Genomic DNA, 42,780 nt, shown 5'->3' with positions numbered 1-42,780 from the left:
GAGGATCACCCAGCCAATCCCCAGCAACAGGCTCTCAACCACAAAGGCCAGCAAAAACCCGGCTCCTACACCCCAGCCGACCGCCTCGGGCACCAACAGAATCTGGTAGCTGTAGCCATTGAGCGTTTCTTCCCGCAACTGCGGGTCAGCCTGCACCAGCACATGCCAGGTACGCTGCGCCCACGGCCCTTGCAACGCCTGCCATTCGTTTTCCAGCAGTTCGTTGCGGATCATCAGGCTTTCGATGCTGTTGGCATCGCTGTTGAACACCGGGTCGTCACTGCTGCGGTAATGCTGCAGAAGCGCCTGCAAGTCGCCCTTGAAAAAGCGCTCGGCCGTTTGCCGGAAGCCATCCAACGCCTCGCGTGATTCGAACAGGTGCGCCTCGACCCGCTGGCTGTAGTCCTTGACCAGCCCCGGAACCTGAATACCGGCCAGCAGGCCGAAAGTGAACAGCAGCAACCGCAGGTAACTTCTGAACATGCAGCGTCCTTAGCTCTGGCCGTGCGCCACGCACTCGCCGTGCCGCCACACGGCCCATTGACCCGGCTCGTAGCGCTGCCAGGTCTCATTTTCGGTCAGGGCCTCGGTGGCGATCACCGTGACCACGTCGTTGGGGGTGGTTTCGGTATGGAAATCGACGATCAGGTCGACATCCTTCAACCGCGCGGCACCGAAAGGCGCACGCCGGGTAATGTGTACCAGCTTGGTCGAGCAGAAGCAGAACAGCCAGTCGCCGTCACTGAGCATGCAGTTGAACACGCCCTGTCCACGGTAGCCGGCACAGGCTTCGACAAGCACCGGCAGCAGCTGTTCCACCGGCACCGGCTCGGGGAACGCACTGCGGATGCGATTGAGCAGGTCGCAGAAGGCCGCTTCGCTGTCGGTATCACCCACTGGTCGATAAAAACTGGCCAGGCCTTTGAAGTCACCCAGCTGGCCGTTGTGCGCGAAACACCAGTTGCGGCCCCACATTTCCCGCACGAACGGATGGGTGTTGGACAAGCACACCCGGCCAACGTTGGCCTGGCGGATATGGCCGATCACCACTTCACTCTTGATCGGGTAGCGCTGCACCAGGTTGGCCACTTCGGATTCGCTGCTGGCTGCCGGGTCCTGGAACAGGCGCAGGCCACGGCCTTCGTAAAAGCCGATGCCCCAGCCGTCACGGTGCGGGCCAGTACGCCCGCCGCGCTGCATCAGGCCGGTGAAGCTGAAAACGATATCGGTGGGGACGTTGGCACTCATGCCCAGCAGTTCGCACATAGGCGTGTCTCCTGCGCTTACAGACGGGGCTCGACCCGGCCATTGCCGCGCGGTGCGGCAGGGCGTGGGTCGTCGCGGTAACGGTCGCCGCGTTCGGCAGCCAAGGGCGCCTGGGCGGAGAGCTGGTCATCTTCAGCCGCCTGGCGCTGGGCAGCCGCCTCGGCTTGCGCACGGCGCTCACGGGCGCGCTTTTCCAGCGGCCAGCGCAGCACCACGAAGAGGAAGTAAAGGCCGAAGGCAATCATGCCGTACATGGCGAAATCGGATACCGCACGCCAGGCGTTGTTGCCGACCTTGAACGCGACATCCAGGGCCGTGATGGCAATGGCCGGGGCGAAGCTGTCCTTGACCGGGTCGACCACGGTCGGGGTCAGCAGCAGCACCGCCAGCACCACCCGCAGCGGTTCGCGCAGCCAGCGCCACATCCAGCCGGTGAGCTTGAAGCCCACCAGCAGGCAGCCCAAAGCGGCCACAGCGTACAGGCCCCAGGCGAAGGTGTAGTCGTTCTCGGTCATGGTGTTCGTGCAAGCCAGGCAAAGAGACGCCTATGATAAACACTTTTCCGGGCGCAGACAGTGTTTGCCTGTCCCTAGCCAAGAGATCGCCAATGCCCAACAAGCCCCAGCCGCCCATCGCCCACGCCGACAACACCACCGACCCGTACGCCTGGCTGCAACAGCGCGACACCCCCGAGGTGCTCGCCTACCTGCAAGCCGAAAACGCCTACCAGGAAGCCTGCCTGGCTGACCAGGCCCCCTTGCGCGAACAACTGTTCGAAGAGATCAAGGGCCGCATCCAGGAAACCGACCTGTCGCTGCCGTCTCCGTGGGGCCCTTACCTCTATTACACCCGCACCACCGCTGGGGACGAATACCCACGCCATTACCGCTGCCCTCGTCCGGCCGACGACGCCAACACCGTCGACGAGAGCCAGGAGCAACTGCTGCTCGACCCCAACGCCCTGGCCAAGGGTGGGTTCCTGTCGCTGGGCGCCTTCAACGTCAGCCCCGACCACCGCCTGCTGGCCTACAGCCTGGACACCAGCGGCGACGAAATCTACACCCTGTACGTCAAGGACCTGACCACTGGCAGCGTCACTGCCCTGCCCTTCGACGACTGCGACGGCAGCCTGACCTGGGCCAACGACAGCCAGACGCTGTTCTTCGCCGAACTGGATGACACCCACCGGCCATGGCGCCTGCGCCGCCACACCCTGGGCAGCGACGGTGCTCAGACCGTGTTCGAAGAGCCCGACGGGCGCTTCTTCCTGCACTGCTACCGCACCAGCTCCGAGCGCCAGCTGGTGCTGCTGCTGAACAGCAAAACCACCAGTGAAGCCTGGGTACTGGACGCCGAAACCCCACAGGCGCCGTTTACCTGCCTGGCCCCGCGTATCGAAGGCCACGAGTACTTCCCCGACCACGGTCAGCTCGATGGCGAATGGCGCTGGTTTATCCGCACCAACCAGGACGGCATCAACTTTGCCCTGTACCACGCACCGGCCACGCCCGTACCAAGCCGTGAGCAATGGCAGGTGCTGGTGGCGCACCGCGACACGATCATGCTCGAAGGCCTCAGCCTGAATGCCGGCGCCCTCACCCTGAGCCTGCGCGAAGGCGGCCTGCCGATCATTGAAGTACGCCCGCAGGCTCTGCCGGCCTATCGCGTCGAACTGCCAGACGCGGCCTACAGCCTGTACGTGCAGGACAGCCTGGAGTTCGCCAGCACCCGCGTACGCCTGCGCTACGAGGCTCTCAACCGCCCGGCCCAGGTGCGCCAGCTGGAGCTGGCCACAGGCGCACAGGCCGTGCTCAAGCAAACCCCTGTACTGGGTGCATTCGATGCCGATGACTATGTGAGTGAGCGCCTGTGGGCCAGCGCAGCAGACGGCACCCGGGTGCCGATCAGCCTGGTGCGTCGCAGCCAGGACCTGGGCAAGACCGTGCCGCTCTACCTGTACGGTTACGGTGCCTATGGCGAAAGCCTCGATCCGTGGTTCTCCCATGCACGTCTGAGCCTGCTGGAGCGCGGCGTGGCGTTTGCCATCGCCCATGTGCGTGGCGGCGGTGAACTGGGTGAGGCCTGGTACCGCGCCGGCAAGCAGGAGCACAAACACAACACCTTCAGCGATTTCATCGCCTGTGCAGAGCACCTGATTGCCGAGGGCGTGACCGCCTCTGACCGGCTGGCCATCAGTGGCGGCAGTGCCGGTGGCCTGCTGATGGGCGCGGTGCTCAACCTGCGCCCCGAACTGTTCCGCTGTGCAATTGCCGAAGTGCCGTTCGTCGACGTGCTCAACACCATGCTCGACCCCGAACTGCCGCTGACCGTGACCGAGTACGACGAATGGGGCAACCCTGAAGAGCCTGAGGTGTATGAGCGGATCAAGGCGTATGCGCCGTATGAGAACGTGAAAGCCCAGGCCTATCCGGCGATGCTGGTGGTGGCGGGTTACAACGACAGCCGCGTGCAGTACTGGGAAGCGGCCAAGTGGGTGGCGCGGTTGCGTACCCGCAAGACCGACAGCAACCTGCTGTTGCTCAAGACCGAGATGGGGGCTGGGCATGGCGGGATGAGCGGGCGGTACCAGGGGTTGAAGGATGTGGCGCTGGAATATGCGTTCGTGCTTGGCGAGCTGGGGGTGGTGTAAAGCCGAGATTCAAACCCCCACGCAATCCCTGTGGGAGCGCGCCAGCGCTTAGGTTTTGTGCAAGACCATTGCTCCCACATGATCGGCGCGGGCCGCTCTCTCTCAATCGTCCTGCGCCGCCGGCTTCTGTGGCTCCGGCCGCATACCCGGTAATGGCTGGTCCTTCGGCGGCCCCGGCACCGGCATGGGCGGCAACAGCGGCGCCCCCGGCTGGCTGTCATAAGCCTTGGGCGGCGTACTCGGGGTAACCTGCGGGTATGGCGTGGGCGTCGGCGTGCCCGGCGCACCAGGCACAGGCGTCGTCAACCGGGGTGGTGTGCTGGCCGCTTCGGCCAGCGGCAAGCCAGCCAACAACAGCGCGGTGAGGATCGCGTGAACCATCAGCAACCTCCTGTCGGGAACCTTCCTACAGGCTACGCCTAAATCAAAGCTTTCGCCTGTCCGCCCGCCCTGCAAGCGCGCTAGACTCAATGACATAACCGTTATTTGCCTGATCAGAACAAAGGAAACACCATGAGCTCCACCTCTTCCGCCGCCGCCACCGCGCGCCTCGACCGCATCCTGGCCGATGCCAAGCGTGACAAGGAAATGGGCTACCGCGACAAGGCCCTGAGAATGTACCCGCACGTGTGCGGCCGCTGCGCCCGCGAGTTCGCTGGCAAGCGCCTGAGCGAGCTGACCGTGCACCACCGCGACCACAACCACGACAACAACCCGCAGGACGGCTCCAACTGGGAGCTGCTGTGCCTGTACTGCCACGACAACGAGCACTCGCGCTACACCGACCAGCAATACTTCAGCGAAGGCTCCACCAGCACCCCAAGCATCGCCAAGGCCACCCACAACCCGTTCGCCGGGCTGGCGGGCATGCTGAAGAAAGACTGACCATCGATTCGCCCCCCGCTGCTGCCGGGCAGCCCGTATAATCGCGCTTTTTTCGTGAAGGGCCCCGGTACGTGGCAAACAAACGATACAGCTGCATCGGCCTGTTCAACCCCAAGTCGCCAGAAAACGTCGGCTCGGTGATGCGCGCTGCGGGCTGCTATGGCGTCAATTCGGTGTTCTACACCGGCAAACGCTACGAACGCGCGCGTGACTTCGTCACCGACACCAAGCGCGTGCATTACGACATTCCGCTGATCGGCATCGACGACCTGCAACGCATCATCCCGCTGGGCTGCACGCCGGTGGCGGTGGAGCTGGTGGACGGAGCGCGGCCATTGCCGGAATACACCCACCCGGACCGTGCCATCTACATCTTCGGGCCAGAGGACGGCTCGTTGAGCGAGGATGTGCGGGGCTGGTGTGAAGAGACCATCTACATACCGACCGAAGGTTGCATGAACCTGGCGGCGACGGTGAATGTGGTGCTGTACGACCGCATGGCCAAGGGGCTGAATACCCGGTCGGGGCCCAAGTTCAAGTAATAAAAAGGCCGCCACTGCAAAAGCAGGGCGGCCAGGTGCCGAACTCCGTCAGAACAGCACCGGTCTTGCTCTTCTGGATCGAAACCCAGCGTGGATGAGCCTTCTGCACGACACGGGATGTCGCCGGGCGCACCGACTGAACCATGGCGAGGGTGAAAGGGTCAGCTGCTCACACTCACAAGGAGGCCTTGCCATGCTTGATATCCATAACGCGACAACGTCGCAGCACAATGTCCATGGCCTGGAACGGGTCGGCTCGCTGGCCGGTGGCGCGTTGATGTTCAGCAAGGGGCTGCGCCATGGCGGCCTGATTGGTTTGCTGCAAATGGTGGTGGGGGGCGTTGCGGTGGCACGCGGGGTCAGCGGGCATTGCTCGACCAAGGCGTGGTGGCAGCGGCATCGGCAGGAATATCACCGGTTGCGTTCGGACATAGAACGCAGTGCGGCGGAGCTGGAGGCGTTGAAGGCCAGTGCCAAGGCGGCGACCAGAGGGGTGTCGGTGACTGGGCAGGATCCGTTGGCTGGACGTTGATTTCTGCACTGCCTGTACCGGCCGCTTCGCGGGTACAGGCGATGGAGATATCTAACGTAACGCCTTGCTCTGCAGGACCTCGGACTTGCGTCCCAGCACGTTCTCGCTGATTTGCACAAAGTCTTCGGTGCTCACGCTGGGCAGGCGCATCAGGCCGCGCACCACATCGTCCAGCGAACGCTTGGCCTGGGTATGGATACGGATTTCCTTGTCCAGTGCCTGCAACAGCATCACCCCGCGCGCCACCTGGGCAGGGCTGGCGCGTTCACCTTTGAGCCGGGTGACCTTGGCGCCCTGTTTGCTCAGGCGTGCCTGCCAGGCCTGGTAACGGTCATCGCTCACCCCGCCCGAGCGGCGCAGCAACTCGCTGGCGTAGTAGTCGGTCAGGCTTTCCACCAGCCAGTCACTGCCGTCACGCCCATGGATCTGCGCAAACAGCTGCACCACTTCGCGCAGCAACGGGCTGCTGCCATTCTCGCTTACCATCGGCCGGGCGCTGTGCAGGTACAGCGAGCCCTGTGCTGCCATTGCCCCACGCCACATGCCGTCACGGGCACCGACCAGCAGCAGCTTCGGCGGGTTGCGCGGGAACACCGCCTGCAACTGCGGCCATACGAAGGTCAGCAGGGTCAGGCTGTCCATACGCCGCATACCCTGCCCCACCGGCGCAGCCACGGTGACCTCGGTATCGCCCAGGCGAGCACGGCGGCTGCCCAGATCGCCGGCCAGCATCCAGCCAGTGGGGCGGTCGAACAGGCGCGAAACGTTGTCGATGCGGAACTTGTCCTTGCCGATGCGCGGCCAGGAGGTCTCGATACTTTTCCAGCCCTCGGGCAGGTCGAACGCCAGGCGTGCCACCAGCTCGGTGCCATCCTGCTGGTCGAGGCGCGCGGGCGGCACCAGCTGGTCACCGAGGAACAACGCCCAGTGCGGGGTAACACGCGAGGAATAGGCACCGCTGGCGAGCTTCTGGTCCAACTGCACGCGGTAGCTGAGGCTGGTCTTGCCGGCCGCCGGCTGCCACACGCCGCGCTGCCCCTGCAATTGCCATTGGCCATCGGCCTGGAAGCCGCTATAGGCCCCAGCCTTGCCCAGGTCGAAGTCAAGGCTGCGCACGGCGCTGCCTTCGGCCAATGTGAGGCGGACTTCAGCTTGGCCACTGGCAGGCAACAAACGCACCTGGTAATCGAGGTCGACCTTTTTCGCCCAGGCCGGCGAACTGGACATCAGGCCCAACAACAGCAACAGCTGGCAACGCATACAGAAACTCCTTGTTTCCCCGTGGCAGCGGGCCGCGCCGGTCAGCTGGCGCGGAAGATCAGGTGGTCTTCCCAGTCGTCTTCGTGCACATCGTGTTCACTGAGCATACGCCCCGACTGGGAAATGCGCTGTTCATGGACTTGCTGGCGGTCGCCGCAGACCAGGTGATGCCAGGCGGGCAAGTCCTTGCCCTCGCTGACCAGACGGTAACCGCAGGTACTCGGCAGCCACTTGAACTGGTCGGCTTTGCCCGGCGTGAGCTGGATGCAGTCCGGCACGTGGTCGAAGCGGTTGGGGTAGTCGCTGCACTGGCAGGTGTGCAGGTCCAGCAGCTTGCAGGCGATGCGCGTGTAATAGACGCTGTTGTCGTCCTCGTCCTCAAGCTTTTGCAGGCAGCACAGGCCGCAGCCGTCGCACAGCGACTCCCACTCTGACGGGCTGAGTTGTTCGAGGGTCTTGCGCCGCCAGAACGGCGCGTTTTCAGCGATCATCACACGGTTTCCTGCATTCTTCATTGGGCCACGGCGCGCGGCGGCGCCAGTCTAGAGCCTGACCTTGCGCAAAGCCAGACCGCTTGTCAGTCGCGACGGGACGCAGTAGCGTGAGGGTTTCCCGTCCTTTTGCAGGAGCTGTCATGAGCGCCAACCCTCGCATTGCCGACTACGCCATCAACGAGCAGTTCATCAACCGCTGGTCGCCGCGTGCTTTCACCGCCGAGCCGATCAGCGAAGAAACGCTGTTGAGCTTCCTGGAAGCCGCCCGTTGGGCTCCGTCGGCGTACAACTCGCAGCCTTGGCGCTTCCTGTATGCCCGCCGCGATACGCCAAACTGGGAGCGTTACCTGAACCTGTTGGTGCCGTTCAACCGCAGCTGGGCACAACAGGCCTCGGCACTGGTGCTGATCATTTCCAAGACCACCTTCGCCGCCCCGGGCGCCACGGAGGAAAAGCCGGCACTGTGGCATACCTTCGACACCGGCTCCGCCTGGGGGCACCTGGCCCTGCAGGCCAGCATCAGCGGCTGGCACACCCATGGCATGGCCGGCTTCGACCAGGACCTGGCGCGTCAGGAGCTGAAGGTTCCTGAAGGTTATGTGCTGCATGCCATGGTGGCGATCGGCAAACTGGGTGAAAAGGCCAGCCTGGATGAGGCGTTGCAGGCGCGCGAAGTGCCGAGCCCGCGCAAGCCATTGAGCGAGCTGGCGGCTGAGGGTGATTTTAGCCTGTAAGCCTTGTGATGGCCTTAATGGCCTCTTCGCGGGCAAGCCCGCGAAGAGGCCAGTACAGGCACTACAAATCAATAGCCCCGGGCAAAGTCCACCTCACCCCGCAAGCCCTGCCCCGCTACATACGCCTGCACATTCTCGACAAACAGCCGCACCATCGCCGTCGGTGAGGTGGGTGCCGAGCTGTGTCCGGTCAGCAGCAAGCCCCAGGCGGTCCAGAACGGGTGCTGTTTGGGCAGCGGTTCCTGGCGGCACACATCGATCACCGCACCGGCCAGATGCCCGTCCTTCAGCGCCTCGACCAAGTCCGCATCCACCACCGCCGCGCCGCGCCCGGCATTGATGAACAGCGTGCTCGGCTGGAAGCACTTGAACAGCGCCGCGTCATACAGGTCATGGGTAGCCGGGGTGTCCGGCAGCAGGTTGAGCACGTAGTCGACCTGGCCAACCATACGCGGCAAGTCGGCCAGCGCCGCCACCTCGACGAACGGTGCCTGCTCCCGGGCACTGCTGGCGACCCCGTACAGCACCACACCAAACGGCTGCAGGAACTCGGCCACGCGCTGGCCAATGTCGCCGGTGCCCACGATCAGCACCTTGCGCCCTTCCAGCGTACGTCCTGGGCGATCGTCCCAGCGCCGCTCCACCTGGCTGACCAGGCGCGACAGCACCTCGCGTTCGTGGCCGAGCATGTAGGTAAGCATGTACTCGGCCATCACCTGGCCGAAGATGCCTACCGCGCGGGTCAGGCGATAGTCACGCGGCAAGCCATCGGCCAGCAACGGCGTGATACCCGCCCAGGTCGACTGCAGCCAGTCCGGCTTGTGGCCTTGGCGCAGCAAGCTCGCCAGCAGGTCCGGCTGGCCCAGCCACACCTTGCACTGCGGTGCCTGGCGGGCCAGTTCGGCGGAATCACCGCTGGTCAGTACTTCCACATCAGGCGCAGCTTCGCGCAAAAGCGCGGCGTAACGAGCATGATCATGCTCAGCAATCAGTACGCGCATGGTCAGACCGGGTCGTTTCGGCGCAGTAGCTCTTCAGGCAGGTGCTCGATGTACTCGTCTTCCGCTGGCGGCATCTGCAGGTGGTAGCCCTGGTTGTCGAGGTTTTCCAACACCTTGGCGATGTCCTCGCGGGCCAGCTTGCGCTCCGGGGTGAGCACCAGGTCGAAGGCATGCACAGGGGTGCCGAAGAACGGCAGCAGGCCTTCCGGCACGCGCTCCAGGCCGTCGGCCTTGAGCACATACAGGTACATTTCGTTCTTGCGGGGGCTCTTGTAGATCGAGCAAATGCGTTTCATCGGGTCTCTCCGGCACCTGCAAGGCTGTCCAGCAGGGCCTGGCCCATACGCTCACGGCGCCAGCCGCGCAGCGAATCGGGCAGTTGATAAGGGCCATTGGGGTAGCCGCTCTTGAGCAGCGCTTCCAGGGCTTTCTTGCGCAGCATCAGCTCGGGGGCGATCCCCAGGCGCTCGCCTTCGGCCTGGCCGATGGCACGCAGCTGCTTGAGGATGCCGGCGGCCTCGATCGGCAGCGGCTCGGGCAAAGGCGCTGGCCACTGCTCGGCAGGCAGGCTGGCGGCGCGCTGGATCAGCTTGATCAGGAACTCGCCGTCCTGACGAATGGTGCGCGGGTGCATCTCGTCGATTCTGGCCAGCGCCGAGAGGTTGTTCGGCTGGCTCTTGGCCATGGGCCACAGCGAGTGCTCCTTGAGGATGCGGTTGCGCGGCACATCGCGGCTACGGGCTTCACGCTCGCGCCAGGCACACAGCTCTCGCAACACCGCCAGTTGCTGGGGGGCCAGCTTCCAGGCGAGCTTGACGTCGCGGTACAGGGTTTCGGGCTCGACCTCACGGCGCAAGGCGGCCACCAGCTCGGCGCCGTCTTCCAGCACCCAGGCGTACTTGTCGTCGCTCAGGCGCGGGCGCAAGGCGGTGAACAGCTCGGCCAGGTGCACGGCATCTTCGGCGGCATAGCTGACCTGTGTGTCGGAGAGCGGGCGCTGCAGCCAGTCAGAGCGGGTTTCGCCCTTAGGCAGCTCGATACCCAGCACCTCCTGCACCAGGCGCGAATAGCCCATGGAGAAGCCCAGGTTCAGGTAGCCGGCTGCCAGCTGGGTGTCGAACAGCGGCTGCGGCAGCTTGCCGGTCAGGCGCAACAGCACTTCGAGGTCTTCGCTGCAGGCGTGCAGCACCTTGACCACACCGCTGTCTTCGAGCAAGTCGGCCAAGGGTTGCCAGTTACCGATCAGCAACGGGTCGATAAGGTAGGCCCGCTGACCGTCGCCGATCTGGATCAGCCCGGCTTTCGGGTAGAAGGTGTCAACCCGCATGAATTCGGTGTCGACAGCGACAAAAGGCAGTTGGTGCCAGTCGCGGCAGTGTTCGGCCAGGCTCTGGTCGTCACGGATCCAGTGAATTTCGATGGCCACAAGGCTCTCCCACTAACATTGGCGCGCAGTATATACGGCGCGGGCACTGCCGGTGAAACCCGGGCCATCCTTGATATCGATAAGTGGTGGTGTGTGGGTCAGCGTTTAGCCGCCAACCACGGACGGCAGCTCGCAAACATGTCCAGCGACTGCTGATACACCTCGGTGCGCACCTGCAACAGGCCGAGCATGGAGTGGAACAGGTTGTCCTGCGACAGCGGCGCATCGCTGAGCTTGGCCAGGCAGTCGGTGTCGATGCCGAAATCGTCCTTGTAGCTGTCGGAGAACCAGGTCAGCAATGGCACGTGCTTCTGCTGCTCCGGGGCGATGGCGTAAGGCGTGCCGTGCAGGAACAGGTTGTACTCACCCAGCGACTCGCCATGGTCGGACAGGTAAATCATTGCGGTGTCGACCTTGTCCTGTTTGCTGCGCAGGGTGTCGATCAGCGACGCCAGCACTTTGTCGGTGTAGGCCAGGGTGTTGTCGTAACCGTTGATGATGTCTTGCTCGCTGCACTGGTTCAGCGCGTTGCTCTGGCACACCGGCGCGAAGCGCTCACTGTCACTTGGGTAGCGCTTGAAATATTCCGGGCCGTGGCTGCCCATCTGGTGCAGCACCAGCACGGTGTCCTTGTCGAGGTTGTCGATCAGCGCGTCCAACCCTTGCAGCAGGATCTGGTCATGGCATTCGCCATTGGCACACAGCTGCGGGTCGTTGAGGTTGCTGACATCGATGAACTGCACACGGTCGCAGGTGCCTTTGCAGCCCGACTGGTTGTCGCGCCACTGCACGGCCAGGCCGGCCCGCTGGAGGATATCCAGCAGCCCTTCGCGGTTCTTGGCCACGCGGGCATCGTATTCCTTGCGGGTCATACCCGAGAACATGCACGGCACCGAGACAGCTGTTTCCGTCCCGCACGAATGCACATCGGAAAACGCCACCAGGCCTTGCTCCTTGGCCAGGTTCGGGGTGGTATCGCGGTCATAGCCCAACACGCCAAAGTGGTCGGCCCGCGCACTTTCACCCACCACCAGCACGGTCAACGACTTGCGCTCATGCTTCTGCCAGGCGGCATCACGCTTGGCATCTTCGCCATAGTGCTGGAAAGGACGCGATGCGGTACCGACGCGTTCGCTGACATAGCCAATGGAGGCACCGACGATATTGCTGGGGGTCAGCATCAGGCGCAACTCGTGGTGGTTGCGAAACAGCGAGGACAACCCTTGATAGTTGACCAGCGCCACCGAGCCCAGAGCTACCACGCAAGCGCCACTGACTACCAGCTTGCCCAGCAACTCGCGGTGCCAGGGACGGTAGGCAATGGGCGCCTTCCACAACAGCACCGAAGGCAGCACGCCCAGCCCCAGGATATACAAGGCAAACTTCAGCGAAAGCAGGTCGCGCACTTCGGCTACGTTGGTTTCTGCAATATTGCGGAACATACCCGCATCAATAAGGACGCCGTATTGATTCATGAAGTAAGCCACACCCGCGCCACTCATGAACAACACGATAAGTACCGGCTTCAATACATATCGGAAGGCAAACAACGTGAGGATGAGATTGAAAGCGAACAACATCAGCACGGCAAACGCCAGGCTCAGCCACAGCCCGGACAGGCCGGCAGGCACCACCTCTTGCAGGTGCCCCCAAAGGAACATGTTCAAGCCAATCAGCAGGTAAAGGCTGGCCAGCAGCGTGACCCATTCAGTCCGCAGGGATTTGAAGTTGAGCATTAGCGTTCGCAATCAAGAGTGATTATCAACCCCCAGGCCGGCTGGCACCGTGGGAAAGTTGGGCGAACTCTAGAAAGCCCGTCATCAATTTTTTGTGAAAAAGTTGGTAACAATTTCGTGAGGGCGCGCCTTTCGGTGATTAACGGCGCTTCATTCAGCTGCCATTCAGGCTGGCCGACATCACCGGCCTGCGCAAAGGCGGCTATCCTCAGAGGTCAGGACCTTATTGACAACCCTGACAGAGGTGAAGAAATGCCAGTTCCGCATGATCTGCTCGCTGACCTGCACGTTACCGCCGATGCATTCCAGGCGCTCATTGACAAGGACCAGACGCTGCACTCACTGCACAAGGAATACAACGCCAAGGACAAGGAGGTGGTCGCCGCCGAAGGCAACGGCACCAACGACGACACCGTCAACCGCCTGCGCAAGGAACGGTTGCTGATCAAGGACAAGATCGAACGGATCATTCATCCGCCGAAATCCTGATGGAAATGCATTGAATTCACTGGCCTCTTCGCGGGTTCACCCGCGAAGGGGCCAGCAACCCTTACACAGCTGCCGAAGCTTTCAAGGCGCCATCCAGATCCTCGATCAGATCACGGTAATCCTCGATCCCCATCGAAAGCCGCAGCAGGTTCTCGCTGATCCCCATCACCCCTTTCTGCTCCGGGCTCAGCGAGCAGTGCGACATGGTCCACGAGTGGTTGATCATGCTCTCCACCCCACCCAGCGAGTCGGCCAGCACAAAGATCTGCAACGCTTCCACCAAGCGGTTGAGCGCGGCGCGGTCGCCCTTGACCTTCATGGCCACCACCGCCCCGCCACTGCGCATCTGGCGTTTGCACAATTCGTGTTGCGGGTGGCTTTCCAGCCCCGGGTAATACACCTGCTCGATCTGCGGATGGTTTTCGAGGAAGCGCGCCACCTGCAGGGCATTGCCACACTGGCGCTCCATGCGCACATCCAGCGTTTTCAGGCCACGCAGGGCCAGGTAGCAGTCGAACGGCCCCTGCACCGCGCCAATTGCCATGCTGATGCGGCGAAGGCGCGCCAGCAGTGCATCGTTGGCCGCCACCACCACACCACCGGTGAGGTCGGAGTGGCCACCGATGTACTTGCTGGCCGAGTGCATCACCAGGTCCACGCCCAAGGTGATCGGGCGCTGGTTCCACGGCGAGCAGAAGGTATTGTCGATGCAGGTGAGGATGCCCCGGGCCTTGGCCAGGTCGCACACGGCCTTGATGTCGACCAGGTGCAGCAGCGGGTTGGTCGGCGATTCGATCCAGATCAGCTGGGTTTGGGGCTTGATGGCGGCGGCCACGGCCTCCAGGTCGTTGAGGTCGACATAGGTGGTGGTCAGGCCCGAGGTGCGGCTGCGGTAGTCTTCCAGAATACGGAAAGTGCCGCCGTACACGCCGTTCATCACCACGACATGGGCATCCTTGGGCAGCAGCTCCAGCACCGTCGCGGTAGCGTTCACGCCCGAGGCACAGGCAACCGCACCCACGCCCTCTTCCAGCGCGGCGACACAGGTTTCGTAGGCATGCCGGGTGGGGTTGCCAACGCGGCTGTAGGAGTATTCCGGTTTGTCATCCAGGCTGCGTTTGGTGAACGAGCTGGCGGTGACGATGGCTGGAAAAATGGCGTTTTCAGCGACGCTGAACTGCTCGCCGGCGTGAATAGTACGGGTGGCGAAATTGCGCGGCTTGTCGGACATGGTCAGGCCCATTGGCAGAGTTAAGGCTGCAACTATCGCACAACCCAAATGTTCTGGCCTTGGGGTAATCTGTGAAAAATTTTCTTCACGGCCCGCGCGCGATATGGACAGTTTCGACCAGCACATTCTTACCCTGCTTCAGCGCGATGCTTCGATATCGCTCAAGGACCTGGCCGAGGCCGTCAACCTGTCCACCACGCCCTGCTGGAAGCGGGTCAAGCGCCTGGAAGAAGAAGGCTACATTCTTGGCCGCGTCGCCCTGCTCGACCCCGAACGGCTTGGCCTGGGGCTGACGGTGTTCGTCCAGCTCAAGACCCAGCGCCACGACAGCGCCTGGCTTGAGCAGTTTGCCGCGACCGTGACCGGGTTCGAGGAAGTGATGGAGTTCTATCGCATGTCCGGCGACTGGGATTACATGCTGCGGGTGGTGGTGGGGGATATTGCGGCGTATGACCGGTTCTACAAAAAGCTGATTACCCGTACCGATGGGCTATCTAACATTACGTCCAGTTTTGCCATGGAGCAGATGAAATACACCACGGCCTACCCGGTACGTCGATCCTGAATCGGCGTTGGATTCTTCGCGGGCAACCCATCAATCCAAGGCCAACACCGCCGCAATCCGGTTCCCCACCTTGGCTTTCTCGACCTTGATCGCCACAAACTTCGACGTCGGTGTATAGGTCCCCACGCCATAACTCTCCAGCGGCACCAGCGGGTTGGTTTCCGGGTAGTAGGCCGCCGCCTGCCCTTCAGGCACGTCATACGCCACCAGGCGGAACCCCGACACCCGCCGCTCTACGCCATCCTCCCACAGCGACACCAGGTCCACATGCTCACCCGGCTCGAAGCCCAGGCGGCGAATATCGGCCTCGTTCACAAACACCACTTCACGCAGGCCGAACACCCCACGGTAGCGGTCGTCCAGGCCATACAGGGTGGTGTTGTACTGGTCGTGCGAGCGTAGGGTCTGCAGGATCAGGTCGGGCTTGTCACCCCGCGCCAGCACCTTGGCGTTGATCAACTCCTCCGGCAGTGCGTGAGGCATGAACCGTGCCTTGCCCGTGGCCGTGCGGAAGTTGCGATCGGCGGCATTGTTGCCCAGGTGGAAGCCGCCCGGGCTGTGCAGGCGTTCGTTGAAACCGGTGAAACCCGGGATCACGTCGGCAATCATGTCACGAATGCGGTTGTAGTCGGCCACCGCATACTCCCAGTCGATCGGCTGGTTGCCCAGCGTGGCCTTGGCCATGCCGGCGATGATCCACGGCTCCGAGCGCAGGTGCGGTGAGCGCGGGCGCAGCTGGCCGTTGGAAATGTGCACCATGCTGAAGGTGTCTTCCACGGTCACGCCTTGCGGCCCTTCGGCCTGCAGGTCGATTTCGGTCCGGCCCAGGCAGGGCAGGATCAACGCATCGCGGCCGGTGACCAGGTGTGAGCGGTTGAGTTTGGTGGAAATCTGCACGGTCAACGCGCAGTTCTGCAGCGCCGCGTGGGTGCGCGGGGTGTCCGGGGTGGCTTGGGCAAAGTTGCCCCCCAGGGCGACGAACACCTTGGCCCGCCCCTCTTCCATGGCCTTGATCGCCAGCACCGCGTTGTGCCCATGGGCACGCGGCACACGGAACTGGAAGCGTTTTTCGATGGCATCGAGCAGCGCCGGCCTGGGCTTTTCGTCGATGCCCATGGTGCGGTCACCCTGCACGTTGCTGTGGCCACGTACCGGCGACAAGCCAGCGCCGGGTTTGCCGACGTTGCCGCGCAGCAGTTGCAGGTTGACGATTTCCTGCACGGTCGGTACCGAATGGCGGTGCTGGGTGACGCCCATGGCCCAGCACATGATCACCCGCTCTGCCTTTCGGTACATGCGTGCCGCCAGTTCGATCTCGGCCAGGGTCAAGCCCGACTGCTTGACAATGTGCTCCCACGAGGTGGCGTCCACTGCCGCCAAATAGTCATCGACGCCGCTGGTGTGTTCGGCGATGAAAGCACGGTCGAACACCGCCGGCTCACCGTTGGCCTGGGCTTCGCGCTCCCACTGCAACAGGAATTTGGCAATGCCACGCATGGCCGCCATGTCACCGCCCAAGGCCGGGCGGAAGTAGGCGCTGGACGTCGGCTCGGAGCCGTTGCTGAGCATTTCGAACGGGTGCTGCGGGTGCTGGAAGCGCTCCAGGCCACGCTCTTTCAGCGGGTTGAAGCAGACCACCTGGGCGCCGCGCTTCACCGCTTCGCGCAATGGTTCAAGCATGCGTGGGTGGTTGGTGCCTGGGTTCTGACCGATGACGAAGATCGCGTCGGCCAGCTCCAGGTCGTGAAACACGACAGTGCCTTTGCCCACCCCGAGGGTTTCCGACATGCCTGCACCGCTGGCTTCGTGGCACATGTTCGAGCAATCGGGGAAGTTATTGGTGCCGTAAGCGCGCACGAACAGCTGGTAGAGGAACGCCGCCTCGTTGCTGGCCCGGCCCGACGTGTAGAACTCGGCCTCGTCTGGCGACTGCAGCGCACGCAGGTGTCTGGCGACCAGCTCGAAGGCCTCCTGCCAGGTGGTTTCGACATAGTGGTCGGTGGCAGCGTCGTAGCGCATCGGGTGCGTGAGGCGGCCCTGGTATTCGAGCCAGTAGTCAGTCTGTTCCTTCAGCGCGCTGACGCTGTATTTGGCGAAGAACGCCGGGTCAACCGAGCGGCCGGTGGCTTCCCAGTTGACCGCCTTGGCGCCGTTTTCGCAGAACTTGACCATGTCGCTTTCCGGCGACTCCCCCCAGGCACAGCCGGGGCAGTCGAAGCCGCCGTTCTGGTTGGTCTTGAGCATGGCCCGCAGGTTCTTGAAGGCATTTTCGCTGGCGGCTGCGCCTTTGTAGTCCCGGATGTGTTCGTCCTGGCTCATGCGATGAATCCTCACGCTTCGATGCTTTTTTTCAGCCTATTGAGCGTGGGGGTGGGGCGTCCAATCGAAAGATCTTACGGCGTGATAAGCGGTTTCGATCATGGGGTGGAAGCTTTGAGGCATCGGGCCTGCAGCCGTGATAGAAACCATCGATCAACCAGTCGGGCAAAGCAATTTGACGGCCCTGCGGCCAGGCTATAGCTTGGAGTGAACCCACCCCATTCGAGCGCGAACGTGGAACAGAACAGCCGGGCCCTGATCGACGGCTTCAACCGGAAAATCGACTACCTTCGGATGTCGGTCACCGACCGCTGTGACTTCCGTTGCGTGTACTGCATGGCCGAAGACATGCAGTTTTTGCCGCGCCAGCAGATCCTCAGCCTCGAAGAACTGTTCCAGGTGGCCGAGCGCTTCGTCGCCCTGGGCACCCGCAAGATCCGCCTGACCGGCGGCGAGCCGCTGGTACGCCAGGGCATCGTCGAGCTGTGCGGGCGGATTGCCGCCCTGCCCGGCCTGCGCGAGCTGTGCATGACCAGCAACGGCTCGCAACTCGGGCGCCTGGCGCAGCCGCTGTTCGACGCCGGGCTGTCGCGCCTGAACATCAGCCTCGACAGCCTGGACACCGAACGCTTCAAGCAGCTGACCCGTACCGGCGACCTGCACCAGGTCATCGCCGGGATCGACGCCGCACGCCAGGCCGGCTTCAAGCGCATCAAGCTCAACTGTGTGGTACTCAAAGGCCGCAACGACCACGAGCTGGTCGACCTGGTGCGCTTTGCCATCGATCGGGAGCTGGACATCACCTTCATCGAAGAAATGCCGCTGGGGGTAATCAGTGAACACGAACGTGGCGAGTCGTTCTGCTCCAGCGACGAAGTACGCGAGCGCCTGGCAGAACAGTTCACCCTGGTGGAGTCCACCGAATCATCACAGGGCCCTGCCCGCTACTGGCGCCTGGCCGAAGCCGCCAACACCCGGGTCGGTTTCATCTCGCCGCACAGCCACAACTTTTGCGCCACCTGCAACCGCGTGCGCCTGACGGTCGAAGGCCGCCTGTTGCTGTGCCTGGGCAACGAACACTCGGTAGACCTGAAGCACGTGCTGCGTGCTCACCCAGGCAACCGCGAGCGCCTGGAAAAGGCCATCCGCGACTCCCTGCACCTCAAGCCCTACCGCCACCACTTCGAAGTGGGTGGCGATGTGCAGATCCTGCGCTTCATGAACATGACCGGCGGCTGAACGGCCGTCTCTGGATTTCCATGATTGTTCACCCAACCCCCGATGTACTGCGTGTGCTGTTCACCCTGAAGGGGTCGATCGTCAAGCGCATCGCCCTGCGCTGCCTGATGGTGACCCTGTTGGCCGCGCTGATCGTGCTGGTCGAGCGCCATTTCCCCGCGTTTTTCTACCCGGTCAGTGCCACGCCGTTTACCTTGCTGGGCCTGTCGCTGTCGATCTTCATGAGCTTTCGCAACAACGCCTGCTACGACCGCTGGTGGGAGGGCCGTAAGGCCTGGGGCAAGCTGATTATCGAAACCCGCTCGTTCGTGCGCGAAAGCGTGGTGATTGCTGACCAAGCGCTGCGCGCAGAGCTGCTGCGCAGCCTGTGTGGCTATGCCCATGCGCTGAATGCCCGCCTGCGTAACGAGGACGACCTGGCGGCCGCCCGGCCCTGGCTGGCCCGACCAGAGGCGATCAGCCCGCATAACGTGTGCGATGGCATCCTGTGCGACATTGGCCAGCATTGCTCGCGGCTGGCGGAACAACAGCACATCAGCGATTGGCGCTACAGCCTGCTGGAACAGCGGCTGGTAGGCCTGACCGAGGTGCAGGCCACCTGTGAGCGGATCAAGTTCACACCATTACCGTTCCCCTACACACTGTTGCTGCACCGCACCATCTACATCTTCTGCCTGCTGCTGCCGTTTGCCCTGGCCGAGCCGCTGGGCTGGCTGGCACCGCTGTTCACCACCATCGTGGGGTACACGTTCTTCGGGCTGGATGCGATTGGCAACGAACTGGAAGACCCGTTCGGGCGGGATGAGAACGACTTGCCGACCGATGCCATGGTGCGGACGGTGGAGCGGGATGTGCTGGCGGGATTGGGGGAGACGCAGTTGCCACCGGCGTTGTTGCCGGTGGGGTATGTGTTGAGCTGACGGTGTGTGATTGCCTGTTCTGGCCTCTTCGCGGGCAAGCCCGCTCCCACAGAGACCTCACACACTTCGAATCCTGTGCTGTACCTATGGGAGCGGGCTTGCCCGCGAAGAGGCCCGTGCAGGATGTTGTATCAGCCCCGAGTTGCGCAGGCATCGATCGGCAACAGGTGTTTGACGAAGTTGCACGGCCGGTGCCTTGCATCCAGCTGCTCCGCCAGAATTCCTTCCCACGCCGTACGGCAGGCGCCGGTGGAACCCGGCAAGCAGCACACCAACGTGCGGTTGGACAACCCGGCCAGCGCTCGGCTCTGCACGGTAGAACTGCCGATATCCAGAATCGACAGCGCCCGGAACAGCTCGCCAAAACCATCGATGCGCTTGTCCAGCAGGCACTCGACCGCCTCCGGTGTGCTGTCACGCCCGGTAAAGCCGGTACCGCCGGTTATCAGCACCACCTGCACCTGCTCGTCGGCAATCCAGGTGGCGACCTGGGCGCGGATCTTGTACAGGTCGTCCTTGAGCAACGCCCGCGCCACCAGCCGGTGGCCGATCTCGACCGACCGGCTGGCCAGCAGCTCGCCGGAGGTATCGTTGTCGTAGGTACGGGTGTCGCTGACGGTCAGCACGGCGATGTTGAGCGGTACGAAGACCGCATCGGGTTGGACGCGCACGGTAAAAGCTCCTTGAATGGCATTGTCACCACGCTAGAGGCGTGGCTCGGGGGCGTCCAATCGGTATGGCTTACCGGCCGATCAATGACATCTATCGCAGACGTGGGTTATGGTCTGCACAACCCTACGCCAGGCACTTTCATGGACATCAAGCAGCTCAAGTTCCTCATCGCCCTCGACCAGACCCGCCACTTCGGCCAGGCGGCGGCGCTGTGCCATATCACTCAGCCGACGCTGTCCATGCGCCTGCGCAACCTGGAGGACGAGCTGGACCTGGTGCTGGTCAAACGCGGCCAGCGCTTCGAAGGTTTCACCGAGGCCGGCGAGCGTATTCTGGCCTGGGCCCGCACCCTGCTCGCCGCCCACGACGGCCTGCAGGCCGAGGCCGCCAGTTGCCGGGGCCAGGTGGTCGGCAGCCTGCGACTGGGCACAGTGCCGCTGGCCAGCTTCAACCCCATGCACCTGCTGCTGCCGCTGCGCGAAAAATACCCCGAACTGCACTTCCAGCTCAGCTCGCTGAGCTCGGAGCAAGTCATCGACGGACTGAGCCGCAACCAGCTCGACCTGGGTATCTGCTACCTGGACCAGGTCAACACCAGCTTCTTCGAAGTACTGGAGCTGGGCACCACCACCATGGGCCTGCTGCACGACACCCGGCACTTCCAGTTTGGCAGCGACACCCTGCGCTGGGACGCGCTCAGCGACATACCGCTGGGCCTGTTGAGCAAGGGTATGCACTACCGACAGTCGCTGGACCTGAGCTTGCGCAGCCGTGGCCTGGAACCGCATGCGGTACTGGAAAGCGACTCGACCTTCCAGCTGATCCAGGCCATCAACACCGGCATGTGCTGCGCGATCATGCCGTTGGACTGCGGCCTCGAAGACCTCAGCGAGCACCTGCGCATTCTGCCGGTGGCCGACGCAGCCATCCACAGCCCGGTCGGCCTGTTGCTGCGCCGCAGCGAGCCGCGCTCAGCCATTGCCGAGCAGTGTTTTGCCGAGGCGTGCAGCTTGTTTGCCAACGCTTGAAGTTCATGCCTCGCGAACAATAAGGAAATTTCCCACAATCAACTCGGAAGTTTCACTAACGACATGTCAGCTTGAGCACTTTTACTATCGTCACCTTATCGGACCCGCCGGCCTGATGCAGACACAAGGCCCGCTTACTTCGCTCAAGGAGCTGACATGACGACTTCCACCAACCTGGCCTCCTCATTCTGGAGCATAGAAACGCTCGCCCCATTGGGCGGTATCGGTGTGGCCATACTGCTGGGGATGGCGTTATGGTTCATCTACAGCCGGGCCGGCTCGCTGTATTTCCTTCGAGACCTTATTTGGCGCAGCTTTGGAGGCACCACCGAATTCGACAGCCACTCGCAGTTGAATACCCTGCGCAAGGAACTGCGGGAGATCGAATTCTTCCGTTATGAGTTCAACATCCCGGCCAATAACCTGGACGAGGCCAGCCAGGCGCACCGCTGGATCGTCGACAACGGCTTTGCGCCCGGCGACCTGAGCCGCAACCGCGCCTACATTGACTGGACTGACTTCAGCGCCCCCAAGTTCGCTACAGCGCGGTTCTCCCCGCGGCGTTTCAAGGGGTTCATTGCCTTGCTGGCCGTACTTGGCATGATGATGGCTCCTCTACCCATGGCGAGCCAGTCGGAATACTTGATGGTATCGCTCAAAAATGACCCGGACTCCCCCTTTTTCTATCTGTCACCGCAGGACATCAAGTTTGAAATGTGGTTTCCGGATGAAAAACTGACGCTCGACCAATGCCGCTCTTCAGAAAGCCTCGCGCCCTTCACCCGGTACATGCCGGAAGAGAAGCTCGACACGATCTGCTCGTTCTTCCTGGCATCCGACTACGGCGCACAAGTAGAAAACGGGGTAAAGGGGCAACGTGGCATTCTGGCGGGGTTGTCCGCGATCCTCATGCTCGGACTCGTGCTGGTTGTACTGAAACTGTCACGCATGGAGCGCGCGCAAAAGGTCTATAACCGCTGGCAGGCCAATATCGCGACGCCTGCGACCACTGCGCCTACAGCGCCGTAGCCTGGCGGTACTGGCGCGGGGTAAAGCCGGTCAGTTGCTTGAACTGGCGGCTGAAGGCGCTGTGGTCGGTGTAGCCGCAGCGCATCGCCACGTCGGTGATCGGCAGGTCCGAATGCAGGAGGCGGTGGGCGTGCTCCGGGCGCGCCTTGTGGATCATCTGTCGGGGCGTGAGGTGAAATACCCGCTTGCAGTAGCGCTCCAGCTGAGCCACGGAAATGCCGGCGATGCGGGTCAGCTCGCCCATGCTGATCGGCTGGTGAAAGTGCTGGCGGATGTGCTCGTCCACTGCGGCCAGGCGCTGGTAGGCCGGGTGAGTGTCGGCGGCTGATTGCAGGTCGACCGAAATGCCCACCAGGCCGATGATCTCGCCCGCCTGGTTGTACAGCGGGCGCTTGTAGGTCAGGCACCAGCCGGGCTCGCGGCTGCCGTACAGGTGCAGCTCCAGCTGGTCTTCCAGCACCAGCCCTTCCTTGAGTACGCGGCGGTCCTGCTCGGTGTAGCCGGGGCCCAGCTGCGCCGGGAACACTTCGGCACTGGTCTTGCCCAGCAACGGCTGCAAGCGCTTGAGGCCACAGCGCTGGACCAAGGTGTGGTTGGCCAGCACGTAGCGGGCGGCCGGATCCTTGATAAAGATGGCGGCGTTGGGGATTACGTCGAGGATCGGCAGCAGCAGGGAAACGCTGGCCAGCAGGGCCTCCAAGGTGGCGGGGCGGTGCTGGTCGAGGGATTGGTATAGCGTTGCCAGGGGAATATCGGTCATCTGTCGGTTCTCTGCTGGCTGTACCGGCCCTTTCGCGGGCAAGCCCGCTCCCACAGGTCCCGGACACACTTCTAATTCTGCGCTGTACTTGTGGGAGCGGGCTTGCCCGCGAAGAGGCCGGCACTACCAACACATCTCTACAGCCCTTATTCGCTAAGGCCTACAGCCTATCCAGCACCCCACCCTCGCCGCCAGCATTTTTTGCAACTGTGCCGATTTCGTCATTCCCTCTGCAGAAAACCATCAAGAACCGCCGCCCTGACCGGTTCACTCTATGCCCCACGCAAGCCGCCCAAGTCCTACAAGCGCGCGGCCCACAAAGCCGCATCTCGTGACATCAGACCTGCCTATCCAATAACCAACAAAAAGGCGAACCCATGTCAGGCAAATTCAAGAAACAGTTATCACTGCTGGACCTCACCTTCATCGGCCTGGGGGCCATCTTTGGCTCCGGCTGGCTGTTCGCCGCCAGCCACGTCTCGGCCATCGCTGGCCCGGCCGGCATCCTGTCCTGGTTCCTCGGCGGGTTCGCCGTACTGCTGCTGGGCATCGTCTACTGCGAACTGGGCGCCGCCCTGCCCCGCGCCGGTGGCGTGGTGCGCTACCCGGTTTACTCGCACGGCCCGCTGCTGGGCTACCTGATGGGCTTCATCACCCTGATCGCCTTTTCCAGCCTGATCGCCATCGAAGTGGTCGCGTCACGCCAGTACGCCGCCGCCTGGTTTCCCGGGCTGACCCAAACCGGTTCAAGCGACCCGACCGTGCTTGGCTGGCTTGTGCAGTTCGCGCTGTTGGGGCTGTTCTTCTTCCTCAATTACCGCAGCGTGAAAACCTTCGCCAAGGCCAACAACCTGGTCAGCGTGTTCAAGTTCATCGTGCCACTGCTGGTGATTGGTGTGCTGTTCACCTTCTTCAAGCCAGAAAACTTCGAGGTCCACGGTTTTGCCCCGTTCGGCCTGTCCGGGGTGGAAATGGCCGTGTCGGCGGGCGGCATCATCTTCGCCTACCTGGGCCTGACACCGATCATTTCGGTGGCCAGCGAAGTGAAGAACCCGCAGCGCACCATCCCGATTGCGCTGATCCTTTCGGTGCTGCTGTCCACCGCCATCTACGCCCTGCTGCAACTGGCCTTCCTCGGCAGCGTACCGACCGAAATGCTCACCAACGGCTGGGCTGCGGTCACCAAGGAACTGGCCCTGCCCTACCGTGACATCGCCCTTGCCCTGGGGGTGGGCTGGCTGGCCTACCTGGTGGTGGCGGACGCGGTGATCTCGCCCAGCGGCTGCGGCAACATCTACATGAACGCCACCCCGCGCGTGATCTATGGCTGGGCGCAGACGGGCACCTTCTTCAAGTACTTCACCCGCATCGATGCAGAGTCCGGCATTCCGCGCCCGGCCCTGTGGCTGACGTTTGCCCTGTCGGTGTTCTGGACCCTGCCATTCCCATCGTGGGAAGCGCTGATCAACGTGGTGTCCGCTGCCCTGGTACTGAGCTACGCCGTGGCCCCGGTCACCGTCGCCGCCCTGCGCCGCAATGCGCCAGACATGCCACGCCCGTTCCGGGTCAAGGGCATGGGCGTGCTCGGGCCGCTGTCGTTCATCATCGCCGCGCTGATCGTGTACTGGTCCGGCTGGAATACCGTGTCGTGGCTACTGGCCCTGCAAATCGTGATGTTCGTGCTGTACCTGCTGTGCGGTCGCTTCGTGCCCACCCAGCACCTGTCACTGGCCCAGCAAGTGCGCTCGTCGGCATGGCTGATCGGCTTCTACGCAGTAACCATCCTGCTGTCGTGGCTGGGCAGCTTCGGCGGCCTGGGGGTCATCGGCCACCCGCTCGACACCGTAGCCGTGGCGGCTTGTGCCCTGGGCATCTACTACTGGGGAGCGGCCACTGGCGTGCCTGCACACCTGGTGCGCCTGGAAGGCGAGGACGAAAGCGAAACCACCGCTGACACCTATGCCGGCCGCCCTGCTGCCGTCGCCTCCTGATCTTTTACGCAAGGGACAAGCCCATGAAACAGATTCACGTCATCGACTCCCACACTGGCGGCGAACCGACCCGCCTGGTGATGAAGGGCTTCCCGCAACTGCATGGCCGCAGCATGGCCGAACAGCGCGACGAACTGCGCGAGCTGCACGACCACTGGCGCCGTGCCTGCCTGCTGGAGCCTCGCGGCAACGATGTGCTGGTGGGCGCGCTGTACTGCCCACCCGTGTCGGCCGACGCCACGTGCGGGGTGATCTTCTTCAACAATGCCGGCTACCTGAACATGTGCGGCCACGGCACCATCGGCCTGGTCGCCTCGTTGCAGCACCTGGGCCTGATCGCGCCCGGCGTGCACAAGATAGACACCCCGGTCGGCCAGGTCAGCGCCACTCTGCATGAAGATGGCGCCATCACCGTCGGCAATGTGCCCTCTTACCGCTACCGCCAGCAGGTGGCGGTGGATGTGCCCGGGCACGGCGTCGCGCACGGCGACATTGCCTGGGGCGGCAACTGGTTCTTCCTGGTTTCCGAACACGGCCAGCGCATCGAGCTGGACAACCGGGAAGCGCTCACCGAGTACACCTGGGCCATGCTCAAGGCCCTCGAAGCCCAGGGCATCACCGGTGAAAACGGCGCCCCCATCGACCACGTCGAGTTGTTCGCCAACGACGCCAACGCGGACAGCCGTAACTTCGTGATGTGCCCAGGCAAGGCCTACGACCGTTCACCTTGCGGTACCGGCACCAGCGCCAAGCTGGCCTGCCTGGCCGCCGACGGCAAGCTTGCCGAAGGCCAGACCTGGGTGCAGGCGAGCATCACCGGCAGCCAGTTCCACGGCCGCTACGAGCGCGACGGCGAACACATTCGCCCGTTCATCACCGGCCGCGCCTACATGACCGCCGACAGCACCCTGCTGATCGACGAACAAGACCCGTTCGCCTGGGGCATCTGACCCCGGCTTTTTCCGACTGAACATTGCGAGGAGTGACAACAATGACTGACAACATCTTCACCGGCACCATGCCCGCCTTGATGACCCCATGCACCGCCGACCGCAAGCCGGACTTCGACGCCCTGGTGCGCAAGGGCCGAGAGCTGATCGAGGCCGGCATGAGCGCCGTGGTGTACTGCGGCTCGATGGGTGACTGGCCGCTGCTGACCGAAGCCGAGCGCCAGGAAGGCGTCGCGCGCCTGGTGGCCGCCGGCATTCCGACCATCGTCGGCACGGGTGCGGTGAACACCCGCGAAGCGGTTTCCCACGCTGCCCATGCCGCCAAGGTCGGTGCCGCCGGCCTTATGGTCATCCCCCGCGTGCTTAGCCGTGGTGCCTCGCTGATCGCCCAGAAACACCACTTCTCGGCCATCCTGGCTGCTGCGCCGAAGCTGCCGGCAGTCATCTACAACAGCCCCTACTACGGTTTTGCCACCCGTGCCGATCTGTTCTTCGAACTGCGCAGCGAGTTCCCCAACCTGATCGGCTTCAAGGAGTTCGGCGGGGGTGCCGACCTGCGTTATGCCGCCGAGCACATCACCTCCAAGGATGAGGCTGTGACCTTGATGGTTGGCGTGGACACTCAGGTGGTGCACGGCTTCGTCAACTGCAACGCCACCGGTGCCATCACCGGCATCGGCAACGCCCTGCCGCGTGAAGTGCTGCATTTGGTGAGCCTGAGCAAGCAGGCGGCCAAGGGCGACGCCAAGGCCCGCCGCCTGGCGCGTGAACTGGAGGCGGCACTGGCGGTGCTGTCGTCGTTCGATGAGGGTTGCGACCTGGTGCTGTACTACAAGCACCTGATGGTGCTGAACGGTGACAGCGAGTACAGCCTGCACTTCAACGAGACCGACGTGCTGACCGATGCCCAGCGCAACTATGCCGAGCAGCAGTACGCGCTGTTCCGTAGCTGGTATGCGAGTTGGTCGGCTGAGCAGAACGTCGCCTGACTTTAGTCCTGCGCGGACTCTTGTAGGACCGGTCCGGCGCCCCGGCAAGGCCGCTCCTACAGGGGCTGCGGTTTCCCTTGATACCCGTATTTGATTCCAAGGAGGCTACATGCCCCTCACAGGCAACCTGCTGATCGGCCAGACGCCGGTAACCGGCAGCCGCGAAGCCATCCGCGCCATCAACCCGGCTACCGGCCAAACGCTGGAACCGGCCTACCTCGGCGGCACCGGCGAACACGTGGCCCAGGCCTGTGCCCTGGCCTGGGCGGCATTCGACGCCTACCGCGAAACCTCGCTCGAACAACGGGCACAATTTCTCGAAACCATCGCCGCGCAGATCGAAGCCCTCGGCGATGCCCTGATCGACCGCGCCGTGGCCGAAACCGGCCTGCCCAAAGCACGCATCCAGGGCGAACGTGGCCGCACCTGCACCCAGTTGCGCACTTTCGCCCGGGTGGTGCGGGCTGGTGAATGGCTGGATGTGCGGGTCGACAATGCCCAGCCCGAACGCCAGCCCCTGCCCCGCGCCGACCTGCGTCAGCGCCAGGTGGCCCTGGGGCCGGTGGCCGTGTTCGGCGCCAGCAATTTTCCGCTGGCGTTCTCGGTGGCCGGTGGCGACACCGCGTCAGCATTGGCCGCTGGCTGCCCGGTGGTGGTCAAGGCCCACAGCGCCCACCCTGGCACCAGCGAACTGGTCGGCCAGGCCGTGGCGCAAGCGGTGAAGCTGTGCGGTTTGCCGGCCGGCGTGTTCTCGCTGCTGTACGGCTCTGGCCGAGAAGTGGGCATCGCCCTGGTCAGCGACCCGCGCATCAAGGCAGTGGGTTTTACCGGCTCGCGCAGCGGTGGTGTCGCACTGTGCCAGGCCGCTCAGGCACGCCCGGAGCCGATCCCGGTGTACGCCGAAATGAGCTCGATCAACCCGGTATTCCTCTTCGAGGCGGCTCTAGAGGCCCGCGCCGAAGCGCTGGCGCAAGGCTTCGTTGCGTCGTTGACCCAAGGTGCTGGCCAGTTCTGCACCAACCCCGGCCTGGTGGTCGCCCGGCAAGGGCCCGCGTTGCAGCGCTTCATCGCTGCCGCCAGCGAGCACGTACAACAGGCCGCCGCGCAGACCATGCTCACCCCGGGCATCTTCAGTGCTTACCAGGCCGGTGTCGGTGCCCTGGCGGTAAACGCCAATGCCGAGGCGGCAGCCAGTGGTCAGGCCGGGCAAGGCCCCAACCAATGCCAGGCCCAGTTGTTCGTGACCCAGGCCGAAGCCTTCCTTGCAGACCCGGCGTTGCAGGCCGAAGTATTCGGCGCCGCGTCACTGGTAGTGGCGTGCAAGAGCGATAAGCAGGTACGCCAGGTGGCCGAGCATCTGGAAGGCCAACTGACCGCTACCTTGCAACTGGACGATGCCGACATCGCCAGCGCCCGCGCCCTGCTGCCAACCCTTGAACGCAAGGCCGGGCGCATTCTGGTCAATGGCTGGCCGACAGGCGTTGAGGTGTGCGATGCGATGGTCCACGGCGGACCGTTCCCGGCCACCTCCGATGCCCGCACCACCTCGGTGGGCACGGCGGCGATCCTGCGCTTCCTGCGCCCGGTGTGCTACCAGAACTTCCCCGAAGCCTTGCTGCCGTCGGCGTTGCAGCACGGCAACCCGCTGCAGCTGCGGCGCCTGCTTGACGGTAAACGGGAAGGCTGAGCATGCTCAAAACCGCTGAAACCGATATCGCGGTGGTTGGCGCCGGCATTGTCGGCGTCGCTTGCGCCCTGCAACTGGCCCGTCAGGGCCGCCGAGTGCTGCTGGTCGACCGTCAGGCGCCCGGCCAGGGCGCATCCTATGGCAATGCCGGGCACCTGGCGACCGAGCAGGTGTTCCCGATTGCCGACCTGTCCATCCTCAAGCGCCTGCCGCGCATGCTGCTGGACCCGATGGGCCCCCTGCGCCTGGACTGGAAGTACCTGCCCAAGGCCATGCCGTGGTTCACCCGACTGCTGCTCAACCTGCGCCCGGCGCCGTTCCAGCGCAGCGTGGCCGGCATCCGCACACTGAACGAAGGCAGCCTGAGTGCCTGGCAGCGCCTACTGGGCTCGATCGGGCGCAGCGAGCTGTTCCAGGAAGATGGCTCACTGCTGGTGTTCGAGAAGCCTGAATCACGCCAGGCGCTGGAGGCCTTGCGCGCACGCATGCAACAACAAGCGGTGCCGGTGGACTTCTGGTCGGCCGAGACCGTACGCGAAGCGGCACCTCAGTTGAATCCGTCATTGCTCGGCGGGCTGTTCTTTCCGAAGACCGGTCATTTCATCGATCCATACAGGGTGGTGTGCGAGCTGTTCGAAGCGGCCAAAGCCAGTGGCGTACGGTTTGCCCAGGCGCAGGTCGAGGGTGGCCGGTTGCACAGCGGCGGGGTCACCCTGGTCAGCGACCAGGGCACGTTCAATACCCGTCAGGTGCTGATCAGCTGTGGTGCGCACTCTGCGAAACTGACCGCCGCACTGACGGGCAAACGGGTGCCGCTGGACACGGAGCGCGGTTACCACCTGATGCTGCCGAGTGAGCACCAGCGCCTGCCGTTTGCGGTCACGTCGCTGGAACGCAAGTTCATCATGACGCCCATGGCCGACGGCTTGCGCCTGGCCGGCACGGTGGAATTCGCCGGGCTGGAGGCACCGCCGAGCATGCAACGCGCCTGGCAGTTGCACCATTTGAGCAAGGGGTTGTTCCGGCAAGACTTGAGTGCCGAAGGGGCTACGCCGTGGATGGGCTTCAGGCCTTCGCTGCCAGACTCGTTGCCGGTGATCGACAGGGTGTGTGACGGGCGGGTGCTGTTGGCGTTTGGGCATCAGCATTTGGGGCTGACCCAGGCAGCGGTGACGGCGGAGTGGGTGGGGCGGTTGGCTGAGCAGGCCAGTAGGCCTGAGAGGGAGGCCTACCGGTTGGATCGGTTTTAGCCTGTTCTGGCCCATTCGCGGGCAAGCCCGCTCCCACAGTATGGCGCAGGGTCTGAAACCTGTGGTGTCCTGTGGGAGCGGGCTTGCCCGCGAATAGGCCAGCAAGGCAGCCCGTCAAACCTCAGCGATAGCGCTCAAGCCAGTGCGCATACGGCGCCGGCAAGGTCCAGGAAGCTTTCTCCACCCCCAGCTCCTTGGCCGCAAAGTACGCCCAGTGCGGATCAGCCAAATGCGCACGCCCTACCGACACCAGGTCCAGCTGGTTGGCCTGCAACGCGGCCTCAGCCAGTTGCGGCGTACCAAAGCCCCACGCCGAGGTCACCGGCAGCTTCGCCTCACGGCGCACGCGTTCGGCAATCGGCCCCATGAATGCCGGTCCCCACGGAATGTTGGTCTCAGGGATGGTGAAACCGACGCTCACGCTCAGCAGGTCCAGGCCACCGGCCTTGAAGCGGCGCGCCAACTCGATCGACTCTTCCAGGGTCTGCTCATCGCGGCCATCGTACTCCAGCACACCAAAACGCGCGGTCAGCGGCAGGTTCTCCGGCCATACTTCACGCACTGCAGCCAGGGTTTCCAGCAGGAAACGGCTGCGGTTGTCGAAGCTGCCGCCGTAGGCATCGGTACGCTTGTTGGCATGCTCGGAGAAGAAGCTCTGGCCCAGATAGCCGTGGGCAAAGTGCAGTTCGATCCACTCAAAGCCGGCATCACGCGCACGGCGGGCGGCATCGACGAAGTCCTGCTTGACCCGGGCGATGTCGTCCAGGGTCATTGCGCGCGGCACGTTTGGCAGGTGCGCGCCAAAGGCAATGGCGGACGGGGCGATAGTCTCCCAGCCACGCGCGTCATCAGCACCCATGTGGTCGTCCCCCTCCCACGGGCGGTTGGCGCTGGCCTTGCGGCCGGCGTGCGCAATCTGGATGCCCGGCACCGAACCGGCCGCCTTGATGGCCTGCACCACCGGCACGAAAGCCTGGGCGTGGGCATCGCTCCAGATACCGGCACAACCGGGGGTAATGCGCCCTTCCGGTGCCACCGCCGTGGCTTCGACCACCAGCAGGCCGGCACCGCCACGGGCCATGCTGGCGTAATGCACCTGGTGCCAGTCGTTGATCAGGCCATCCTCGGCCATGTACTGGCACATGGGCGGAATGGCGATGCGGTTGCGCAGGGTGACGTCTTTTAGGGTATAGGGTTCGAACAGTGCGGACATGGGAAACTCCGGGTTTATCTGAATACTGTTGTTCGATCATAATCGAACTATGGCAATTAATGAAACCCCCGTTATCATGTGAGCCATGCGAGCCTACAAACACCCCACCGCTGAAGACCTGATCCTCGAACGCCTGCTCTATGCGCTGAGCGACCCCGTGCGCCTGGAAATCGTCCGACACCTGGCCGGTGTCACCGAAGCCAGCTGCGGCGAGCTGGACGGCGGCCGGCCAAAGTCCAGCATGTCCCACCACTTCCGTGTGTTGCGCGATGCGGGGTTGGTGCATACCCGCAACGTGGGAACAACCCACATGAATTCGCTGCGTAGCGAAATGCTGGGTGAGCGGTTTCCCGGGTTGCTGGAGTGCATTCTTCGGCAACAGTGAAAGGCAAAAAAAAAGCCACGAGGTCTCCCCCGTGGCTTCTTTCACAACAATGGCCGATTACAGCGCCATGTCGTTCTCCGGCTTGCTCTCAACCGGCTTGCTCACATCGCCACCGAAGTCGACGCTGGCGTCAATCACCGGCGGTTTCTCCAGTTGCAGCACTTCAGCGGTGTAGTTCCACTCTTTCTGGGTGGCCGCCGCCGAATCGTTCAGCTTGGTGCCGTAGCTTGGCACGATTTCCTTGATCTTGGCCTGCCACTCAGGGGTAGCGACCTTCTCCTTGAACACGGTTTCCAGCACGTTCAGCATGATCGGTGCAGCCGTCGAGGCGCCTGGCGATGCCCCCAGCAGGCCAGCGATGGTGCGGTCTTCGGACGCTACCACTTCGGTACCCAGCTTCAGCACGCCGCCCTTCTCGGCATCACGCTTGATGATCTGCACACGCTGGCCGGCCTGCCACAGGCGCCAGTCTTCTTTCTTGGCGTTCGGGAAGTAGGTGCGCAGGGCTTCGAAGCGGTCGTCATCCGACAGCATCAGCTGGCCAGCAAGGTACTCGACCAGCGGGTACTGCTCGATACCCACCTTGGTCATTGGCCACACGTTGTGGGTGGTGGTGCTGCTCAGCAGGTCCAGGTACGAGCCGTTCTTCAGGAACTTGGTCGAGAAGGTGGCGAACGGGCCAAACAGGATCACGCGCTTGCCGTCCAGCACGCGTGTGTCCAGGTGTGGTACCGACATGGGTGGTGCGCCAGTCGAAGCGATGCCGTAGGCCTTGGCCATGTGCTGCATGGCCACGGTCGGGTTCTCGGTCACCAGGAACGAGCCGCCCACCGGGAAGCCTGCGTATTCCTTGGCTTCAGGAATGCCCGACTTCTGCAGCAGCTTCAGTGCGCCGCCGCCGGCACCGATGAACAGGAACTTGGCGTCGGTGGCCGATTCGGTACCGTCCTTCAGGTTCTTGTACTCGACGTGCCAGGAGCCGTCCTTGTTGCGGGTGATGTCCTGCACTTCGCTGGACAGCTTCAGGTCGAAGCCTTTCTGGGTTTGCAGGTGGCCAACGAACTGGCGGGTGATCTCGCCGAAGTTCACGTCGGTGCCGATCGGCGTCCAGGTCACGGCCAGCTTCTGGTTCGGGTCGCGCCCTTCCATCATCAACGGGACCCACTTGGCGATCTGCGCGTGGTCCTCGGAGTACTGCATCGGGCGGAACAGCGGGCTGGCCTGCAGCGCGTCGTAGCGTTTCTTCAGGAACTTGATGTTGTCATCGCCCCACACGAAGCTCATGTGCGGGGTGGTGTTGATGAACGAGTGTGGGTTCTTCAACACGCCCTGGCGTACCTGCCACGACCAGAACTGGCGGGAAATCTGGAAGGCTTCGTTGATTTCGATGGCCTTGGCGATGTTGACGTTGCCGTCTTTGTCTTCCGGGGTGTAGTTCAGCTCGGCCAGCGCGGAGTGGCCGGTACCGGCGTTGTTCCAGCCGTTGGAGCTTTCTTCGGCCACGCCGTCCAGGCGCTCGACCATTTCCATCGACCAGCTTGGCTCCAGCTCATGCAGCCACACGGCCAGGGTGGAGCTCATGATGCCGCCGCCGACCAGCAGCACGTCTACTTTCTTGGTTTCTGCGGCGTGCGCTTGCATGAAGCTTGCAGCGACAGCCAGACCCAGCAAGGTCTTGCCAGCTTTCTTGAACATTGATCAATTCCAGTCAGGAGAACAGAGGGCGGGCCTGTGGCTGGCCCAGGTAAAGCGTGTTCTTCAGCGCAGGCTTGTTGTTGATCATTGTTCAGCAGCCAGAGAACCAGAAAACGACTCGGCCTTTTGTCGAATTGACCGACAACGCTGAATCGTTTTTTTGATTGTATATGAAATGCCAGCACAAACAAATTGCCGGTCCTCGCGTCAAGGTGACGGGTTGTCCCAGGGGATAACAGCAAGCATTACGACGATTGCAGTATTTTTCTGGCACCCCTACTATCGCGATCACTTCTCATTTACACCAGTATGCGCTCGCGCCGGATGCCGCCGTGGTTTCGATCCCAGAGTTGAACACCTCGCTCCATACCCTGTACCACAGCCATTCACGCTGGTTGCTGGGTTTTCTATACCGTCGGCTGGGCAGCCGTTGCGATGCTGCCGACCTGGTGCAGGACACGTTCGTGCGCATCCTCAACCGCCCGAGGCAGTTCGACGGTGAACGCGGTGAGCGCTCGTACCTGGCCACCATCGCTCGCGGCCTGTGTGTGGACCACTGGCGGCGGCAGAAGCTGGAACAGGCCTGGTTGCAGCAGTTGGTCTTGCAGCCCGAGGCATTGCAGCCCTCCCCCGAACAGCGCGCAATCATTGTCGAAACCCTGCACGAGGTGGACGCGATGTTGCTGCGTTTGCCCGGCAAGGTGCGCCAGGCATTCCTGCTGGCGCAGATCGATGGCCTGGCCTATCGCGATATTGCTGCGCATATCGGCGTGAGCGAACGCATGATCAAGAAGTACCTGGCCCAGGCGTTTCTGCATTGCGCCATTCTTGAAGCCGAACTCGACGGGTTGCTGGTGGAGTGACGCCATGACCCCATCCGCACAAAAGCTCAGCCATGCCAGCCTGCAACAAGCCGCGCGGTGGTATGTGCAGTTGCAGGACGACAACGTCAGCCCTCACCTGCGCGCACAGTGGCAGCATTGGCTGGGCCAGCACAGTGACCATCAGGCGGCCTGGCACTATGTGCAACGTGTCGGTCAGCGCTTTACCCCCTTGCAGGGCGAAGGCGCAGCGGCGGGCCGGGCACTGCGTGAGCACGACGCACACCGCTTCAGCCGGCGCACCGGGCTCAAGTCGCTGCTGGTGCTGGGCGCCAGCTCGTTACTGGGCTGGCGGGCCTGGCACGGTGCCCCCTTATCGGGCTGGGGCGCCGACATGGCCACGGGCATTGGGGAAATCCGCGAGACGCGCCTGGCCGATGGCAGCCAGCTGTGGCTGGGCGCACAGAGTGCCGTGGACATGGAGTTCTCCACCTTCAGCCGGGTGCTGAAACTGCGTTTTGGCGAACTGTTGGTGGAAACCGCCCACGACCCGCGTCGCCCCTTCTTCGTCGACACCGCGCAAGGGCGCATGCAGGCGCTGGGAACCCGCTTTGCGGTGTGCCAGCAAGGCGAGAACACCAGGCTGGATGTGTACGCCGGCGCCGTGGAGGTGAGCACCGCGCTCAGCGGAGAGCGCTGCATCGTCCAGGCCGGCCAGCAGGTGGACTTCAGTGCCGAAGGCATCGGCAGTACCCGCCCGGCACAAAGCGCAGGCGAGTCGTGGATTCACCACCGCCTGAATGCCGAAGACATGCCCTTGGCGCACTTGCTGCAAACGCTCGGGCGCTATCGCCATGGGCATCTGGGCTGGCACCCAGAGGTGGCGAATTTGTCAGTGATGGGGGCGTTTCCGCTCAACGATACCGATCGGGCGCTGGAATTACTGCAAGCGGCACTGCCAGTGCGGGTGCAGCGGCTGACGCCGTGGTGGGTCACAGTCGAGCCTGCCTGACCCGCTACACACCCTCCTGTGGGAGTAAAAATATCTGCCAAGCCAGTTCCCTTTTTCCAATCTCGTTCGGTTAACCCGGCATAGCCCTTCCAACTCACCTTACCGACTCCAGAGACCCGCATGCCGACGCCCTTCCACCCCGCGCTTCGCCTGGCGCTTGCCGCCCCGCTTTCACTGTGTGCCGCCACACCGCTGATGCTGTCAGCAAGCCTGGCCCACGCCGAACAGGCGGCCAGCGCCGAAACCAGCTTCAACATCGCCCCCGGCTCGCTCACCCGCGCACTCAACCAGTTCAGCAGCCAGGCCGGCATCTACCTGGCCGGCAGTAACGAACTGGCCGCCGGCAAGACCAGCCCTGGGCTGCAAGGCCGCTACAGCGTCGCCCAAGGCCTGGCCCGGCTGCTGCAAGGCAGCGGCCTGCAAGCCGTGCCGCAAGGTAGCGCCGGCTACGTGCTGCAACCCCTTGCCGATGGCACGGCACTGCAACTGGACGCCACCTCGATCAACGCCGCAGCCCTGCTCGCCAGCAACGGCCAGGGTGATAGCGGCTACCGCGCGGTATCCAGCGCCACCGCCAGCAAGACCAGCAGCGCCCTGGCTGACACCCCGCGCTCGGTTTCGGTAGTCACCCGCCAACGCATGGACGACCAGCAATCGCAAACCCTCACCGAAGTGCTGGGCTACGTCCCAGGCATTTTCTCCCCGCCCTTTGCTGGCGGTGATGGCCAGGCGGGTGACCTGTTCTTCATCCGTGGTTTCAATGCCACTGACTATGGCTACGGCCTGTTGCGCGATGGCCTGCGAGTGCAGGGCAACCGCTACGACACCAGCAGTGAACCTTACGGCCTGGAGCGGGTAGAAGTATTCCGTGGCCCGACGTCGATCCTGTATGGCGAAAACGCCCCCGGCGGCGTGGTCAACCTGGTCAGCAAGCGGCCTACTGCCGAAGCGCGCGGCGAAGTGCAACTGAGCTACGGCTCGCATAACCGCCGCCAGTTGGGCGTGGATGTGTCCGGCCCGCTCACCGATGAGGGCAATGTGCTTGGCCGGCTGGTGATGATGGGCCGCAAGTCCGATACCCAGGTTGACCATCAACCTGATGATCGCCTGTACCTTGCGCCGTCCCTGACCCTGAACTTCGACGATTTCAACAGCCTGACGGTGCTGGCCACCTACCAGCGCGACCGCACCTTGATGGAGCTTGGTTACCCAGCCGCCGGTACCCTGCTGCACAACCCCAACGGCAAGATCGACAAGGACCAGTTGTCCGGCAACCCGGACTGGGACAACTTCGAACGCGAAACCTGGAGCCTAGGCTACGCGTTCAGCCACCGTTTCAACGACACCTGGCAGTTCCGCCAGAACTCGCGCTACATGCAATCGCGCATCGACCGCCAGGAAATGTGGCCAGGCAGCCTGAATAACGGCGGCTTCGGTACCACCCTGAGCAACACGGCCTACGACCGCTACAACAAGTCCATCGCCTACTCGCTGGACAACCAGTTCGAAGGCCACTTCACCCAAGGTGCGTTCGACCACACCTTCCTGGTGGGGGCAAGCCTGGACCGCACCTCATTCAACCAGGACTGGGACGCGGGCAACGGTGGCACCATCAACGTGTTCGACCCGGTGTGGAACGGCAAGCCGAGCACACCCCTGCATGTGCAGAACGCCCTGCTTGAACAGACCATGTACGGCCTTTACAGCCAGATGCAAACCAAGGTGGACAACTGGGTATTGCTGCTGGGCGGGCGCCTGGACCGGGTAAACAGCCAGTTCCGCAACAAGGCCGGCACCCTGAACGCACAAGCCGACATGGACAGCTGGGACAGCAAGTTCACCTGGCAGACCGGCGTGATGTACCCGTTCGAAAACGGCCTGTCGCCGTACTTCAGCTACTCCACCGCCTTTGCCCCGACCCAGCAGACAGAAAGCAAGAGCGGCCCGCTGGACCCGACCACCAGCGAGCAGTACGAAGTGGGTATCAAGTACGAGCCCAAAGGCTGGAACACCGCCTTCACAGCGTCGGTGTACGACCTGCGCAAGAAGGACGACGTGTTGTTCGATTCCACCGTGGGTGACTACCGCCAGATCGGCGCCAGCCGAGCCAAGGGCGTGGAGCTGGAGCTGAACAGCGACCTGAGCGAAAACCTCAACCTCACGGCCGCCTACACCTACACCGATTCGCGCATCACCAAGGACGTGGCCGGCTCACTGTACGAAGACCACCAGATGACCGGTGTACCCCGTAACCAGGCGTCGGTGTGGAGCACGTACCGCTTCCGGGACGGCCTGCTCAAAGGCCTGCAGATCGGCGGCGGCGTGCGCCACTTCGACAGCACCTTCGCATACACCCCGGCGAGCCTGTACGGCAAGCTGGATACCGGCGACGTGACGCTGGTGGATGCCAAGGTCGGCTATGACATCGACGAGAACTGGTCGGTCGAGGTCAATGCCCGCAACCTGTTCGACAAAGAGTATGTGGCAGGCTGCAACAACGCCGGCCGTTGTTACTGGGGTGAAGAGCGAACCCTGCTGGGAACAGTGTCGCTGCGCTGGTAAGTGGCCCATCAACAAAAAACCCCCGGCCATGTACATGACCGGGGGCCTTGGATCACGCCGCAAGCGTCGCGATCAGGGTACCGCCAAGATTACTGCTGCTGAGGCAGTTTATCGATCGGGCCGCAGCCACCGATGATCTTGGAGATGGAAACCGAAGGGTGGAACAGGTAGTCGTAGGTGCAGTTTTTCGGCTGGTTGTAAACCTGGCCAGTGCAACCCGACAGCAGGGCAACACCCGAAACTACAGCAACGGCTACGGTGGCCTTGAACAGCTTTTTCATTACTAAGTCCTTTAAATGAATCATCTTCGACCATCGTCTGATGGCGGCGGGATGATACAGAAAACAGGCATTGGATCCAAGTCGCGCTTGGCAATGATGGATTGCGAATGTGCAACAACAGGTTGTAAAGCACGCGGTTGGCGACGATAGTCATGACTCTGCCTTTGCACTGCTCTACAGGAGCTCACCATGCTCGGCGTCACCGACTACGGCGCATTCGTCATCGCCTTCATCATTCTTCTGGCCATCCCGGGCCCGGGCAATTTTGCCCTGATCACTGCCACCGGCAAGGGCGGCATCAAGGCAGGCCTGGCCGCGACCTGTGGGGTGATCGTCGGTGACCAGGTCCTGTTGTGGCTGGCGGTAGCTGGCGTCGCCACCTTGCTGGCCACCTACCCTGCAGCCTTCCACATCGTGCAATGGGCCGGCGCCGCGTACCTCGCCTACCTGGGCCTGCGCATGCTGTTGAGCAAACCGGGTGACGCGCCGCGCACCAGCCGCATGGACAACGGCCAATACCTGCGCCAGACCCTGCTGATCACCCTGCTCAACCCCAAGGCGATCATGTTCTACATGGCGTTCTTCCCGCTGTTCATCGACCCGGTGAAGCACCAGGGGCTGGTGACCTTCGGTTTCATGGCCGCGACGGTGGCTGTGGTGACGTTCCTGTACGGGTTGATTGCCGTGGTACTGACGCACCGGCTGGCCGAACGCATGCGCGCCAACCCCCGGATTACCAACCTGTTCGAGCGGCTGGCAGGGGCTTGCCTGGTAGGGTTTGGCATCAAGCTGGCGGCAATGCGCTGAGTGGTTCGGGCGCAAGCTCGGGCCGCCAGGGTGCCAGGTGCTGGTAATACTGATTGCACCACTCAATGAAGACCCGCAGTACGGCGGAGTTGTGTCGGTGGCGGGGATAGTACAGGTAGTAGCCCGGGATGGGGTTACACCATTCTTCTAGCACGCTGACCAGCGCGCCGCTTTCGAGGTGCTCGGTGGCATAGGTCCGGTGCACGTAGGCCAGGCCGACGCCGCTGATCGCCGAACGGATCATCAACTCGTCGTCATCCAGCGTTAGCGGCCCCTGTACGCGCACGGTCATGAACGCGTCGCGGTGCTGGAACTCCCAGCCATACAGCACGCCGCTGGGAAAGCGCCTGCCAATGCACGGAAACTGGCGCAGGGCTTCAGGGCTGGCCGGGCGGCCATGGGCTTCGATGAAGGCCGGCGAAGCCACCACCGCGAAGCGTTGAGGCGGGCCAATGGGGATAGCAATCATGTCCAGCGCCACACTCCCGCCAAAACGCAAGCCGGCATCGAAGCCCTTGTCGACGATGTCGATGATGCTGTCATCGCTGACCATCTCAATCTGGACATCCGGGTATTGCGCCAGAAACCCGTTGATGATCGGTTCGATCAATACACGGCCGCCTGGGCGCGGCACGTTCAGGCGCAAGGTGCCTTTGACCGAAGCGGTGAACGCATGCACCTCATCCAGGGTTTGTGACAAGTGACGCAAAATGGGCTCGACTTTCCCAAACAGCAAGCCACCGGCCTCGGTCAGCACTACACTGCGGGTCGTGCGATTTAGTAATTTGACCCCGAGGCGGTCTTCCAGCGTACGCATCGAGTGGCTGAGGGTGGAAGGTGTAACGTTGCGCTCTTCGGCAGCCTTGCGAAAGCTGCGGTGCTTGGCGACGGCCAGAAAATTGATCAGTTCATTGATGTCAGCAAGCATGGGATTGATGATTTTTTTTCACTGAGGCATGCCCGGGAATTTCAGTTCTTGCCCGTTTAACCGTACGTTAAGGTTTACGCATCAACCACTTACAGGGGGCTTGGGCGTGAAAAGACGTGTATTGGGCAAGGAAGGACTGAACGTTTCGGAATTGGGCCTTGGGTGTATGGGCATGAGCTTCGCCTACGGCGGCGCTCCCGAGCAGGAGTCGATAAACACCATTCACCAAGCGGTGGAACGGGGCATCACATTTCTGGATACCGCCGAAGTGTATGGTCCCTATACCAATGAAGAACTCCTTGGAAAAGCGATAAAGCCTATCAGGTCGAAAGTTCAGATCGCCACCAAATTTGGCTTCAAGATCCTCCCTCACGGCAGCGGCCTGAGCCGCATGGCTGGCGTTGACAGCCGCCCCGTGCACATTCGCCAGGCCGTGGATGCCTCGTTGCAGCGCCTGGGCATCGAAACCATCGACCTGTTGTACCAGCACCGCGTCGACCCTGCCGTGCCCATCGAAGATGTCGTCGGCACCCTGTCGGAGCTGGTGGCCTATGGCAAAGTCCGCTTTATCGGGTTGTCCGAAGTCTCCACCGAAACGCTGGAGCGTGCCCACGCTGTGCACCCCATCGCGGCAGTACAAAGCGAGTATTCGCTGTGGTCCAGGGAACCGGAGGCCGGCATGTTGGCGCTGTGCAAACGCCTGGGGGTGGGTTTTGTGCCTTACAGCCCGCTGGGGCGCGGCTTTCTGACCGGGGCCATCAAGACCGCGCAGACCTTGGCCGAAGACGACTTTCGCAAGACCCTGCCACGCTTCCAGGAGCAGGCCCTGCAAGACAACCTGACGGTCTTGCAGCAGTTGCAGACGCTGGCAACGCAAAAAGGCTGCAGCCTTGCGCAGTTGTCGCTGGCCTGGCTGCTCAGCCAGGGTGAGCACATTGTGCCGATTCCGGGAGTACGCAAACTGGCGCACCTGGAAGACAACGTAGGCGCTACGCAGGTAGTGCTGAGCGCCAGCGACCTGTCCGCCATCGATCGTGTATTCGCGGCAGCGCCAATCAGCGGCGCGCGCTACCCCGATGCAGAGCTGGCACTGGTCAACCAGTAGCTTCGAACCTGCATCTTCAGGGCGGTGTGCCTGCTCCACCGCCCGCCTTCTAATTTCAAGGGAATGACGGAACATGGTGAATACCCCTACCGGACGCGCTCGCATGACGATTGCGATCTGGGCCGACCATGGTGCGCAAACACTACGGCCGCTGGATTTCTAAAGATACTAAGAGCATGGCAGATATTGTATCCAAGATGATGGGATTTGAGATCATCTTAGCAATCCAAAAAAATGATCACTTTCGACCCTGCCTGATACGCTCTACAAGCGCTTCAAACTCATCAAACGAAAAGTAAGGCTTCTTAAGCGAATCAAACAACGTCGGATCAATTTTTTCATATTTGAAACTAGAGGCGCCATTGATTGAAAATTTTTTATCCAAGGCGCCACCTATCTCAGTCAATGCCAAGTCTAATGTTTGTATAGCCTCATCAATAACCGTAACACTCAATTCGCTAATTCTGTACAGCGCTAACAATCTTCCAGGCTCAACCGCGCCATGCAAAGTAACGTTGATCGCCTAGCAGAATTGATTCTATAGCTTTGGCCGCTTTCTCGTTAGCGAGCAAGTCCAATATTTTATTATCTACGAAGTCCCGAATTCCTGGAGACTCGGGCAGAGGTTCGATTGCAAGAAAACGAAATTGATTATCATCAAAAGGAAGCAGCGAAGTTTTTTTACAGATACCAGCTCACTCAACTTATGTAAAAGTTGAAATTTGACTATCCGCAAAACCCTAAGCGAATCATTAAATTCTCTAGTTACCTCGGAATTCTTTTGAAATGCGTAAGCAGCGAAAGCACCAAGCATTGCACCGCCGAGACCTGTAAAAATTGGGCCCACTACATCCTTAGAATATGAAATTAACACCTGGTCAACGAGGCTGGTGGCTGGCGGGTAGAACGCAAAAAAAAACAAGACCAATTGAAACGCGAAGAAGAGACCAAATAAAACACCGATGCCGATATCTTTCCACATCATACAATTTTGCTACCACCGCAGGGCAGCCCTCCTCCATAAGTGAACCGCCCAGCCAGCCTCCCCAAGAAACGACCCGGCGTCTTGGACTGACAAGGTCCAACGCGGCCTATCGAGGCCAAATTATGCCCTAAATCTGCCCTAAACATCTGCTCGAAAACGACGAAGCCCCCGAAAACATCAACGTTTTCGGGGGCTTCGGCTACTTCGCGTATGGCGGAGAGATAGGGATTTGAACCCTAGGTACTGTTGCCAGTACAACGGATTTCGAATCCGTCCCGTTCGACCACTCCGGCATCTCTCCAATGCCGCGCATCTTACCAGCGTTTTTTTAAAACGCAAACCTTTTTTTCAAAAAAATCGCGTGGTATCAGGCGCTTGCGTGAACGCGCCGCTTACAGCGGCACGCCCAGGCGCTTGGCAACTTCTTCGTAGGCTTCGATCACGTCGCCCAGGCCCTGGCGGAAGCGGTCCTTGTCCATCTTCTTGCGGGTTTCTTTGTCCCACAGGCGGCAGCCGTCCGGGCTGAACTCGTCGCCCAGCACGATCTGGCCGTGGAAGACACCGAACTCCAGCTTGAAGTCGACCAGCAGCAGGCCGGCGTCATCGAACAGCTTGCTCAGCACTTCGTTGACTTTCAGCGACAGCTTCTTCATTTCGACCAGCTGCTCGGCGGTGCCCCAGCCGAACGCGACAACGTGGGATTCGTTGATGAAGGGGTCGCCCTTCTCGTCGTTCTTCAGGAACAGCTCGAAGGTGGACGGCTCCAGCTTGATGCCCTCCTCCACGCCCAGGCGCTTGACCAGGCTGCCGGCAGCGTAGTTACGCACTACGCATTCGACCGGGATCATGTCCAGCTTCTTCACCAGGCACTCGTTGTCGCCCAGCAGCTTGTCGAACTGGGTCGGCACGCCGGCTTCTTCCAGCTTCTGCATGATGAAGGCGTTGAACTTGTTGTTCACCATGCCTTTGCGGTCGAGTTGTTCGATGCGCTTGCCGTCGAACGCCGAGGTGTCGTTACGGAACAGCAGGATCAAGCGGTCGGCGTCGTCGGTCTTGTAAACCGATTTGGCCTTGCCGCGGTAGAGTTCGTCGCGTTTTTCCATGATTGGGCTCCGCTTGCTTGAGGTGTTGGGCTAGGCGATTTCGCGCCAGTCGAGCCCGTGTTCCTGATTCGCCACCTGGAGCCAGTCCGGGTCGCACCCTAGGGTGTCGACGAAGCACTGGCGGGCCAAGTGTGGCAGGTTGTTCTTGCTGCTGAGGTGGGCCAGCACCAGGTGCTGCAGGTTGTTCCAGCCCAACTCGTGCACCAGGCGCGCGGCCTGGTGATTGTTCAAATGCCCT

43 protein-coding genes and 1 tRNA gene (1 of these 44 running past the window's edge) are annotated in these 42,780 nt (G+C 62.4%); 22 read left to right on the top strand and 22 right to left on the bottom strand.

Going from position 1 to position 42,780, the window contains the following annotated elements:
• The 3 genes from APH36_RS11210 to APH36_RS11200 all read right to left on the bottom strand — a co-directional run.
• Positions 1-483, bottom strand: a 483-nt coding sequence (locus APH36_RS11210) for a DUF2937 family protein (RefSeq protein ID WP_060498671.1), incomplete at its 3' end; no start/stop codon positions are given.
• A gap of 9 nt (positions 484-492) precedes the next feature.
• Complete coding sequence (locus APH36_RS11205; RefSeq protein WP_060498670.1) at positions 493-1,266, bottom strand: class II glutamine amidotransferase; 774 nt, start codon at positions 1,264-1,266, stop codon at positions 493-495.
• Positions 1,267-1,283: 17 nt separating this feature from the next.
• Positions 1,284-1,781: a hypothetical protein gene (locus tag APH36_RS11200; protein WP_060498669.1), complete on the bottom strand. Its 498-nt coding sequence runs from the start codon at positions 1,779-1,781 to the stop codon at positions 1,284-1,286.
• A 92-nt stretch (positions 1,782-1,873) separates the two neighbouring features.
• Between APH36_RS11200 and APH36_RS11195 the strand changes: the two genes are divergently transcribed.
• On the top strand, positions 1,874-3,916 hold the full coding sequence (locus tag APH36_RS11195; RefSeq protein ID WP_060498668.1) for a S9 family peptidase: 2,043 nt from the start codon (positions 1,874-1,876) through the stop codon (positions 3,914-3,916).
• 102 nt (positions 3,917-4,018) lie between these two features.
• Here APH36_RS11195 and APH36_RS11190 read toward each other — a convergent pair whose 3' ends face one another.
• Positions 4,019-4,297, bottom strand: a complete 279-nt coding sequence (locus APH36_RS11190) for a hypothetical protein (RefSeq protein WP_060498667.1) — start codon at positions 4,295-4,297, stop codon at positions 4,019-4,021.
• 132 nt (positions 4,298-4,429) lie between these two features.
• Here APH36_RS11190 and APH36_RS11185 point away from each other — a divergent pair, with 132 nt between their 5' ends.
• The 3 genes from APH36_RS11185 (at position 4,430) to APH36_RS11175 (ending at position 5,875) form a co-directional block, all read left to right on the top strand.
• Positions 4,430-4,801 (top strand): YajD family HNH nuclease, encoded by a 372-nt coding sequence (locus APH36_RS11185; RefSeq protein ID WP_003254676.1) that lies wholly within the window; start codon positions 4,430-4,432, stop codon positions 4,799-4,801.
• A 71-nt stretch (positions 4,802-4,872) separates the two neighbouring features.
• A complete protein-coding gene (locus tag APH36_RS11180; RefSeq protein ID WP_060498666.1) occupies positions 4,873-5,343 on the top strand; it encodes an RNA methyltransferase in 471 nt (156 codons plus the stop codon).
• A gap of 193 nt (positions 5,344-5,536) precedes the next feature.
• A complete protein-coding gene (locus APH36_RS11175; RefSeq protein ID WP_060498665.1) occupies positions 5,537-5,875 on the top strand; it encodes a YgaP-like transmembrane domain in 339 nt (112 codons plus the stop codon).
• 51 nt (positions 5,876-5,926) lie between these two features.
• Here the strand turns inward: APH36_RS11175 and APH36_RS11170 are convergent, their stop codons facing one another.
• Together APH36_RS11170 and APH36_RS11165 are read right to left on the bottom strand one after the other, a co-directional pair.
• On the bottom strand, positions 5,927-7,135 hold the full coding sequence (locus tag APH36_RS11170) for a hypothetical protein (protein WP_060498664.1): 1,209 nt from the start codon (positions 7,133-7,135) through the stop codon (positions 5,927-5,929).
• A 41-nt stretch (positions 7,136-7,176) separates the two neighbouring features.
• Positions 7,177-7,626: a YcgN family cysteine cluster protein gene (locus tag APH36_RS11165; protein WP_060498663.1), complete on the bottom strand. Its 450-nt coding sequence runs from the start codon at positions 7,624-7,626 to the stop codon at positions 7,177-7,179.
• A 143-nt stretch (positions 7,627-7,769) separates the two neighbouring features.
• Between APH36_RS11165 and APH36_RS11160 the strand changes: the two genes are divergently transcribed.
• Positions 7,770-8,363 carry a nitroreductase family protein gene (locus APH36_RS11160; protein ID WP_060498662.1) on the top strand — a complete coding sequence of 198 codons (594 nt, stop codon included), beginning with the start codon at positions 7,770-7,772 and terminating at the stop codon, positions 8,361-8,363.
• Between the two features lie 68 nt (positions 8,364-8,431).
• Here the strand turns inward: APH36_RS11160 and APH36_RS11155 are convergent, their stop codons facing one another.
• From APH36_RS11155 to APH36_RS11140, 4 genes are all read right to left on the bottom strand, one after another.
• A complete protein-coding gene (locus APH36_RS11155; protein ID WP_060498661.1) occupies positions 8,432-9,364 on the bottom strand; it encodes a D-2-hydroxyacid dehydrogenase in 933 nt (310 codons plus the stop codon).
• Positions 9,365-9,366: 2 nt separating this feature from the next.
• Entirely contained in the window at positions 9,367-9,660 is a 294-nt protein-coding gene (locus APH36_RS11150; protein WP_060498660.1) for a YcgL domain-containing protein, read from the bottom strand.
• The gene (rnd, locus tag APH36_RS11145; protein ID WP_060498659.1) at positions 9,657-10,790 is read right to left on the bottom strand and encodes a ribonuclease D; all 1,134 of its coding nucleotides are present in this window, start codon (positions 10,788-10,790) and stop codon (positions 9,657-9,659) included. Before rnd ends, APH36_RS11150 begins: the two co-directional genes overlap by 4 nt.
• A gap of 98 nt (positions 10,791-10,888) precedes the next feature.
• Positions 10,889-12,526 (bottom strand): phosphoethanolamine transferase, encoded by a 1,638-nt coding sequence (locus APH36_RS11140; protein WP_060498658.1) that lies wholly within the window; start codon positions 12,524-12,526, stop codon positions 10,889-10,891.
• A 252-nt stretch (positions 12,527-12,778) separates the two neighbouring features.
• On the opposite strand from APH36_RS11140, the gene APH36_RS11135 reads away from it, so the two are divergent.
• The gene (locus tag APH36_RS11135) at positions 12,779-13,015 is read left to right on the top strand and encodes a YdcH family protein (RefSeq protein ID WP_016711950.1); all 237 of its coding nucleotides are present in this window, start codon (positions 12,779-12,781) and stop codon (positions 13,013-13,015) included.
• Between the two features lie 61 nt (positions 13,016-13,076).
• Here APH36_RS11135 and APH36_RS11130 read toward each other — a convergent pair whose 3' ends face one another.
• Positions 13,077-14,258, bottom strand: coding sequence for a PLP-dependent aspartate aminotransferase family protein (locus APH36_RS11130; RefSeq protein ID WP_060498657.1), 1,182 nt, complete (start codon positions 14,256-14,258; stop codon positions 13,077-13,079).
• A 91-nt stretch (positions 14,259-14,349) separates the two neighbouring features.
• On the opposite strand from APH36_RS11130, the gene APH36_RS11125 reads away from it, so the two are divergent.
• Positions 14,350-14,811, top strand: coding sequence for an Lrp/AsnC family transcriptional regulator (locus APH36_RS11125; RefSeq protein ID WP_060498656.1), 462 nt, complete (start codon positions 14,350-14,352; stop codon positions 14,809-14,811).
• A gap of 30 nt (positions 14,812-14,841) precedes the next feature.
• Here APH36_RS11125 and APH36_RS11120 read toward each other — a convergent pair whose 3' ends face one another.
• Positions 14,842-17,130: an FdhF/YdeP family oxidoreductase gene (locus tag APH36_RS11120; RefSeq protein ID WP_060498655.1), complete on the bottom strand. Its 2,289-nt coding sequence runs from the start codon at positions 17,128-17,130 to the stop codon at positions 14,842-14,844.
• A gap of 234 nt (positions 17,131-17,364) precedes the next feature.
• On the opposite strand from APH36_RS11120, the gene moaA reads away from it, so the two are divergent.
• Together moaA and APH36_RS11110 are read left to right on the top strand one after the other, a co-directional pair.
• The gene (gene moaA, locus APH36_RS11115; protein ID WP_016711953.1) at positions 17,365-18,369 is read left to right on the top strand and encodes a GTP 3',8-cyclase MoaA; all 1,005 of its coding nucleotides are present in this window, start codon (positions 17,365-17,367) and stop codon (positions 18,367-18,369) included.
• 20 nt (positions 18,370-18,389) lie between these two features.
• Positions 18,390-19,289: a bestrophin family protein gene (locus APH36_RS11110; RefSeq protein WP_060498654.1), complete on the top strand. Its 900-nt coding sequence runs from the start codon at positions 18,390-18,392 to the stop codon at positions 19,287-19,289.
• A 131-nt stretch (positions 19,290-19,420) separates the two neighbouring features.
• On the opposite strand, the gene moaB is transcribed toward APH36_RS11110, so the two are convergent.
• On the bottom strand, positions 19,421-19,960 hold the full coding sequence (gene moaB, locus APH36_RS11105) for a molybdenum cofactor biosynthesis protein B (RefSeq protein ID WP_060498653.1): 540 nt from the start codon (positions 19,958-19,960) through the stop codon (positions 19,421-19,423).
• Between the two features lie 141 nt (positions 19,961-20,101).
• On the opposite strand from moaB, the gene APH36_RS11100 reads away from it, so the two are divergent.
• Complete coding sequence (locus APH36_RS11100) at positions 20,102-20,989, top strand: LysR family transcriptional regulator (protein WP_060498652.1); 888 nt, start codon at positions 20,102-20,104, stop codon at positions 20,987-20,989.
• Between the two features lie 156 nt (positions 20,990-21,145).
• Entirely contained in the window at positions 21,146-22,018 is an 873-nt protein-coding gene (locus APH36_RS11095) for a DUF6216 family protein (RefSeq protein ID WP_060498651.1), read from the top strand.
• Here APH36_RS11095 and APH36_RS11090 read toward each other — a convergent pair.
• The gene (locus APH36_RS11090; RefSeq protein WP_060498650.1) at positions 22,005-22,778 is read right to left on the bottom strand and encodes an AraC family transcriptional regulator; all 774 of its coding nucleotides are present in this window, start codon (positions 22,776-22,778) and stop codon (positions 22,005-22,007) included. The genes APH36_RS11095 and APH36_RS11090 overlap by 14 nt on opposite strands.
• Before the next feature lie 377 nt (positions 22,779-23,155).
• Between APH36_RS11090 and APH36_RS11085 the strand changes: the two genes are divergently transcribed.
• The 5 genes from APH36_RS11085 to APH36_RS11065 all read left to right on the top strand — a co-directional run bounded on the left by APH36_RS11085 (position 23,156) and on the right by APH36_RS11065 (position 29,645).
• On the top strand, positions 23,156-24,769 hold the full coding sequence (locus APH36_RS11085; RefSeq protein WP_060498649.1) for an APC family permease: 1,614 nt from the start codon (positions 23,156-23,158) through the stop codon (positions 24,767-24,769).
• A 23-nt stretch (positions 24,770-24,792) separates the two neighbouring features.
• Positions 24,793-25,719 (top strand): 4-hydroxyproline epimerase, encoded by a 927-nt coding sequence (locus APH36_RS11080; protein WP_060498648.1) that lies wholly within the window; start codon positions 24,793-24,795, stop codon positions 25,717-25,719.
• A gap of 41 nt (positions 25,720-25,760) precedes the next feature.
• Positions 25,761-26,708, top strand: coding sequence for a dihydrodipicolinate synthase family protein (locus APH36_RS11075; RefSeq protein WP_060498647.1), 948 nt, complete (start codon positions 25,761-25,763; stop codon positions 26,706-26,708).
• A gap of 109 nt (positions 26,709-26,817) precedes the next feature.
• Positions 26,818-28,395 (top strand): aldehyde dehydrogenase (NADP(+)), encoded by a 1,578-nt coding sequence (locus APH36_RS11070; protein ID WP_060498646.1) that lies wholly within the window; start codon positions 26,818-26,820, stop codon positions 28,393-28,395.
• A 2-nt stretch (positions 28,396-28,397) separates the two neighbouring features.
• Positions 28,398-29,645, top strand: coding sequence for an FAD-binding oxidoreductase (locus APH36_RS11065; protein WP_060498645.1), 1,248 nt, complete (start codon positions 28,398-28,400; stop codon positions 29,643-29,645).
• A gap of 121 nt (positions 29,646-29,766) precedes the next feature.
• Here the strand turns inward: APH36_RS11065 and xenA are convergent, their stop codons facing one another.
• Positions 29,767-30,858 (bottom strand): xenobiotic reductase XenA, encoded by a 1,092-nt coding sequence (gene xenA, locus APH36_RS11060; protein WP_060498644.1) that lies wholly within the window; start codon positions 30,856-30,858, stop codon positions 29,767-29,769.
• Between the two features lie 85 nt (positions 30,859-30,943).
• Here xenA and APH36_RS11055 point away from each other — a divergent pair, with 85 nt between their 5' ends.
• Positions 30,944-31,243, top strand: coding sequence for a helix-turn-helix transcriptional regulator (locus APH36_RS11055; protein WP_060498643.1), 300 nt, complete (start codon positions 30,944-30,946; stop codon positions 31,241-31,243).
• A gap of 57 nt (positions 31,244-31,300) precedes the next feature.
• Here the strand turns inward: APH36_RS11055 and mqo are convergent, their stop codons facing one another.
• Positions 31,301-32,938 (bottom strand): malate dehydrogenase (quinone), encoded by a 1,638-nt coding sequence (mqo, locus tag APH36_RS11050; protein WP_060498642.1) that lies wholly within the window; start codon positions 32,936-32,938, stop codon positions 31,301-31,303.
• Positions 32,939-33,270: 332 nt separating this feature from the next.
• On the opposite strand from mqo, the gene APH36_RS11045 reads away from it, so the two are divergent.
• The 3 genes from APH36_RS11045 to APH36_RS11035 all read left to right on the top strand — a co-directional run bounded on the left by APH36_RS11045 (position 33,271) and on the right by APH36_RS11035 (position 37,333).
• Complete coding sequence (locus tag APH36_RS11045; RefSeq protein WP_060498641.1) at positions 33,271-33,801, top strand: sigma-70 family RNA polymerase sigma factor; 531 nt, start codon at positions 33,271-33,273, stop codon at positions 33,799-33,801.
• A gap of 4 nt (positions 33,802-33,805) precedes the next feature.
• The gene (locus tag APH36_RS11040) at positions 33,806-34,771 is read left to right on the top strand and encodes a FecR domain-containing protein (RefSeq protein ID WP_060498640.1); all 966 of its coding nucleotides are present in this window, start codon (positions 33,806-33,808) and stop codon (positions 34,769-34,771) included.
• A gap of 120 nt (positions 34,772-34,891) precedes the next feature.
• Positions 34,892-37,333 carry a TonB-dependent siderophore receptor gene (locus APH36_RS11035; RefSeq protein ID WP_060498639.1) on the top strand — a complete coding sequence of 814 codons (2,442 nt, stop codon included), beginning with the start codon at positions 34,892-34,894 and terminating at the stop codon, positions 37,331-37,333.
• Positions 37,334-37,422: 89 nt separating this feature from the next.
• Here the strand turns inward: APH36_RS11035 and APH36_RS11030 are convergent, their stop codons facing one another.
• Positions 37,423-37,614, bottom strand: a complete 192-nt coding sequence (locus APH36_RS11030; RefSeq protein WP_003254720.1) for a YhfL family protein — start codon at positions 37,612-37,614, stop codon at positions 37,423-37,425.
• A gap of 189 nt (positions 37,615-37,803) precedes the next feature.
• Between APH36_RS11030 and APH36_RS11025 the strand changes: the two genes are divergently transcribed.
• On the top strand, positions 37,804-38,421 hold the full coding sequence (locus APH36_RS11025) for a LysE family transporter (protein WP_060498638.1): 618 nt from the start codon (positions 37,804-37,806) through the stop codon (positions 38,419-38,421).
• On the opposite strand, the gene APH36_RS11020 is transcribed toward APH36_RS11025, so the two are convergent.
• A complete protein-coding gene (locus APH36_RS11020) occupies positions 38,399-39,349 on the bottom strand; it encodes a LysR family transcriptional regulator (RefSeq protein WP_082426371.1) in 951 nt (316 codons plus the stop codon). The two genes, APH36_RS11025 and APH36_RS11020, sit on opposite strands and share 23 nt — an antisense overlap.
• 106 nt (positions 39,350-39,455) lie before the next feature.
• Here APH36_RS11020 and APH36_RS11015 point away from each other — a divergent pair, with 106 nt between their 5' ends.
• Positions 39,456-40,454, top strand: coding sequence for an aldo/keto reductase (locus APH36_RS11015; protein WP_060498672.1), 999 nt, complete (start codon positions 39,456-39,458; stop codon positions 40,452-40,454).
• A 238-nt stretch (positions 40,455-40,692) separates the two neighbouring features.
• Here the strand turns inward: APH36_RS11015 and APH36_RS31620 are convergent, their stop codons facing one another.
• The 4 genes from APH36_RS31620 to APH36_RS10990 all read right to left on the bottom strand — a co-directional run.
• Complete coding sequence (locus tag APH36_RS31620; protein ID WP_156342118.1) at positions 40,693-40,908, bottom strand: hypothetical protein; 216 nt, start codon at positions 40,906-40,908, stop codon at positions 40,693-40,695.
• A 742-nt stretch (positions 40,909-41,650) separates the two neighbouring features.
• Positions 41,651-41,740, bottom strand: a tRNA-Ser gene (locus tag APH36_RS11000).
• A 91-nt stretch (positions 41,741-41,831) separates the two neighbouring features.
• The gene (gene purC / locus APH36_RS10995; RefSeq protein WP_011535129.1) at positions 41,832-42,542 is read right to left on the bottom strand and encodes a phosphoribosylaminoimidazolesuccinocarboxamide synthase; all 711 of its coding nucleotides are present in this window, start codon (positions 42,540-42,542) and stop codon (positions 41,832-41,834) included.
• Between the two features lie 30 nt (positions 42,543-42,572).
• Positions 42,573-42,780, bottom strand: the 3' portion of a protein-coding gene (locus tag APH36_RS10990) for an MBL fold metallo-hydrolase (RefSeq protein ID WP_060498635.1). Its footprint extends 551 nt past the window's final position; only the last 208 of its 759 coding nucleotides appear in the window; the start codon falls outside the window, past its right edge — the gene reads right to left on this strand; it ends in the stop codon at positions 42,573-42,575.

Source organism: Pseudomonas sp. NBRC 111133, assembly GCF_001320605.1.
GTDB lineage: Bacteria > Pseudomonadota > Gammaproteobacteria > Pseudomonadales > Pseudomonadaceae > Aquipseudomonas > Aquipseudomonas monteilii.
The sequence above is the reverse complement of the archived record's forward strand: the minus strand, read 5'-3'. Positions and strand labels throughout refer to the sequence as shown.

What these genes read in the sequence shown, in the direction of transcription:
- APH36_RS11205 (WP_060498670.1), bottom strand. Translation starts at nt 1,266, where the DNA reads ATGTGCGAACTGCTGGGCATGAGTGCCAACGTCCCCACCGATATCGTT.
- APH36_RS11200 (WP_060498669.1), bottom strand. Translation starts at nt 1,781, where the DNA reads ATGACCGAGAACGACTACACCTTCGCCTGGGGCCTGTACGCTGTGGCC.
- APH36_RS11195 (WP_060498668.1), top strand. Translation starts at nt 1,874, where the DNA reads ATGCCCAACAAGCCCCAGCCGCCCATCGCCCACGCCGACAACACCACC.
- APH36_RS11190 (WP_060498667.1), bottom strand. Translation starts at nt 4,297, where the DNA reads ATGGTTCACGCGATCCTCACCGCGCTGTTGTTGGCTGGCTTGCCGCTG.
- APH36_RS11185 (WP_003254676.1), top strand. Translation starts at nt 4,430, where the DNA reads ATGAGCTCCACCTCTTCCGCCGCCGCCACCGCGCGCCTCGACCGCATC.
- APH36_RS11175 (WP_060498665.1), top strand. Translation starts at nt 5,537, where the DNA reads ATGCTTGATATCCATAACGCGACAACGTCGCAGCACAATGTCCATGGC.
- APH36_RS11170 (WP_060498664.1), bottom strand. Translation starts at nt 7,135, where the DNA reads ATGCGTTGCCAGCTGTTGCTGTTGTTGGGCCTGATGTCCAGTTCGCCG.
- APH36_RS11165 (WP_060498663.1), bottom strand. Translation starts at nt 7,626, where the DNA reads ATGATCGCTGAAAACGCGCCGTTCTGGCGGCGCAAGACCCTCGAACAA.
- APH36_RS11160 (WP_060498662.1), top strand. Translation starts at nt 7,770, where the DNA reads ATGAGCGCCAACCCTCGCATTGCCGACTACGCCATCAACGAGCAGTTC.
- APH36_RS11155 (WP_060498661.1), bottom strand. Translation starts at nt 9,364, where the DNA reads ATGCGCGTACTGATTGCTGAGCATGATCATGCTCGTTACGCCGCGCTT.
- APH36_RS11150 (WP_060498660.1), bottom strand. Translation starts at nt 9,660, where the DNA reads ATGAAACGCATTTGCTCGATCTACAAGAGCCCCCGCAAGAACGAAATG.
- APH36_RS11140 (WP_060498658.1), bottom strand. Translation starts at nt 12,526, where the DNA reads ATGCTCAACTTCAAATCCCTGCGGACTGAATGGGTCACGCTGCTGGCC.
- APH36_RS11135 (WP_016711950.1), top strand. Translation starts at nt 12,779, where the DNA reads ATGCCAGTTCCGCATGATCTGCTCGCTGACCTGCACGTTACCGCCGAT.
- APH36_RS11130 (WP_060498657.1), bottom strand. Translation starts at nt 14,258, where the DNA reads ATGGGCCTGACCATGTCCGACAAGCCGCGCAATTTCGCCACCCGTACT.
- APH36_RS11125 (WP_060498656.1), top strand. Translation starts at nt 14,350, where the DNA reads ATGGACAGTTTCGACCAGCACATTCTTACCCTGCTTCAGCGCGATGCT.
- APH36_RS11120 (WP_060498655.1), bottom strand. Translation starts at nt 17,130, where the DNA reads ATGAGCCAGGACGAACACATCCGGGACTACAAAGGCGCAGCCGCCAGC.
- APH36_RS11110 (WP_060498654.1), top strand. Translation starts at nt 18,390, where the DNA reads ATGATTGTTCACCCAACCCCCGATGTACTGCGTGTGCTGTTCACCCTG.
- APH36_RS11100 (WP_060498652.1), top strand. Translation starts at nt 20,102, where the DNA reads ATGGACATCAAGCAGCTCAAGTTCCTCATCGCCCTCGACCAGACCCGC.
- APH36_RS11095 (WP_060498651.1), top strand. Translation starts at nt 21,146, where the DNA reads ATGACGACTTCCACCAACCTGGCCTCCTCATTCTGGAGCATAGAAACG.
- APH36_RS11090 (WP_060498650.1), bottom strand. Translation starts at nt 22,778, where the DNA reads ATGACCGATATTCCCCTGGCAACGCTATACCAATCCCTCGACCAGCAC.
- APH36_RS11085 (WP_060498649.1), top strand. Translation starts at nt 23,156, where the DNA reads ATGTCAGGCAAATTCAAGAAACAGTTATCACTGCTGGACCTCACCTTC.
- APH36_RS11080 (WP_060498648.1), top strand. Translation starts at nt 24,793, where the DNA reads ATGAAACAGATTCACGTCATCGACTCCCACACTGGCGGCGAACCGACC.
- APH36_RS11075 (WP_060498647.1), top strand. Translation starts at nt 25,761, where the DNA reads ATGACTGACAACATCTTCACCGGCACCATGCCCGCCTTGATGACCCCA.
- APH36_RS11070 (WP_060498646.1), top strand. Translation starts at nt 26,818, where the DNA reads ATGCCCCTCACAGGCAACCTGCTGATCGGCCAGACGCCGGTAACCGGC.
- APH36_RS11065 (WP_060498645.1), top strand. Translation starts at nt 28,398, where the DNA reads ATGCTCAAAACCGCTGAAACCGATATCGCGGTGGTTGGCGCCGGCATT.
- xenA (WP_060498644.1), bottom strand. Translation starts at nt 30,858, where the DNA reads ATGTCCGCACTGTTCGAACCCTATACCCTAAAAGACGTCACCCTGCGC.
- APH36_RS11055 (WP_060498643.1), top strand. Translation starts at nt 30,944, where the DNA reads ATGCGAGCCTACAAACACCCCACCGCTGAAGACCTGATCCTCGAACGC.
- mqo (WP_060498642.1), bottom strand. Translation starts at nt 32,938, where the DNA reads ATGTTCAAGAAAGCTGGCAAGACCTTGCTGGGTCTGGCTGTCGCTGCA.
- APH36_RS11040 (WP_060498640.1), top strand. Translation starts at nt 33,806, where the DNA reads ATGACCCCATCCGCACAAAAGCTCAGCCATGCCAGCCTGCAACAAGCC.
- APH36_RS11035 (WP_060498639.1), top strand. Translation starts at nt 34,892, where the DNA reads ATGCCGACGCCCTTCCACCCCGCGCTTCGCCTGGCGCTTGCCGCCCCG.
- APH36_RS11030 (WP_003254720.1), bottom strand. Translation starts at nt 37,614, where the DNA reads ATGAAAAAGCTGTTCAAGGCCACCGTAGCCGTTGCTGTAGTTTCGGGT.
- APH36_RS11025 (WP_060498638.1), top strand. Translation starts at nt 37,804, where the DNA reads ATGCTCGGCGTCACCGACTACGGCGCATTCGTCATCGCCTTCATCATT.
- APH36_RS11020 (WP_082426371.1), bottom strand. Translation starts at nt 39,349, where the DNA reads ATGCTTGCTGACATCAATGAACTGATCAATTTTCTGGCCGTCGCCAAG.
- purC (WP_011535129.1), bottom strand. Translation starts at nt 42,542, where the DNA reads ATGGAAAAACGCGACGAACTCTACCGCGGCAAGGCCAAATCGGTTTAC.